Here is a 57671-nt window from a genome sequence, read left to right as displayed (position 1 = left end):
GCCGCGGGCGGTGTCGCGGCGTTCATCGACGCCGAGCACGCGCTGGATCCGGAGTACGCCCGCAAGCTGGGCGTCGACACCGACGCGCTGCTGGTCTCCCAGCCCGACACCGGTGAGCAGGCGCTCGAAATCGCCGACATGCTGGTGCGTTCCGGTGCCATCGACATCATCGTCATCGACTCCGTCGCCGCCCTGGTGCCGCGCGCCGAGATCGAGGGCGAGATGGGTGACAGCCACGTCGGTCTGCAGGCCCGCCTCATGAGCCAGGCGCTGCGCAAGATGACCTCGGCCCTGAACAATTCGGGCACCACCGCCATCTTCATCAACCAGCTGCGCGAGAAGATCGGCGTCATGTTCGGCTCGCCGGAGACCACCACCGGTGGTAAGGCGCTGAAGTTCTACGCCTCGGTCCGCCTGGACGTCCGCCGCATCGAGACGTTGAAGGACGGTTCCGACGCGGTTGGCAACCGCACCCGCGTGAAGGTCGTCAAGAACAAGGTCTCGCCGCCGTTCAAGCAGGCCGAGTTCGACATCCTCTACGGCGTCGGCATCTCCAAGGAGGGCTCGATCATCGACATGGGTGTCGAGCAGGGCTTCATTCGCAAGTCCGGCTCCTGGTACACCTACGAGGGCGATCAGCTCGGCCAGGGCAAGGAGAACGCCCGCAAGTTCCTCCTCGAGAACACCGATGTCCGCGACGAGATCGAGAAGAAGATCAAGGAAAAGCTCGGCATCGGCGCGGACGTCACCGCCGAAGAGGCCCCCGCCGACTTCTGACCGCTTCCTGATCGATGACCCCTCGGGATCCCGAAGGGCCCCGGCCTGATTCGCCGGGGCCCACCCCCCGCCTGGACGCGGTAGAACGCCTCCGCCGCCAACTGGAGTCCCGCTCCACCAAGCGCACCCCCACCTCCCACCCCCGCACCTCCACCCCAGGCCACGACCTCTACGGCCCCACCTCGGACCCGAGCCACGACCTTTTCGGCCGCAGTTCCGCCGACCCCTACACATCCGGCACCGGCACCTGGAACTACGGCCCCTCGAGCTATTCCACCGCCGACGAGCCGTCAGAACCCCACACCGGCGAAAGCCCCCAGTCCCCCAACCCCCGCCGTCCGCCCACCGGGCAACGCCGCGCGCCGGGGCAGTGGCGAGAGGAAGCGCCCACTACCCCCGGCCCCGGCAAAACCCCAACCCCGCACAGCTCGAACAGCCCTGCTCCAGAACAAATCTCCCCGAACGCTCCGCGAGAGGAGAAGCTGCGGGCCGCCCGCGCGGCGCTGGCCGCGGCGACCACGGCTGCTGGTGACTCCGGGGACACCGGGCGAAATAGGCGCGGGCAGCGAAGGAACCGCACCGAGGATGGGGGAGATCCGATCGCAGGGGGAGCCGCAGCGAACGCCGATGCGGGATGGGGAGATTCCGGGGCCGACGCGGGTAGCGGGGCGGATTGGCCTGGCGGAGGGGCGGATTGGCGTGGTGCCGGGGAGGCGATCTCGCCGAATGCTACGAGGGAGGAGAAGCTGCGGGCGGCTCGTGCGGCGCTGGCCGCAGCGACCGCGGCTGCTGCCGACGCCGGGGAAGCTGGGCGGGATGAGCGCGAGGAGCGGAAGAGTCGTGCGGCGCGTGAGGGAGCCCGGCGCCGCGATCGGGGCGATGGGGGAGCGGCAGGGGTTGTCGGTGGCGGGTTGGCGGGCGCTGACGGGGTCGTCAACGAACTGGTTGGCGGGGCCGATTGGTCTGGCAATGGGACGGGTTGGCGTGGTGTTGAGGGGGAAGCGGATCGGTTCGCGCCGGAAGTAGATCGGGAAGGGGCGAGCGGTTCGGGGGAGGCCGATGAGTTTGGTCGGGGTGGGCGGCGGGGGCGTCGGCGTGGGAGGAACTCGGATTCTGGTGGGGGAGTGGCGGAATCGGGGGCGCTGGTGGGCGGCGGCACCGAGGCGCAGGCGAAGGAAGTGTGTTTGCGGCTGTTGGCGGATCGGGCCAGGAGTCGGTTCGAGTTGGCGGATCGGTTGGCGGACAAGGGGTTCAGTGCGGGGGTGGCGAAGCGGGCGTTGGATCGGTTGGCCGAGGTTGGGCTGATCGATGATGCGGCGTTCGCGCAGCAGTGGGTGCACTCGCGGCACACGTATGCGGGCAAGGGGAAGAAGGTGCTCGCGGAGGAGTTGCGGCGCAAGGGGATTGCGCCGGAACATGCCGAACCCGCACTGGAATCGGTGACGGCGGCCGACGAACGCGAGCGAGCGGCCGAGTTGGTTCGCCGCAAACTGCCCTCGCTTTCCCCGGACCTCGACCGTGACAAGGCCATCCGCCGCCTCGTCACCATGCTCGCCCGCCGCGGCTACAACCCCGCCACCGCCTACGAGGTCGTCACCTCCATCCTCCCCGCAACTCACCGCCGCGAACCCGCCGACCTGCAGTCGGGCGACCGCTCCGGCACCGGTGTCGAAGGCGGAGCGACCGCCGGTCGCCTGCCCATGGATTCCGGTCCGGCTCGGGGCCGCCGCCCTTCGGCCGCGGCGCGGCGCGAATTGCCTTCCGGCGATGCCGAATCCGCGGCCGAGCTGGTTCGCGCCAAACTCCGCACCTTCTCCCCGAATCTCGACCGCGCCACCGCCACTCGCCGCCTGGTCGGTATGTTGGCCCGCCGCGGTTATCCCTCCGGCATCGCCTATGCGGCCGTGTCTGCGGAATTGGCCGCGTGGGTCGAGTCGGGGATGGAGGAGCAACCGGCGGTGGGTATGGGTCGCCGCGCTCGGGCAGTGTCTCGTCGTGAGGCTGAGCCGCGCTCCGGCTCGACCGTCGTGGACGCGGGCGATCCGAGCTCGGTCGACGACAATTCCGCGGACGCGAGCGAGCCATCCTCACTCGATGATGAGCGTGAGCGTGCCGCCGAGCTCGTTCGTGCGAAGCTCCGGGGATTGCCACCGGATCTGGACCGGGAGAAGACCATTCGCCGGTTGGTGGGTCTACTCGCCAGGCGCGGTTTCGGCCAGTCCATCGCCTACTCCGTGGTGAAGGACGAAATGGACGCCGCCGCGCGTGGCGGTGGGTGACAGGCTATTTCGGGTGTTCGAGCGAGCTGAACAATGCCGACCGGGCGGAGGTTTCTTCTGCTCGCGCGTATGACCTTGTTGTCGGTGGGGGGTCGTACGGTGGGGGTATGGCATTGACATTGAAGGAACGTCAGGAGTTTTTGGCTCAGCCTCATATTGGTGCGCTTGCGGTGGCTGTGGGGAATGGGCGGGCGCCGCTCAATGTGCCTATTTGGTATCAGTATTCGCCGGGGGGTGAGTTGTGGGTGGTGACCGGGGCGGGGTCGAGGAAGGCCCGGGCGTTGGAGGAGGCGGGGCGGTTCAGCCTCATGGCGCAGGTGTTGACGCCGTCAGTGCGGTATGTGACGGCGGAGGGGCCCGTTGTGCGGATCGAACCCATGACCGATGAGGGGCCCGTGCGGGAGATGGCCGAGCGGTACCTTCCGGCGGACAAGGTGGACGGCTATTTGAAGTACGCCGAGTCGCTGGGGGAGCAGGTCGTGGTGTTCATGCGGCCGGAGCAGTGGCTTTCGGCCGATATGGGCACGGTGTGAGCGCGGCTAGTGCCACTTGAACTCCAGCGTGATCAGCGCGGCCGCCAGTCCGAGCGCGAGGGCGGCCGCGCCCCAGGCCGGGCCGCGGCGTTGGCCCCAGGGGAGCAGGTGGTCGAGGGAGTAGCGGCCTGGGCCGGTGAAGGCCAGCGCCGCGGCGACGACGGCGAACAGCAGGGCGCTTTCGTAGCCCATGAGACCGTGATGCCAGGTCACGTTCATGGCATTGGTCATGCTGCCGACAACAATCGCCGCGCCCAGCGGTGTGAGCAATCCGAGCAATAGCAGTGTGCCGCCGGTGAATTCGCACAGTCCGGCCAGCGTGCCGAACAGTTTCCCCGGGTGATAACCCAGCTTGTCGAACCCCGTGATGGTCTTGTGCCAGCCCGGCCCATTGAACCAGCCGAACAGTTTCTGACTGCCGTGCACGAACAGCAGCCCGCCGAAAAACACCCGCAAGACCAGCAGCCCCATGTCGGCGGCACTGGAGTCGGTGTTCTCGGTCCCCTTGATAGAACGCTCATCGGTGAATTTGGTGGTCATCGCATTCCCGCTTCGGTTGATGAAGCAACCTGTCGCTCCCACCCCGTAAGCAGATACCTCCCACCCTGTAAGCAGATACGAGGCGGACCCCCACCGAGTTCAATCCACCGTCAGCGCGTGCAGGTAGCGGCCCACACGTCCGAGCTTGACCTTGCCCCATACGTCAATGTTTAGCGTCGGCGGCATGAGTGAGAACGAGGTCCGGGTCGGGCGGGTTGTGCAGTTGGTGCGGCGGCCGGTGGGTATGCCCGTGGTGAGTGATTTCCGGGTGGTGGAGGAACGCGTTCGGCAGGCGGGGCCGGGGGAGGTGGTTGTGCGGAATCTGTTCATGTCGCTGGATCCCGGGATGTTGATGCAGATCGGTGATTATCCGGGAATTCCCTTGCCGCCGTTCGTGGTCGGGGAGGCGATGCACGGCCGTGCGGTGGGTGAGGTCGTCGAGTCGGCGGACCCCGAACTGCCGGTGGGGACGGTGGTGGCGCATTGGCTGGGCTGGCGGGAGTTCGCGGTGGTCGCGGGCGAGGCGGTGCAGGTTCTGGATGCCACGGTGCCGCCCGCGTCGTATCTGGGATTCGGGCATGTCGCCTATGTGGGCCTCACGAAGGCGGCCGAATTGCGGGAGGGCGACACCGTTTTCGTGTCCAGTGCGGCGGGAGCCACGGGGAGTATGGCCGGGCAGATCGCCCGGTTGCTCGGGGCGAAGCGGGTGGTGGGCAGTGTCGGTTCGCCGGAGAAGGCGGAGTACGCGCGCGAAACGCTGGGGTATGACGCGGTTTTCGACTATCACGACGGTCCGATCGCCGACCGGCTGCGCGAGGTCGCGCCCGAGGGAATCGATGTGTATTTCGACAATGTCGGCGGCGATCACCTGCGAGCCGCGATCGAGGTGATGAATGTGGGCGGCCGGATCGCCCTGTGCGGTGCGCTGTCCCGGCAGCGCGCGGGCGGAGTGCCCGACGCCGGTCCCGGCGATCTGCTCCCGGTGATCGGCAAGCGTCTCACGCTCCGCGGCTTCACCGTGCTCGATCACCTGGATTCGGCCCCGGAATTCGGCCGCCTGCAGCGGAAATGGCTGGCCGACAAGGCGATCGTCCAGTCCGAAACGATTGTCGACGGCCTCGACAAGGCCCCGCGCACCCTGTTGGACCTGGTCTCCGGCACCTACCGGGGGAAGGTTGTGGTGCGCGTGTAGCGTTGCACCTCGCGAAATTTCGGCGAGGAGGGGCGAATGTGCCCGGCCAAGGAGGCGCAATGCTCATCGGAGAACTGGCGGCACGCACCGGCACCACCACCCGTGCCCTGCGCTTCTACGAGGAGCAGGGTCTGATGACGTCCGATCGCACCGCCTCGGGTTACCGCGTCTACGAGGAAACGGCCGTCCGCCGGGTCACCAATATTCGCGACCTGCTCGACACCGGTTTCACCGTCGAGGACGTGCGCGCGTTCCTACCGCATCTGGATCGCGATCTCCCCGAGGTCTTCCACCTCGAGCCCCGCTGCACCACCGGCTACGCCCAGGTGGGCGCGCCCCGCGTCGCCCACCTCAATGAGCGCATCGCGCAGCTGACCGAACTCCGGGATCGCCTCGTGGCCCGAATGCCTTGGCTGGCGGACTGACTCGCCCGCGAGCGCTCAGTGCAGGACGCCGCCCGGACGGCGGGTGGAGAGGGCTCGGCGGGCGTGGCGGGTATCCGTCCGGCGGTGCCCTCGATGCGCGGACAGCCGGGGCACGGCGTGTCGATCCGCACCCGCCGCGAGTTTGGCTCGGCGACGAGCCAGAATCCGATCGAGCCCGCGCGAGGCGAAAAAGGTGCCCAATACCGCCGCGAAGGCGGTGAGCCCCGCGACCAATGGCGTAATGACGGTGATCAAGAAAAGCCCGAAGACGAATTCTCTTCGAGCGCTGTCGTCTTCGTTCATGAAATCCAGTATGCGAGCTGGGCGGAGCACTTGTCCGCAGGTCCGCGCAGCATTCCCGGAATGCCCGGTCCCGGCTCGGAAACGCGGTTCGAGCCGGGACCGGATTTCGCCTACTTCGGGGCGGCGGTCTGGCCGCCCAGCACCACATCCATGCCGGGCGGAGCGGTCGCGACGCCCGCCGAGAGCACGGCCCGCGAGCCGCGCTTGCGCGTGCGCAGCCACTTCTCGACCCGCGTCGCGATCACCGTCAACGTGTAGTTGATGACGATCATGATGATGGCCACCACGATCAGCGCCGGAATCGGATTCTGTTCCGCCGCACCGAGTTGCGTACCGCGGCGCACGATCTCCAGATAGGTGATCTGATAGCCCAGCGCCGAGTCCTTGAGCGCCACCACCATCTGCGACACCAGCGCGGGCAGCATGGCGGTAATGGCCTGCGGCAGCAGAATGGTCACCATCACCTGGGTCTTGCGCATGCCCAGCGCGATGGCCGCCTCGGTCTGTCCCTTGGGGATGGCCCGGATGCCCGAGCGCACGATCTCGGCGATGACCGACCCGTTGTAGATGGTCAGCGCCACCACCACGGCCCCCAGTGCCAACTGGTCGGACGGGAAGACGTTCTGGGTGCCGAACAGGTTGAACAGGAAGATCATCAGGATCAGCACGGGAATCGCCCGCGAGATCTCCACGATCGCGCCCGCGACCCAGCGGATCACCCGATGGTCCGACAGTCGCAGAATCCCGAAGATCATGCCCAACACGAGCGCCAGCACGATCGACAGCGCCGCCGCCTCCAGCGTCCCGCGCAGGCCGGGCAGCAGGTAGGTGGTCCAGATCTGGCTCTCGGTGAACGGCTTCCACTTCGCCGCCGTGAACTGCCCCTTGTTGGCGAGGCCGTGGTAGACCACCCACACCGCGGCCGCCGCCGCCGCGATCACGATGACGGAATAGATCCGGTAGCGCAGGCGCGCGCGGGGACCGGGCGCGTCGTAGAGCACCGACGCCTCGGGGGCGCGGCGGCCCAGGGTGATGGTCATCGCTTCACCTCGAATCGCTTGGCCAGCCAACCGAAGAACAGGCCGGTCGGCAGGGTCAGAATGATGAAGCCGAGCGCGAAGATGGCACCGATGCTCAATGCCGCCGCCTCGGTCTCGTTCATCTCCGACATGAGCAGCGCGGCCTCACCGACACCGATGGCCGACGCGATGGTCGAATTCTTGGTCAAGGCGATGAACACACTGCCCAGCGGCGCGATGACCGACCGAAACGCCTGCGGCAGCACCACATAACGCAGGTTCTGCCCGAAGGTGAACCCCAGCGACCGCCCCGCCTCCGACTGCCCGAACGGCACCGTATTGATGCCCGACCGCAGCGACTCGCACACGAAAGCCGCCGTGTAGACACTCAATCCGACGATCGCGAAGCGAAAGCTGTTCTGCGCGATACTATTCGGCCCCTCCGGCGCCAACCGCCACCCGAGGGTCTGGTACAGGCCCAGCGAGCAGAACACGATGATCAGCGTGAGCGGCGTATTGCGAATGATATTGACGTACAGGGTGCCGATCCATCGTGCGATCGGAACCGGCGACACCCGCATGGCCGCGACGACGGTGCCGAGGATCAACGCCCAGAACGCCGAATACAGCGTCAGTTTGATGGTCACCCAGAACGCGTCGAGCAGCTTGGTGTGATAGTTGGAGATCAAGTCGAACACGACTGCCCCATTCCTCCGATCGGAAAACGAAGCGCGCCGGGTGATTTCATGAGTGGGAAATCACCCGGCACGTGTCCGTGACTCAGTACCGGTCGACCGCGGGCGGCTGCGGGATCTGGAATCCGGTGGAACCGAATTCCTTCTCCAGCGCGGCCTTCCACGCCCCGGAGGAGATCATGGCCTCGATGGCGTCATTGATCTTGCCGCGGGTTTCGGTGTCGCCCTTCTTCAGGCCGATGCCGTACTTCTCGGTGGAGAAGGTGTCGCCGACGACCTTCAGCGCGCCCGGCGACTGCGCCGCGTAACCGCGCAGGATGATGTCATCGGTGGTGACCGCGTCCACCGCGCCCGACTTCAGCGCCTCGACACACAGCGAGTAGGTGTCGTACTCCTGCAGCTGAACGTCCTTGGCGTACTTGTTCTTCACGTTCTGCGCCGGGGTGGAGCCCTTGACCGAGCACAGCTTCTTGTTGCCGTTCAGCGATTCCTTGCCGGTGATGTCGGTGTTGTCCGACCGCACCAGCAGCGACTGACCGGTCTGGAAGTAGGGCCCCGCGAAGTCGACCTTCTCCTTGCGCGCGTCGGTGATCGAGTAGGTGGCGACGATGAAGTCGACCTGCCCGTTCTGAATCAGCGTCTCGCGCTGCGAGGACGGCGACTCCTTGAAGGTGATGTTCTCCGGCTTCACGCCCAGCTTGTCGGCCACGTACTTGGCGACATCGACATCGAAGCCGCTGTAGCTGCCGTCCTTGTTGAGCAGGCCCAGGCCCGGCTGGTCGAACTTGATGCCGATGGTGAGCTTGCCGTCGGCGGCGTGCTGGCTGGCCGACTTGCTGCTGCTGCCGCCGCAGGCGGTGACGGCGAGCGCCAGGGCAGCCACTCCGGCGGCGATCCGGATTGCGTGGTTGATCCTCATCGAAGGTCCTGTTCTCTCGTGGAGTGCGGGAGTCGTTTCCCGGGTGGGGTGGGTCAGTGGGACAGGATTTTGCCCAGGAAGTCCCTGGCGCGATCCGATTTCGGTGCGGTGAAGAAGGCCTCGGGCTCGGCGTCCTCGACGATCTGCCCGTCCGCCATGAACAGCACACGATTGCCCGCGCGGCGCGCGAAGCCCATCTCGTGGGTGACGACCAGCATGGTCATGCCGTCCTTGGCGAGCTGCACCATCACCTCGAGCACCTCGGACACCATTTCCGGGTCGAGCGCGGAGGTGGGCTCGTCGAACAGCATCACCTTGGGATCCATGGCCAGCGCGCGGGCGATGGCCACGCGCTGCTGCTGGCCGCCGGACAGCTGTGCCGGATACTTGTCGGCCTGATTGGCGATGCCGACCCGCTCGAGCAGTTCGAGCGCGCGCTTGCGGGCCACGTCCTTCTTCTGCCCGCGCACCTTCACCGGCGCGAGCATCACGTTCTCGAGAATGGTCTTGTGGGCGAACAGGTTGAACTGCTGGAACACCATGCCCACGTCGGCACGCAGCTTGGCCAGCGCCTTGCCCTCGTCGGGGAGCTTCACCCCATCGACGGCGATTTCGCCGGAGTCGATGGTCTCCAGTCGATTGATGGTTCGGCACAGTGTCGACTTGCCGGAGCCCGAGGGTCCCACCACGATCACGACCTGCCCTCGGGGCACTTCGAGATTGATGTCACGCAATACGTGCAGCGAGCCGAAGTGCTTGTCCACGGTCCGCATCGAGATCATCGGCGCGGGGTTGCTGATGGGATCGGCAGCATCGGTCATGACCAGTGACCCTATATATGTCGTGCCCGAAATGCTCGTCTTTGAGTTGCCGGGGCCGCACTGTGCTGCAACCGAGACGCCGGTCACGCCCGTCAGGACGGGTTTATGGCCTCCGCGTGCCAGCTATTACCCTGGTTGGGTGAATTCCCCGGCCCGGACCTACGAGGTCCGCACCTACGGCTGCCAGATGAACGTGCACGACTCCGAGCGCCTCTCGGGTCTGCTCGAGGATGCCGGTTACGTCAAGGCAGTGGCTGGCGACACCGCCGACCTGGTCGTCTTCAATACCTGCGCGGTGCGCGAGAACGCCGACAACAAGCTGTACGGCACCCTCGGCCACCTCGCGCCCATCAAGGCCGAGCGGCCCGGCATGCAGATCGCGGTCGGCGGCTGCCTGGCGCAGAAGGACCGCGACACCGTGGTGAAGAAGGCGCCCTGGGTGGATGTGGTGTTCGGCACCCACAACATCGGTTCGCTGCCGGTGCTGTTGGAGCGGGCCCGCCACAATGAGGAGGCGCAGGTCGAGATCATCGAAGCGCTGGAAGCGTTTCCGTCGACGCTGCCCGCCAAGCGCGAGTCCGCCTACGCGGGCTGGGTGTCGATCTCGGTGGGCTGCAACAACACCTGCACGTTCTGCATCGTGCCGTCGCTGCGCGGCAAGGAGGTCGACCGGCGGCCCGGCGATGTGCTCGCCGAGGTGCAGGCGCTCGTCGATCAGGGCGTCATGGAGGTGACGCTGCTCGGGCAGAACGTGAACTCCTACGGCGTCTCCTTCGCCGACCCGAACGAGCAGCGCGACCGCGGCGCGTTCGCGAAACTGCTGCGCGCCACCGGAAACATCGAGGGCCTCGAGCGCGTGCGCTTCACCTCCCCGCACCCGGCCGAATTCACCGATGACGTCATCGAGGCCATGGCCGAGACCCCGAATGTCTGCCCGCAGCTGCACATGCCGCTGCAGTCGGGCTCGGACCGCGTGCTCAAGGCCATGCGCCGCTCCTACCGCAGCGCCAAGTTCCTCGGCATCATCGAGAAGGTGCGCGCGGCCATGCCGCACGCGGCCATCACCACCGACATCATCGTCGGCTTCCCCGGCGAGACCGAGGAGGACTTCCAGGCCACCCTGGACGTGGTGCGACAGGCGCGCTTCACCAGCGCCTTCACCTTCCAGTACTCGATCCGCCCCGGCACTCCGGCCGCGACCATGCCCGATCAGCTGCCGAAGGAAGTCGTGCAGGAGCGCTACGACCGGTTGATCGCACTGCAGGAACAGATTTCGCTGGAAGGCAATCAGGCGCTGATCGGCTCGACCGTCGAACTCCTCGTCGCCGAGGGCGCGGGCAAGAAGAACGACCGGACCGCCCGCATGTCCGGCCGCGCCCGCGACGGCCGCCTCGTGCACTTCCGCCCGCCCGCCGACCCGGCCCCCGGCACCGAGATTCGCCCCGGCGACGTCATCACCATCGACGTCACGGGCGCGGCCCCGCACTACCTGATCGCCGACGGCGAGGTCCTGACTCACCGCCGTACCCGCGCGGGCGACGCCCACGAACGCGGCATCACCCCGAAGACCGCCCCCATCGGCGTCGGCCTGGGCTTGCCCAGCATCGGCGCGCCCGTGGTGGTCGAACCCGCCGCCGCGGGTTGCGGCTCCGCCTGCGGCGACTGACCCCACTGTCAACTACGCAGCGTCATAGGGCAGGATGCTGGGGTACGTGCGGGTGGACCTGTTGCGGGAACTCCGGGCCGCACGCCGCCGACCAATCAGTACGCGTGAGCGAGGATCGCGAGCGGAATGAGCGAGCAGCAGTCCAATGGCCCCGACGAGCCTGCCGAGCGGTCGGAGCATGCGGAGGAACCGGAGCGTTCTAGCGAGCGAGCGCAGCCGGAAGAGCAAGCAGGACAGGCAGAACCGAGCCCCGAGGCGAGCGAGGAGAGTATGAAGGCCGCCGAGAACAATCAGGACTTCGAGCAGTTCCGGGCAGATCTCGAAGCGGTCGAACGCAAGATCGCGGGGGAGATCGATCCGGGTGTGCGGGCCATGGTGGTCGCGGGGTCGGTGTTCGTGCTGCTGGCCTCGCTGGTGCTGCCGCACGCGGGCAAGACCCGCGGCTTCGATGTGCTGCTCTACGACACGGTCGCCCAGGGTGATCACATTGGACTGCCGTCGCGAGTCTTCGTCTGGTTCGTCACGATCTTCGGGATCGGGTTCTCGATGCTGGCGCTGATCACCCGCCGCTGGCTGCTCGCCTGGATCGCGGTGGCGGGCTCGGCGATCGCCAGCGTGTTCGGCGTGCTGTCGATCTGGCATCGGCAGACCCCCGGGCTGGGCAACTACCACGGTGCCGGGCCGGGTGTCGGGCTGATCGTGGCCACCATCGCGATCATGGTGTTGACCTTCCACTGGATTCGCGTGGTCTGGGCTCGCACCTCCGTGCAGCTGGCCGCCGAGGAACAGCGTCGCCTGGCCGAGGCCAAGGCCGAGGAGCAGCAGCGCCGCCGGTTGTTCGGCGAGGACTGAGTCTTCGAAGGGGCCCGGCGGCAACCGCATTCGGTTGCCGCCGGGCCCTTTTCATGCGTTGGTCAGGCGCGCTCCGGGCGGTAGGCGAGTCCGGCGATCGTGGCGGCCAGGCCCGCGACCACCATGTAGATCCAGCCCGCCCGGAATTCCGTCATGGTTCGCGTGGCGGCATCGCCGAGAATCGCGGTGAGAATGGCGACCCCCAGGGCCGAGCTGGTCTGGCGAGCCATCATCAAGGTGCCGGAGCCGAGCGAGATCTGGTCGGCGGGCAGCAGCGTCGAGGATCCGAACAGCGGCGGCTGCAGCAGCGCCGTGCTCGCACCGGCCAGCAGCGCGCCCGGAACCATCACCACCGCATAGGAATCCGAGAATTCGGTGGCCACCGTCCACCAGGCGCAGCCGAGGGCGATGGCCGCGCCGCCCAGTGCCGCCGAGGCGCGGGCACCGAAGCGGGCGACGAATTTGCCGGAGAACGGGGACATGATCAGGCAGCTGATCGGCATGGCGGCCACCCCGAAGCTCGCACGCAGCGTCGAGTACTGCCACTGCTCGGTCATGAACAGCGTCGCCTCCAGAATCATGGCGGCGAAGGCCAGGTAGTAGCAGAAGACGCCGAGGGTGGCGGTGCGGAACGGGCGGTGCCGCAGGATGATCGGGCTCACCACCGGATCGGGGTGGCGGCGCACGTGCAGCACGAACAGGGCGGTCAGGACCAGCGCGGCGACCAGGCAGCCCAGCGTGCCCGGCGCGGTGTAGCCCCAGTCGGTGGCCTGCACGAACACGGTGGTGAACGCGGCTGTCGCGCCGAGGATCAGGGCCGCGCCGAGCAGATCCAGGCGGCGGTTGGCGCGGGACTGGATATCGGGCAGGACCTTCAGGCCGAAGGCGAAGGCCACCACCGTGAACGGCACGTTGAGCAGGAAGATCCAGCGCCATCCGGCCTGCAGCAGCAGGCCGCCGATCACCGGGCCGCTCGCGCCGCCCGCTGCGGCGATGGCGGTCCAGATGCCCATGACGGTGGTGTGCTCGCGCTTCGGGAAGACCGGCAGCACCAGGCCGAGACCGGTCGGGATGAGGATGGCGGCCGCGGCGGCCTGCAGCACCCGGGCGATGATGAGGACCGCCAGGTTCGGGGCGAGGCCGCAGGCGATCGAGGCCAGGCCGAATAGCGCTATGCCGAGCAGGAATCCGCGTTTGCGACCGGTATCGTCGGCGAACCGACCGGCCGGAACTAGGAGGGCGGCCATCACGATCGTGTAGGCGTTCAACGTCCACGACACCGTGCCGGTGGACGCGTTCCCGAAGGACTCCTGCAATGCCGGGAAGGCGACGATGACCGCGAACAGATCCAGGATGGCCAGATACTGCGCGATCGCCGCAATGGCCAGTACTCGCCACCGGCGCGGGTCCGGCGGCGAATCCGGCTGGGGGACTGGGGTCGTGCGTTCGGTCGTCGTGGTCATGTCTCCGACTATCCGAGACGGCGACACGATCCACGAGTGGCAGGAATGCCACACTGCGCTAGATTTCTGACAACCTTCGGCGCTAGATTCGAGTCATGGATACGAACGGTCCCGGCACGCTGGCCGTGGCAGTCGCGCCCGGCATGCCGATCTTCGAGGTCGCGATTCCGTACCAGGTGTTCTATGAGCCGCCGATCGGCGTCGACCCTGCGACCTGGTACGACTTCCAACTCTGCGGTCCGTGCGAGACCCACCACGCCACGCTGCGAGATCCCTTCGTGGCGTTGACCGCCCACGACTACGACGATCTCGTGCGCGCCGACACGGTGATCGTCCCGTCCACGCCGAGTGTCCGCGAGGACCCGCCCGCCGACCTGGTCGAGGCCGTCCGCGCCGCCTATGAGCGCGGAGCCCGCATCGCGTCGCTGTGCACCGGCGCTTTCGTGTTGGCGGCCGCGGGCCTGCTCGACGGTCGCCGCATGACCACCCACTGGCGGCACATCGCGGCCCTGCGCGCCCGGCATCCGCACCTCGACATCGACCCCGGCGTCCTCTACATCGACGATGGCCGCATTCTCACCAGTGCGGGCACCATGGCCGGGATGGACCTGTGCATCCACCTGATTCGCAAGGATCTCGGGTCGCAGGCCGCCAATGCCGCCGCCCGCTACCTGGTGGTCTCACCCCACCGCGCGGGCGGGCAGGCCCAATATGTGCAGTCCCCGGTCCCCGCCCGGCCCACCGATTCGGGTCTCGCCGCCACCCTCGAATGGGCGCTGGCGAATCTCGAACGCCCCCTCACGGTTTCGGACCTCGCCGCCTACGCCAACCTCGGTGAGCGCACCCTGGCCCGCCGCTTCCACGCCGAACTCGGGGCGACACCCTTGCAGTGGCTGCTCACCCAACGCCTGATCCGGGCCCGAGAACTCCTGGAGCTCACCGACCTTCCGGTCGATGTGGTCGCCGACCGCTGCGGCCTCGGCACCGCCGCCAACCTCCGCGCCCACTTCAACCGCGAAGTCGGCCTCTCCCCGAGCGAATACCGCCGCTCCCACCGCCCCACCCGCCACGAGGTCATTACCGAATCCACCGTGGTCGCAGCGGAACTCAACTGAGTGATTCAATCCCGCCCGAGGATGTATTCGCCCAGCAGGTCGTACTTTTCGGCATCGATGCCGTCGTCGAGCGGTACGGCCACCGCGACGGTTCCGAGCTCCTCGCCGACGAACAGCGCCGGGTCATTGCAATCCGCGAATCCGATCGCGTCGATTCCGGCCTGCGCCGCCCCGCCGCACCAACCGTGGTCGGCCACAACCAGATCCGGCCATGGCTCCCCGGCCGCACGCAGCGCCTCCAAGGACAGACGGATCGGTACCGCCGAATGGGTGTGGATCGCCCCGCGGGTGGCCATCAGATTGGCGACGCCGCCGAAATAGTCGATGTGCAGGCGTTGAACGCCGTAGTGCGTCTGGTCCTCCCAGACGGCTCCCGCCCCCGCCTCGACCGCCGAGCCACCGGCCTCGACCAACGCCGCGGCCAGCCGCTGATACAGCCGGGTGAGCGTCTTGGGATGCCCCGTGGCGAACAGCACCCGCTGCCGCTCCCGAATAGCCTTGTCGAACCGCGCCGCGTACCGATCCAGCGCCGCCACCGTGCGTTCCGGATCGATGGTGTCCAACCCGCGCCGGAAATCCCGCCGCGAATCCACCCCAACCTTCCGAACCATCAAATCGAAAATCGCATCGACATCCCACTCCGGCCCGATATCGAGCCCGAACAAAAACCCCGGATCCCGTTGCGCCAGCCGCCAATAATGCGCGAGATTGTTCTCCCGAGGCGTGGCCACCGGCCCCGCCATCCCGGTCGCGATCAAGTGGGCGATCAATGCTTCCCGACTCGGTGCCATGGACCCGAGCGTAACCAGGAACCGCGCCTGCCGCCGATCATCCTGGGCGACAGAGGATTTCGCTCGTGCGCGGGCGAATGATGATGATGCGGCATCACCTCCCGGCCCCGAGCCTTCGAGGTCGCCGCCGACCTCCTCGAGCGCCTGCGCCACGGCGAGGCCGTCCTCGACCTCTGCGAACCGGGCTTCCAATCTCCTAGCGCACCATGCATCGGACCGGGTAGCTCGGCCCTCGACTCCGAGCACGGTCGGCACCGGATCAGGCAGGCGCTGCTCTACCTTGCTGCGGCGTGAGTTCGGGTGGGGGGCTGTGGCGGTTACAGCAATCCGGCCCGGCGGGTAGGGGCCGGGCCGGATCGGTGTTTCACTGTTGTGTCAGCGCTGGCTGACCGCGCCTTCGGCGGCTTCGGCCCATTCGCGCCATTGTTTGGCCTGTTCGAGGGCCTTTTCGGCGTCGCGGGTCTTGCCTGCGGCTTGGGCCTTGGCGGCCTGTTCCTCGAATTGGGCTACGCGTTCGCGGAATTGGGCGGCGCGGGCCATGGCCTCGGGGTCGGTGCGGCGCCATTGGGCGTCGACGGCCTCGCGGACTCGCTTCTCGATGGTGCGGAGGCGGGATTCGAGGTCGTGCATGCGCTCGCGCGGGACCTTGCCGATGGCGTCCCACTTCTCCTGGAGTTCGCGCAGGGCACTGCGGGCACCGTCGAGATCGGTCTCGGGATTGATGTGCTCGTAATGGCGCAGCAGCTCTTCCTTGGCGGTCGCGTTCTGCTCGAACTCGTGATCGCGTTCGCTGGCCGCGGAATTCCGGGCGGCGAAGAAGACGTCCTGGGCGGCCTTGAAGCGACGCCACAGCTGCTCGTCGGCCTCGCGCGGGGCGCGGCCCGCGGCCTTCCATTCGGTCAGCAGGTCGCGGAAGATGGCCGCGGTGCCGGACCAGTCGGTCGACCCGGAGAGTTCCTCGGCGCGCACGCAGAGTTCTTCCTTGCGGGTCTTCGCGGCCGCGCGTTCGCGATCGAGTTCGGCGAAATGCGCCCCGCGGCGACGGTTGAACGCCTCGCGCGCCTTGGAGAAGCGCCGCCACAGCGCGTCGTCGACCTTGCGGTCCACGCCGCGAATGGTCTTCCACTCGTCGAGGATCTCCCGCAGCCGGTCCCCGGCCACCTTCCACTGGGTGGATTCCGCGGCGATCTGCTCGGCCTCGGCGGCCAGGGCTTCTTTGCGCTCGGTTTGCTCGTGCCGGGTGCGTTCCTTCTCCTCCTTGGCGTGCGCGGCCGCCTCGTCGGAGTGTTCGATGATGGCCCGCAGCCGGTTCGCCAAACCGTCGATATCACCGATGACCGAGGCCGTCGGCAACGTCTCGGCAAGCGCGGTGGCGGCGGCCTTGGTCTTGCGGGCGTCGGTCCCCGCGGCCAGGCGTGCCTCGAGCAGCGCCACCTCGGTGGCCAGATCGTCGAAGCGGCGGCCGAAGTGGGCCAGCCCCTCGGCGGCGTCCCCGGCCTGCCAGGAACCGATGACGCGTTCGCCGTCGGCGGTCTTGACCCAGGCGGTGCCGTCATCGTCGACCCGGCCCCACTGGCTGGGGTCGCTCACGGTCGGCACGACCACCGGATGCGGGTGCGGGGCGGCCGGGCCCGGCGTGGGCTTGACGGCATGGGGTTTGGGCGACTCGGGTTTGCGGCGCGGGCCGCCCGGGCGGGGTGCGGCGGCCGGAGACGGTTTGGGTGTCCCGGCGGTCTTGCCTGTGGCCGCTCCGGCGGACTCGCTCGGCGTGGGCCGGGCCGTCTCGTTGGACGGTGGCTCGGCGGTCGCACCCGCAGGGGCTGATTCGGTCGCGGGGGTCACGGCTGTTTCGGTCGCGGGGGTCACGGTCTCGCTCGGGGAGGGCAGCGGCGCGCCGGGCTTGGGCGTCGGGGTCGACTCCGAGTGGGTGGCCTTCTCGGTTCCGTTGTTGTCGGTCATTGCTCCTCGTCCCTGCCGCGCGTCACGGCTGCCTGGTTACGCCCTAGCTCATCTGTCTAGCTCCATCCCATTCAACCAGGCTGAGATGGGAAATGCTGTCTTTGAGCCCGCTTCGGCGGCGCGGCGACCGTGCCGGGGTGGGGCTGGTGAGGTGCGTTAGCGCTACGGTTGACGGCGTGTTCTGTGTTGCGTCGTTGGTTCCCTCCCCGCCCGTGCTGATACCCGAACTCGAGGGTGCGGCCGGTGCGACGGGCGATGGCGACGTCGCGACCCTGCGAGCTGCGGTCTTGCGTGCGGCGGGTGAGTTGTCGGCCCGCGCGTCGCGGTGGATCGTGGTCGGCGTGGCGGACTCGGAGGAGGTTTCCGGGGGCGCGGAAGCGGACCGGGTGATCGGTTCGGAATCGGTGGGCACATTCCGGGGATACGGAGTGGACGTGCGTGTCGGTTTTGCCGGATCCAACGATGCCGCCGGATTCGGTTCCGGCGCGGACCCGCTGCTGCCGCTCCCGGCGCTCATCGCGGGCTGGCTGCGCGGGCAGGCCGCCCCCGAGGCCGTCGCGGAATGCCGCCTGATCTCGGCCGATGCCTCCGCCGACGAGGCGCTGACCTTCGGCCGATATCTGCGTGCCGAACTCGACGCGGAATCCGAGCCGACGGCCGTCCTGGTCGTCGGCGACGGTGCGGCAACCTTGTCGCTCAAGGCGCCGCGCTATCTCGACGAGCGCGCCGAGGGCGTGCAGGCCGAGATCGATCGGGCGTTGAGCGCGGGGGATCGCGGGGCCTTGGCAGCCCTGGACACGCACCTGCTGGCCGAGCTTGAGGTCGCGGGCCGACCCGCCTACCAGGTGCTGGCCGGACTCTTCGCCGTCGACCCGGCCGATCCCAAGGTCGAAACGCTGTACGCCGCGGCCCCGTTCGGGGTGGCCTACCACGTCAGCGTGTGGGAGCCGGTCGGCGATGTAAGTGGAGTAGGCGCGTGAGGCCCATCGCCGTGGTCGGGCCGACCGCCACCGGCAAGTCCGATCTGGCCCTGGATCTGGCGGAACGGCTGGACGGGGAAATCGTCAATATCGACGCCATGCAGCTGTATTGCGGGATGGACATCGGCACCGCGAAACTGCCCGTCTCCGAGCGCCGCGGCATTCCGCACCATCAACTCGACGTGCTCGACATCACCGAGACCGCGACGGTCGCCTCCTACCAGGCCGCCGCGCGCGCCGACGTGGAGGCGATCATGGCGCGCGGGCACACCCCGGTGATCGTCGGCGGCTCCATGATGTACGTCCAAGCGCTGCTGGACGATTGGGACTTCCCGGCCACGGACCCGGAGATCCGCGCGAAATGGGAAGCGGTGCTGGCCGATCGCGGCACGGTCGCCGTGCACGAGGCGCTGAAAAAGGCCGATCCCGTGGCCGCCCAGACGATCCTGCCCACCGACGGCCGCCGCATGGTCCGCGCCCTCGAAGTGGTCGAGCTGACCGGCAAACCCTTCGCGGCCTCCGCGCCCCAGATCGGTGAACCCCGGTGGGGCACGGTCATTCTCGGTGTCGATCGCGACACCGCCGAATTGGATGCCCGCATCGAACTGCGCACGGCGAAGATGTTCGACTCGGGTCTGCTCGAGGAGACCGAACAGCTCATCACTCAGGGCCTGCGGCACGGCCAAACCGCCCGCCGCGCCATTGGATACGCCCAGGTCCTCGACTACCTCGACGGCGAATATGACCTCGCCGAGGCCCAGGAGCGCACCTTCATCGGCACCCGCCGCTACGTTCGCCGCCAACGCTCCTGGTTCCGCCGCGACCAACGCGTGCACTGGGTCGACGGCGCGGATCCGGCCTTGGCCGCAACGGCTTCGGCCATTGTCGAGCAGGCGTCGGTCGGCGGCCGGTAGGCCCTTCGGCACGGTGCGCAGCACATCGGTGAGGGGGTGGATTCGAACCCGCCATCATCCGCAGCGCCGCAAGGTATTTCGTTCGGTCCTCGGAGGTGAGTTCCGGCAATGGCCGCCTGATGCCCGGACACTCCACGGCGCGGGGACACGCCAGAACCCGGCCGTGGATGTCGGGTGTCCGCGCTACGTTGCAAGGGTGACGGGCCGTGGGAGTACGCGGAATGCCTCGGTGGAGCTGTGGCGGGAGTACCTGAGCAACAGGGCCAAACGGGTGCGGGACGGTCGATTCCTGGTGCACGGCAGGCGCGCCATTACGCGTGGGCTCGAATGTGGTTGGCCGCTGGAGACGCTCGTCTATCGGCTGGGCGCGCCCGAGCCGCCGGAGTGGGTGCGGCAGCTGCTCGAGACCAGCGGGGTGACCGGGGTGGGCCTGGTGCCGGAGGTGATGGCCGAGCTGGCCGAGCCCTCGGAGCCGGTGCCGGAACTGGTGGCGGTCGCGCTGACGCGGCGGCCGGAACTCGACGAGTTCGCGCCGGGCACGCCGGAGGATCCGGCGACCGTGGTGGTCATCGACCGGCCCGCGTCGGCGGTCCGGTTGGGCGCGCTGATCCGGTCCGCGGTGGCGTTCGGGGCGGGCGGGGTGATCGTGACAGGTTCCGGCGTCGACCATTACGACCCGCAGAGCGTGCGCGCCTCCGACGGGGCGCTGTTCGCCATCCCGGTGCTGCGCGCCTCGGGACCGGCGCAGGTGGCCGCGTTCCGGGACCGGCAGCGCGCCCGCGGCATCGCGACCCGCGTGGTCGGCAGTGACGATCACGGCGGTCTCGCCCTCGATGACGCCCGCTTCGACGGCGGCACCGTCCTGGTCCTCGGCGACGAGAGCCAATCCCTGGGCCCCACCTGGGAGCGGGTGTGCGATGAGCTGGTCCGCATCCCCACCGACGGCACGCTCGGCGCGCCCTCCGCGGCGGCGGTGGCACTCTACGAAATAGCCCGGCAGCGCCGGGCGCTAACGTAAAGACCATGACGAGCGAGAACAGCGCCGCTGATATCGAATTCAGCAAGGGCCACGGCACCCAGAACGATTTCGTGGTGCTGCCCGACCCGGACGCGTGGCTGGAGCTCACGCAGTCCCGGGTCGCGGCGCTGTGTGATCGTCGGCGCGGGCTCGGCGCGGACGGCGTGCTGCGCGTGGCCCGCGCGGGCGCGTTGGTCGAGACCGGGGTGCTGGCGGCGCTGCCGCAGGACGTGAGCGCCGGGGACTGGTTCATGGACTACCGCAATGCGGACGGGTCCATTGCCGAGATGTGCGGCAACGGTGTGCGGGTATTCGCCCACTACCTCGTCGCCACCGGCTTGGAGAATCGCGAGGAATTCGTGGTCGGCTCGCGCGCGGGCGCGCGGCCGGTGGTCGTCCACCACGCCGACCCGGTCCACGGCGAGGTGACCGTGGCGATGGGCACCGTGAAATCCCTCGGCCCCTCCACCACCACCCTCGACGGCCGTGAATTCTCCGGCCTCGGAATCGATGTGGGCAACCCGCACCTGGCCTGCGTGGACCCGACCCTGACCCCGCAAATCCTTGCCGATCTGAACCTCGAACACGCCCCCGCGTTCGACCACACCCTGTTCCCGCACGGCGTGAACGTCGAAATCCTGACCGCCCTCGGCGTCGGCTCCGACGGCGAGAAGGGCGTCGACATGCGCGTCTACGAGCGCGGGGTCGGTGAAACCCGCTCCTGCGGAACGGGAACCGTCGCCGCCGCGGCCGCCGCCCTCGTCGCCGACGGCTTCGACCTCGCCTCGGACGTCGGCCACATCAAGGTCCGCATCCCGGGTGGGGTGGTCACCGTCGGCATCGAGAACGGCGCGGCCTGGCTGCGCGGCCCGTCGGAACTGGTCGCCACCGGCCGCATCGCCGCCAAATGGTGGCAGGACGCCTGATCAGGCGGCGACCGTCTGGAGGGTCGGGTAGTCGATGTAGCCTTCGGGGCCGCCGACGTACATCAGGGGTGCGTCGCTGAGCGGGTTGAGGGGTGCGCCGAGGCGGAGTCGTTTCACCAGATCGGGGTTGGCCAGGAAGGCGCGGCCCAGGGAGACCAGGTCCGCGCCCGCGGTGAGGAGGGCTTCGGCTGCGGCCTTGCCGCCGTCGGCGGGTAGCTCACCTCGGCCGAGGTTCGGGTTGGCGATCAGGGTGTGCGGCCACAGTTGCCGAATCCGCTGGAAGAGTGCGGTTTCCGGGTCGGCGAAGACAATGTGCAGATACGCCGGATGCCTTTCGGCGAATGCGGTGACCAGGGCCGGGTAGAGCTCGTCGGTGTCGTCCTCGGCGATGCCGTTGGTAGTGACGCCGGGCGCGATGCGGATGCCGACCCGCTGCGCGCCGATGGCGGCGATAACCGCGTCCACCACCTCCAGGGTGAACCGAATGCGGTGGGCGATCGGGCCGCCGTACACGTCGGTGCGTCGATTGGTGTTGCCCGCCAGGAACTGGTGCAGCAGATGGCCATTGGCGCTGTGGATTTCGACACCCTCGAATCCGGCGGCCACCGCATTGCGGGCGGCGGTGGCGAAATCGGCGATGGTTTCCTGGATTTCGGCCGGGCTCAGCTCGCGCGGTATCGCCGATTCCTGATGTCCGGACGGAGTGTGAATGCCTTCAGGCAGCGGAATCGGCGACGGTGCCACGGGAACCAGCCCGCTGTTGTCGGGATGCCCGACGCGCCCGCCGTGCTGTAGCTGCAGGAACATCCGTCCTCCCGCGGCCCGCACCGAGTCGGTGACGCGCCGCCAGCCCGCGATATGCGAATCGGTGTGGATGCCGGGGATATTCGGGTAGGTCTGCCCGACCGGGTTCGGTGTCGTCCCCTCGGCGATGATCAGCCCGGCCGTCGCGCGCTGGGTGTACATGATCCGCATGAGCTCGGACGGGGTCCCGTCGGCCTCGGCGCGATTTCGGGTCAGCGGGGCCATGACCAGCCGGTTCGGGAGTTCCAGTGCGCCAAGGCGGGCGGAGGTGAAGAGGTCCGTGTTCGTCATGCCGGTAAGGTAAAACCTGACATCAATGTGAGGTGCAAGCCTCGGAATCCGGAGTGCCGCATGCGAATCGGTGAGCTGGCCAAACGCACCGGGGTGAGCGAACGCTCGCTGCGCTACTACGAGGAACAGGGCCTGCTGGTCCCCACCCGCACCCCGGGTGGCCAACGCGACTATCCCGAGATGGCCGTCGACCGCGTCATCCACATTCAAGAACTGTTCGCCGCGGGCCTCAACAGCAAGAAGATCTACGCGCTCCTCCCGTGCATGCGCGACACCGACGGCGGCGCGAACGAACGCGCCACGCCCGAGTTGGTCCACGAGTTGCAGGCCGAACGCGACCGCATCGACCGCACGATCGCCGACCTGGTGCGCTCCCGCGAGGTCCTCGACGATGTCATCGCCCGAGCTGGCGAACGCTTCGCCGCGAAATAACCGAATGCGGGTCGCGGTTGGGACGTGGGACCATGGAGGTATATGAGTAAGCCAGAAACGTATGAGTTCACCCCCGCCGAGGACCTCGACGAGGAGACCGCCGCCCCCGAAACCGGTCGCAACGGCTGGTCGGCCGCGCCGACGGTCGGTGAATTGCAGCTCGACGAGCGCAGCGCCCTGCGCCGCGTCGCGGGTCTGTCCACCGAACTCGAAGACGTCACCGAGGTCGAGTACCGGCAGCTGCGCCTCGAGCGCGTGGTGTTGGTCGGTGTCTGGACCGAGGGCACGGCCACCCAGGCCGAGGCGAGCATGGCCGAGCTGGCCGCCCTCGCCGAGACCGCCGGATCCGAGGTGCTGGACGCGCTGATCCAGCGTCGCGACCGCCCCGACAAGTCGACCTATATCGGTTCCGGCAAGGCCGAGGAGTTGCGCTCCATCGTCCTCGAGTCCGGCGCCGACACCGTCGTCTGTGACGGTGAGCTGACTCCCGCGCAGCTGACCGCGCTGGAGAAGGTCGTCAAAGTGAAGGTCATCGACCGCACCGCCCTGATCCTGGACATCTTCGCCCAGCACGCCACCTCGCGTGAGGGCAAGGCGCAGGTCTCGCTCGCGCAGATGGAGTACATGCTCCCGCGGCTGCGCGGTTGGGGTGAGTCCATGTCCCGGCAGGCCGGTGGTCGCGCGGGCAGCAATGGCGGTGTGGGTCTGCGTGGTCCCGGTGAGACCAAGATCGAGACCGATCGCCGTCGCATTCGTGAGCGAATGGCCAAGCTGCGCCGCGAGATTCGCGAGATGAAGACGGCCCGCGACACCAAGCGCGCCAAGCGCACGGCCAGCGGCATCCCGCAGGTCGCGATTGTCGGCTACACCAACGCGGGCAAGTCCTCGCTGATGAACGCGCTCACCGATGCCGGAATCCTGGTGCAGGACGCCCTGTTCGCCACCCTGGATCCGACCACTCGCCGGGCCGCGCTCGAGGACGGGCGCGAGGTGGTGTTCACCGACACCGTCGGTTTCGTGCGCCACCTGCCCACCCAGTTGGTCGAGGCGTTCCGCTCGACGCTGGAGGAGGTGACGGGCGCCGACCTGCTGCTGCACGTGGTGGACGGCTCGGATCCGTTGCCGGATCAGCAGATCAAGGCGGTCCGCGAGGTCATCACCGATGTCCTGCGCGACACCAAGACGCCCGCCCCGCAGGAGTTGCTGGTGGTCAACAAGATCGACGCCCTCGATCCCCTGGACCTGACCCAGCTGCGCGGCTGGCTCCCCGACGCGGTCTTCGTCTCGGCCCGCACCGGCTCGGGCCTCGACCAACTCCGCGACCGCCTGGGCCAGATCCTCGGCGGCCTGGACGTCGAGATCAGCGTCCTGCTGCCCTACACCCGCGGCGACCTCCTGGCCCGAATCCACGCCGACGGCAAGATCATCACCTCCGACCACGAGCCCGACGGCACCCGAGTCCACGCCCGAGTCCCCACCGCCCTCGCAGGCCAACTCGCCGACTACGCCCACGCCGGAACCGACCCCGCGCAGCGCTAGCCCCAAGATCAGGGAGCTCTCCCCGCGGAATCCCACCCGATTCCCCGCGCCGAGAGCTCCCTGATCTTGTTCAGTCCGATTGGTGTTCGGGGAGGTGTAGCTGCACCAGGGTGGCTCCGATCAGGATGATCACTGCGCCGACGATTTGGAGCGGGGCGAGGGCTTGGCCTAGGAATGCCCAGGCCAGGAGTGCGGCGACCAGGGGTTCTACCAGGGCGAGTGTGGCGGACGCGGAGGCGGGGAGTTGGCGTAGGGCGTAGAGGCCGGTTAGGTAGGGCACCACGGTGGCGGCGATGGCCAGGACCAAGAGTGCCGACCATATCGGCGGTCGCAGGTTGCCCAGTGTGACCGGGGTGGTGAGTAGGTTCATGGGTAGTGACCATGGGGGCGTGAGGACCGCTAAAAGTGTTGCTCCGATGGTCAATCCGGCCGCTGTCATTCCGAACGGGTCGTGTCTGGTCGCCCCGTATTCGCCTATCAGGAAGTATCCGGCCGAACATATGGCGGCTCCGAGAGCGGCCGCGACGCCTACCACGTCCAACCGTGCCCCTTGCCAAACCTGGGCTACCAGCGCCAATCCGGCCATCGCGAACCCGATGCCCCACCATGCCTGGCCGGGGAGCCGAGTTCGCCGCACGAATTGCGCCCACAGCGCGACCAGCACCGGTGCGAGGTTGACGAGCACCATCACCAATCCGATCGGAACACGCTGTACCGCAACGAAAAACAGCAATTGCACTCCGGCGACGCCGAGCGCCGCATACCCGCCCAGCGTCCACAGATCGCCGCGCCGAAACTTCAAGGCCTGTGGTCGGACCACCGCGACCACAGGCAGCAATACTCCAGCTGCCATCCCTATCCGCGCCACCGTCACCTCCGCCGGTGACCAACCGGCCGCCATCACGGCCTTGGCCAACGGCCCGGACGTTGCGAACAGTGTCCAGGAGATCAGGCTCCATCCGGTCGCCCTGGCTCGGACAGGTGATCGCGCAACGATTTTCGTCATCACCACGTGGGCAGTGTGGTCACGTGACTGCCAATCTGGCCACGCAATTTCCGGCGGGAGAAACCTCCGGCATCGTTTGGGCTCCCGCAAGGGGCCGATCCCAGTGGTACATCAGCGAGGGAATTTCGAACAAATCGCCTCGGGGGTGTGGCATTCGGCGACACTCGGGGGATGGATGGGAAGACCGACGCGGTGGGGCGGCGCGGGGATATTGCGAGCATGCTGATGGATCGGGTGGGGGATCGGCGGATTGGGTTGCGGACTCGGGAGGGGGAGTGGACGTGGGACGCCGTGGTTCGGGAGTCGGCTGCTCGTGGGGAAGTGGCGCGAGAGTTGCGGTGGGAGGGGCCGTTTCATGTGGGGGTGTTGCTCGACAATGTGCCGGATTTCGTGTTTTGGCTCGGGGCGGCGGCGTTGGTGGGGGCGACCGTGGTGGGGATCAATCCGACGCGGGGGGATGCGCAGTTGGAGGCCGATATTCGGTATGTGGATTGTCAGTTGATCGTTACCGATGCGGCGGGGATGGGGCGGTTGCGGGGGTTGGATCTTGGGTTGGGGGTGGATCGGTTTCTGCTGGTGGATGATCCGGCCTATGTGGGACGGGTGGCGGCGCATTGGGTGGAGCCCGTCGCGTATGCGGGGGCGGAAGACTTGCTGCTGTTGCTGTTCACGTCGGGGACGACCGGGACGTCGAAGGCGGTCAAGTGCAGTCAGCGGCGGTTGGCGGCGATCGCCTATGGGGCGAGCGACAAGTTCGGGCATGTGCGCGAGGATGTCGACTACTGCTGTATGCCGCTGTTTCATGGCAATGCGATCATGGCGCTGTGGGCTCCGGCGCTGGCCAATGGCGCGACCGTGTGCTTGACGCCGAAGTTCTCGGCGTCCGGATTCCTTTCGGATGTGCGGTATTTCGGGGCGACGTTCTTCACCTACGTGGGCAAGGCGCTCGGCTATCTGCTGGCGACCCCGGAGGCTCCCGATGACGCCGACAACACGCTGGTGCGCGGGTTCGGCACCGAGGCGTCGGTGGCCGATCGGGCCGAGTTCCGTCGCCGTTTCGGTGCCCCACTGTTCGAGGGCTACGGCTCCAGCGAGGGTCCGGCCTTGGCCGCCCTCGACCCGCAGGCGCCACCGTCGGCGCTCGGTCGTCCCGCGCATCCGGGTGTCGCGGTGGTGAATCCGGAGACCCTCGAGGATTGCGCCCGAGCCGTTCTGGATGAATACGGCCGGGTGCTGAATCCGGAGGAAGCCGTCGGCGAGATGGTCGACAAGGCGGGCGCGCTCGTGTTCGAGGGCTATTACAAGAACGAAGTCGCGGATGCCGAGCGATTGCGGAATGGCTGGTATTGGACCGGCGACCTCGGCTATATCGATCAGGAAGGTTTTCTCTATTTCGCGGGCCGCAAAGGTGATTGGCTGCGGGTGGACGGCGAGAACATCTCGACACTGGTGATCGAACAGGTCATTCGCCGCCATCCCGCCGTGATCGCCGCCGCCGTCTACGGCGTTCCCGACCCCCGCTCGGGAGACCGGGTGATGGCCGCCATCGAGGTCGCCGACCCGACTGCCTTCGATGTGGCCGAGTTCGCCGAATTCCTCAGTGCCCAAAATGATCTCGGCAGCAAGGGTGCGCCGAGGCTGCTGCGAGTCTCGGCCGATCTCCCCGTCACCGGCTCGAACAAGGTGCTCAAACGCGAACTGCAACAGCAGCGTTGGCACACCACCGACCCGGTCTACCGCTGGTTCGGCCGCGGCAAACCCGAGTACGAGCGCTTCACCGAGGCGGACAAATTGGAACTGAAGGCAGAGTTTTCCAGTTTCGGGCGCGACAACCTGTTCTAACCCTCGGTCTGTGACCTGCAAGAGCTTTCGTTACGATGCTGTTATCGAAGGCTCTGCAGGGAGGGTTGTCTTGTCTCGTAATGACCACCATTCGACCGAAAACGAAAAGCTCGGGGGGCTCAGCGACGGCGCACCGCTGCACGTCGATCTCACCGACACCGATCGCCGCATTATCGATCTGCTCATGGCCCCGTCGCGCGCCTGGTTCAGCCCGCGCTTCTACGGCATGGAGAACTTCCCGGACCAGGGCCCGGTGCTGCTGGTCGGCAACCACTCGCTGGCGGGCGGCACCGACGCGCCGCTGCTCGCCCACGAGATCCTGGTGAAGCGCGACCGGCTGGTGCGGGGGCTGGCCGAGAACGTGCTCATCGACGTCCCGGGCCTGCGAGATGTGTTGCAGCGCTGGGGAATCGTGCGCGGCAACCGCCACAACTGCACCACGCTGCTCGAGCAGGGCGAGGCCGTGGCGGTGTTCCCGGGCGGCGGCCGCGAGGCCATGCGCGGCAAGGGCCAGAAGTACAAGCTGCTGTGGGAGGGCCGCACCGGTTTCGCCAAGATGGCCATTCAGACCGGCGCTCCCATCGTCCCGACCGCCATGGTCGGCGGCGACGACATCTACGACATCGTCTTCGACGGCGACCACCCGGTCATGCTGCCGCTGCGCAAGGCCGTCGAGGGCCTGGGCCTGCGCTCGAATCTGACCCCGCCGCTCATTCGCGGCCTCGGCCCGACCCTGGTGCCCAAGCCGGAGCGCTTCTACTACGCGCTCGGCACGCCGATCGACACCAGCCCCTGGCGCGATGCCGAGGATCTCGAGGCCGCCGCGACCGATCTGCAGGTCGTGGTGAAGAAGGCCCTGGAAGAAGAACTCGACTTCCTGTTGGCCGAGCGCGACCGTGACCGGGGTCGCAGCCTGCTGGGTCGCACCCTGGATCGCCTCGGTCTCTAGAGCGTCACCCTAACTTCTCGGTAGGTTTACCGAGGTTCGGCCCCTCCGTTCCGCGACGTCAATGGCGACCGTCGCAGTTCGGACCACTTTTCGGCCCCGTGAAGTTAACCTCCGTTCGACTTTCGAGTACCGTATGTGACACAGGCGATGGTGCCGATGTGGTCACTGTAGGAGGTTGGCGTGGAGCGCACCCTTTTCGAACCCGAACACGAGCTGTTCCGGGAGTCGTTCCGTAAGTTTCTCGAGCAGCATGTGGCCCCCCACCATGAGCAGTGGGAGCACGACGGCATTGTCGATCGCTCGGTCTGGCTCGAGGCGGGCAAGCAGGGCTTCCTCGGCATGGCGGTGCCGGAGCAGTACGGCGGCGGGGGCGTCAAGGATTTCCGCTACAACGCCATCGTGACCGAGGAGGTCACCAAGGGCATGTACTCCGGCCTGGGTTTCGGTCTGCACAATGACGTGATCGCGCCCTACCTGCTGGAGCTGGCCAATGAGGAGCAGAAGCAGCGCTGGCTGCCCGGCTTCTGTTCCGGCGAGATCATCACCGCCATCGCCATGACCGAGCCCGGCACCGGCTCGGATCTGCAGGGCATCAAGACCCGCGCCGTGAAGGACGGGGACGACTGGATCCTCAACGGCAGCAAGACCTTCATCACCAACGGCATCAATGCCGACATCGTGATCGTGGTCGCCCAGACCGATCCGGCCAAGGGCGCCATGGGCTTTTCGCTGCTGGTGGTCGAGCGCGGCATGCCCGGCTTCGAGCGCGGCCGCAATCTCGACAAGATCGGCCTCAAGGCGCAGGACACCGCGGAGCTGTCGTTCACCGATGTCCGCGTCCCCGGCAAGAACCTGCTCGGCACCGAGGGCCAGGGCTTCATTCACCTGATGCAGAACCTGCCGCAGGAGCGCCTGTCCATCGCCGTCATGGCCGCCGCCGCCATGGAGGCCTGCCTCGAGCTGACCTGCCAGTACGTGCGCGACCGCAAGGCCTTCGGCAAACCCATTGGCGCACAGCAGAACACGCGCTTCGTGCTGGCGGAACTGGCCACCAAGACCACCGCTGTCCGCGTGTTCGTCGACCGCTGCATCGAGCTGCTCAATCAGGAGAAGCTGACCGTCGAAGAGGCCGCCATGGCCAAGATGTGGTCCACCGAGGAGCAGCTCGACCTCATCACCAAGTGCCTGCAGCTGCACGGCGGCTACGGCTACATGCGCGAATACCCGATTGCCAAGGCCTACATGGACGCTCGCGTCCAGACCATCTACGGCGGCACCACCGAGATCATGAAGGAGATCATCGGGCGCAGCCTGAAACTCTCCTGACCGGACGGGTTTTCGTCTCGGGGCCGACGAATCTCGTCGGCCCCGAACGCTTGTCAGCCGCGGGCGTCGGCGGCGTCGTCGCCGCGCATGGCGGTAATGAGGTCCTCGCGGGCGCGGGCCACGCGCGAGCGGATGGTGCCCGTGGGGCAGCCGCAGACCTCGGCCGCTTCCTGATACGACAGGCCGAGGACCTGGGTGAGGATGAGGGCCTCGCGGCGTTCGTCGGACAGCGCGGCGAGCATGATCTTCACTTCGGCGAATTCGAGGACGGCCGCGTCCGCGCCGGTGCGGCGGCGGTCGGCCGCCTCCTCCCAGTCCGCGCTCCACGAGACCCGGGGTCGGGCCATAGCGGTGCGGATCTCGTCGACGCACACGCGCCGGGCGATGGACAGCAGCCAGGCGCGTGCCGTCGACCGTCCTTCGAAGCGAGGCAGGCTGCCGAGGGCCCGCAGGTAGGTTTCCTGCGTCAGGTCGTCGGCGCGTCCTGGGTCGGTTCGATGGGCGATGAATCGCCACACATCTGATTGGGTTGCGCGGATGAACTGCTCGGTGGCGCGCCTGTCTCCTTGCGCGGCGGCCATCGCGAGCACATCGATCCGGGCATCGCTCGACGCCGAGTGCACCGGCACACCATAGCCAGAACCTGGGGTCGACCGGCAATTCCGCGGCGTGCCGACAATGTCACACCCGGGCCCGGGAACTTTGTGCCCGCGATCCACGACAACTCCCGACGTGAAGTGCGAAGTGTGCCAGGAAGCTCTGTCCGCGCGCATCGACGGAGAGCCGGAGCCGGTGCCGACCGAGCAGGTCGACGGGCATCTCGACGAGTGCCCGACCTGCGCGGAGTGGTATGCGGCGGCGGTCGCGGCGACGCGCGGACTGCGCATGCGACCCGTCACGCCCACACCCGATTTGGTGGACCTGATCGTCGAGCGCGCGGTGGCCGAGGGTGTGGTGCCCGGGTTCCGCGACGGCCGCCTGGAGTGGTTGCGCCTGCTGCTGGGCGTGATCGGCGCGATCCAATGCGCGATGGGTATCGCGCAGCTCGCCGGGATCAGCGTCGGCATGCATGCCGATCATCTCGAGCACGCGGGTGCCGGGCACCTGTTCAACGAGTCCACCGCGTGGAACCTGGCCCTGGGCATCGGCATGGTCTACTGCGCCCTGCGCACCGACGCCGCCTCGGGCCTGGTCCCGATTCTGGGCGGATTCACCGGCGTGGTGGCGCTGTTCGTCGCGGTCGATCTGGCCCGCCACGACATGACCGTGGCGCGGGCGACCTCGCACCTGGTGGTGGTGGCCGGTCTGCTGGTGGCGATTCTGCTGCGCCGCCGCCTGCGCGGTGGCCCGGAGGAGCGCGGCACCGAGCACGAGCCGGTACCCGTCCCGGAGGGCGCTCGCGCGGGCCGTCGCACCGATCACCTGTCGCGCCACGACCCGGCGGCCTAGGCCCCGGTCGCATCCGCGCGGACCCACGGAATTCCCGAGACGACGAAAGAGCCGACGACAGTGGAGACTTCGACCTCGACCGCACCCGTGCTGGAACGGACGCGGACGCGGCTGGCGGTGACCGGCATGAGCTGCGCGAGCTGCTCGGCCCGGGTGGAGCGGGCGCTCAACCGCATGGAAGGCGTGACCGCCGCGGTCAATGTGGCGACCGGGGTGGCCACGGTCGACGCGCCGGAGGAGATCGGCGCGCAGCAGCTGTGCGACACCGTGGTAGCGGCCGGTTTCGGCGCGACCGAGATCACCGGTGCCACACCGAGAATGGACACCGGACCCGAGGATCGCGCGGCGCGTGACCTGTTCCGGCGGCTGGTGGTGGCGCTGCTGCTGTTCTTCCCGCTGGCGGACCTGTCGATCATGTTCGCGGTGGAACCGAGCACCAGAATCACCGGCTGGCAGTGGATCCTGCTGGGCCTGGCGCTGCCCATTGTCGGATGGTCGGCGGCCCCGCTGCATCGCCGGGCCATCGCGGGCCTGCGCACCGGCGCGACGAGCATGGACACACTGGTGTCCATCGGCATCACCTCGGCCACCGCGTGGTCGATCGTCACCCTGTTCTTCCGCGACCGCGACCCCGAACCGGTGCACGGGGTGTGGAACGCCATCCTGCACGCGGACTCCATCTACCTGGAGGTCGCGGGCGGCGTCACCGTTTTCGTCTTGGCCGGACGGTATTTCGAGGCGAAGGCCAAGCGGCGCGCGGGCGGGGCACTGCGGGCGCTGGCCGCGCTCGGCGCGAAGGATGTGACGGTCCTGACCCGCGACGGCGGCGAAATCACCATCCCCATCGAGGAACTCACCGAGGGCAGCCGCTTCCTGGTGCGCCCGGGGGAGACCATCGCCACCGACGGCCTTGTGGTGCAGGGGCATTCGAGCGTGGATGCCTCGGCCATGACCGGTGAGTCCACGCCCGTCGAGGCCGTCCCCGGCACCGCGGTGACCGGCGGCACCGTCGCTCTGACCGGTCGCCTGGTGGTGGAGGCCGCGGCGGTCGGCGCGGACACCCGATTGGCGGGCATGATTCGACTCGTCGAGGAGGCGCAGGCCGGAAAGGCCGCGCTGCAGCGCCTGGCCGACCGCATCTCCGGTGTCTTCGTTCCGGTCGTTCTCGCCTTGGCCGCACTGACTTTCACCGGCTGGCTGCTCGCTGGCGCGGGCCTGGATGCCGCCATCGGCGCGGGTCTGGCGGTGCTGGTGATCGCGTGCCCGTGCGCCCTGGGACTCGCGACCCCGACCGCGCTCATGGTGGCGTCCGGCCGCGGTGCACAGCTCGGCATCTTCATCAAGGGCCATGACGCTCTCGAGGCCAGCCGCACAGTGGACACCGTCGTGTTCGACAAGACCGGAACCCTCACCGAAGGGGAGATGACCGTGGTCGCCGTCCACACGGTGGAGGGCACCGACCGTGCCGAAACCCTGAGGCTCGCAGCGGGTTTGGAGTCGGCCTCCGAACACGCGATCGCCGCCGCGATCACCGCCCACGGTCGTCGCGACAATGCGGAGTTGCCCGCAGTGGAGGAGTTCGTCGCACTGCCCGGCCTCGGTGCGCGCGGTGTGGTGGCCGGACACGCGACCCTGATCGGCCGTCCCGCCCTGCTGGCCGAGGCGGGCGTGGACATTCCGTCGGGACTGCGGCGAGTGCTGGAGCGGGAGCAGAAGTTCGGGCGGACGGCGGTGTACATCGCGGTGGACGGTCGTGCGGTGGCCGTGATCGCGGTCGCCGATTCGGCTCGACCCAGCGCGGCCGCCGCCGTTGCCCGGCTGCACCGGCTCGGCATGCGCACGCTGCTGGTCACCGGCGACAATGCCTTTGCCGCACAGGCCATCGCGGACGAGATCGGCATCTCCGAGGTGATCGCCGAGGTCCTGCCCGAGGGCAAGGTGGAGGTGCTGCGCAGCCTGCGCGAGCAGGGCCATCGGGTCGCCATGGTCGGCGACGGCATCAATGACGGTCCGGCCCTGGCCACCGCGGATCTGGGTCTGGCCATCGGCCGCGGCACGGATGTGGCCATCGGCGCGGCCGACATGATCCTGGTGCGCGAGGACCTGGCGGCGGTGCCGGACGCGATCGAGCTGGCCCACGCCACGCTGCGAACGATTCGCGGAAACATGGTGTGGGCCTTCGGCTACAACGTGGCCGCGATCCCGGTGGCCATGGCGGGCCTGCTGAACCCGCTGCTGGCGGGCGCGGCCATGGCCTTCTCCTCGCTGTTCGTGGTGTGGAACAGCCTGCGGCTGCGGGGTTTCAGCGGCGGCGCGCGCCGAGCTGGGTGAGCATGGCGTTGTAGGCGGCGAGCTCGTCGTCCTCGGGATATTCCTCCTGATGCCGGTCGATGCGCGCCGCCTGCTTGCGCTCGGACTTCGCCCACTGCGACAGCAGCGCGCCCACCACCAGCAGCACCGGCACCTCCCCGGAGATCCACGCCAGGGTGCCGCCGAGGTGCTGATCGCCCAAAAGGTCACGCATCCAATCGAGTTGCAGCTGCGGGTAGAAATCCGCGCCGATGAGCGTGTCCATGGACATGACGGCGACGCCGAAGAACGCGTGGAACGGCATGATGGCGAACAGCATGCCCAGCCGCCCCAGATGCGGCAGCCGCTTGGGTCCGGGATCGATGCCGATGATCGCCCAGTAGTACAGGTAGCCGGTGATGAGGAAGTGGATGTTCATCAGCAGATGCCCCCAGTGGAAGCGGATCAGCTGATCGAACAGCGGCGAGAAGTACAGCCCGTACAGCGACACCACGAAGATGACGAGCGCGATCACCGGATTGCTCAGCAGCCGCGTGAACCGCGAATGCATCAGCGACAGCACCCATTCGCGCGGTCCGGGCGCGGCCCCGCGTCCGGCGGGTGCGATGGCGCGCAGCAGCAGTGTCACCGGCGCGCCGAGCACCAGCAGGACGGGAATGAACATATTGAGCGCCATGTGGGTCATCATGTGGACGCTGAACATGCCGTAGCCGTACGCGCCGATGCCCGAGGACGTCACCAGCAGCAGCCCGACGCAGCCGAGGGTCCACGACAGCGTCCGCCAGCGCGGCCACGCGTCACCGCGCTGTCGCAGCCGCCGCGCACCCATCAGGTAGGCGAGGGCGAGAAGTAGTGCCGCGGAACCGAGTACGACGTCGAATCGCCACACGGTGATCAGTCGCCACAGGTCGGGCGGATGCGGCAGATCGAAGCCGAGGAACACCTGGAGCGCGGTGAACGAGCGATTGGCGAAGGCCGGAGCGGGCTGAATGGCCGTGCTCACCGAAATCCCCAGCCAGACAATCCCTGCGGCGGTCGTGGCCGCGAGAACGCCTGACAACGTTCGCGATTCGGCGCGGGTGGGCCGGTCGATCCGGTCACCGCTGGTTTCGATCCGGCCTACCGGGTGCCGCAACCACCATGCCAGCCCGGCGTGGGCCGCGAGCAACACCGCCGCCGCCACGCCCAGCCACCCGTAGACTCCGACGAAGGTGCTGGGCGGGGCGAGAATCGCGGCCAGCAGGGCAGCCGTCGGCACCATCACGGCCACACATGAAGCGACGATGATCCGGTACCGCCGCAGCGCGAGTGCGAACCGTTGTACCGATTCCGCGTTCCCGAGACGGCTCTGCTGCCCGACCAGGCACCAGGTGAGTCCGGCGAGCATCGACAGCGCGATGGTGAACGGGATGACCGCCCCGGTCGCGTAGTCGTGATTGGGCCCCTCCCCGGCATTGCCCACCACCGCGGGCGCGATCACCGCGACCGCGCTCATTCCCGCCAGCCCGAACAGGCTGTTCCACGACAACACCAGCCGCAGCAGCACGGCGACAGCGATGGCGAGCACCGCCACGACAATCCACGCCTTGGGTTTCTCGGCCGCTTCGATCAGGGGTGGCAAGGCGCGCAACCGAATCGCCGTACCCAGGGACATGCCCGCCGCGTCGGCCGCTGTCACCGGCACCAAGGCCACCGCGGACACCGCCCAGACGGCGGCGGCGCGCTCGGCGATCCGCACGGCGGCATACCCGTCCACGTCCATGCGTCCCTGCTTGCCGGGAACGGCACAGAACAGGGCGTAGACCAGTGGCCCGAGCGTGAATCCGCCTGCCAGACAAGCGATCAGACGCAGCAGCGCGTAGGTCACCGCGGCCCCGTCGCCGGGATAGGGAATCCCTTGATCGAGGTAGGCGCGATCGCCCACGGCCATGGTGACGGCCACGACCAACCCGGCCGCCGCAACGGCTGCCGACCAGGGCGCCCAGCGTGGGACCGGACTGCGACGCACACGCGAATCGTGGGCCGCGTTGGTCCTTTCGGTGTTCTCGGCGATGGTGGTGCCTGTCATCCGAGTGGATCCCTTTCTGCCGGTGCGCGTTCGGGCTCTGTCGGTGTTGGTTCGGGCTCTGTCGGTTCTCGTTCGGGTGGTGCGGTGACCAGGTGCGGCCTGCCGGTGAGCGGATGGGAGACGATGGCGCTGCGCACGCCGAAGATCGCCCGCACCCGCTCCGGGGTGAGTGTCTCGGCGGGCGTCCCGGAGGCCACCACGGTGCCCTTGGCGAGCAGCACCAGGTGGTCGCAGTAGGCGAGGGCGTGGTCCAGATCGTGCAGGGCGGCCACCGTGGTGAGGCCGAGTTCCCGGACCAGTTCCAGAAGTTCGAGCTGCGCACCGAGATCCAGATGATTGGTGAGCTCGTCGAGCAGCAGTACGGGGGTCTGCTGGGCGAGCGCGCGAGCCAATAGTGCCCGCTGGCGTTCCCCGCCCGACAGCGAGGCGAAAACCCGCCCCGCTGCCCAGCTCAACCCGACGCGTTCCAGGGCGGCATGCACGATTTCGCTGTCGGTGGCGCTGTCGCGCGCGAGCGCACCCTGATGCGGAATGCGCCCCATGGCAACCATTTCCAGCACCGAGTAACCGTGGTCGAGGCCGTGATCCTGCCCCACCACCGCGGTGCGGCGACCCGCCTGCCGCGCGCCGGTCCGCCAGACGTCATCCGAACCCATCCGCACCACACCGGAACTCGGCCGCAGCGCCCGGTACAGGCAGCGCAGCAGCGTGGATTTCCCCGACCCATTGGGCCCGGCCAGTCCGGTGAACGATCCGGGCGTGATGTCCAGGTCGACGCCGTCGAGAATCGGCACCGTGTCGATGGTGACCTGGAGTGAGCTCACGGTGATCCTCATGCCACACCGGCCTTCCTGCGCCGCAACAGAATCAGGAACGCGGGCGCGCCCAAGGCCGCGGTGATGATGCCGATCGGAATCTCATTGGGGCGGTCCACAACCCGTGCCGCCAGATCCACCAGCACCAGAAAGATCGCCCCGACCAGCAACGAAACCGGCAGCGCGCGACGGTGATCCGGACCGACCAGCAGCCGCGCCGCGTTCGGCACGATGAGCCCCACGAACCCGATCCCGCCCGCCGCGGCCACCACGGTCGCGGTGAGCAGCGACGAGATCAGTAACAGCCACAGCCGCAAGAGATTCGGATTCACGCCCAGCCCGGCGGCGGTATCGTCCCCCAGCGCCAGCGCGTTCATGGACCGTGCCAACCCCGGCAGCACCACCATCCCGGCCGCGACCGCCACCGCCGGTGCGATCAGGCTCGACCAGCTCGCCCCGGTCAGCGACCCCAACAGCCAGAACATCACCCCGCGCAGCTCGGCCGGTTTGGCGCGCAATTGCAGATAGCTGGTGGCCGCGGTCCCCAGGTACGACACCGCGACGGCCGCCAGCAGCAGATCCGAGCCGATCAGCCGTCCGCTGCGCTGGGCCAGCCCGAACACCAGCGCGAGACTCAGCAGCGCACCGGCGAAGGCACTGCCGGTGACCCCGAATCCGGTGGCCGCCAAGGCTCCCGTGGTCATGGCGACCACCGCGCCCAGTGACGCCCCGGAGGTCACCCCGAACAGGTACGGGTCGGCCAGCGGATTGCGCACCAGGTTCTGCAGGCACATTCCGGCCAGCCCGAGCCCCGCCCCGGCCAGCGCCGCCAGCAGGACGCGCGGCGTCCGGAACTGCCACACGATCTGATCGATCAGCGGATCGGGCGTGCCAGCGCCGCCGAGATGCGCGGACAGCACCCGCACGACCTCGGCGGGCGCGACGCTCACCGTACCCACACCGATGGCCACCACGATGGCGACCGCCAGCCCGGCGACCAATGCGCCGAGCAGCGGCCCGAACGCCTTGCCGGACACCGGATGCGGTCCGGCGCGGCGCTCAGTTGCCGGGATGGAGGGCATCGGCGATCTTCTCGATGGCGATCGCATTGAGCGGTCCCACGTACGGGCTGTCGGAGAGCGTGATGAACTTCTTGTTCTTCGACGCCGCCCACTGCGGGAACTTGGCGAACAGCGCGTCGGCCTCCTTGGCCGCGTCCTCGTCGGCCCGGTATCGCCCGATCACCACCAGATCCACCGGCGTCGAGGCCAGCGCCTCGGCATTGACATCGGCGAGTTGCTCGAAACTCTTGCCGCCGAATGAGTTCCGGCCTCCGGCCCGGTTGATGACATCGTCGTAGATGCCGCCGCCGAACACGGCGGGCAACCCGTTCGAGTTCATGCCCGTCATACCCGGATACACCAGCAGCACATTCGGCCGCGGCTTCCCGTCGACCCGCCGCTGGATCGCCGCGATCCGATCCCGTTGCTGTTTCACGTAATCCACGGCCCGCTGCTGCACATCGAAGATGCGCCCGAGGGTGAGCAGCAGATCGAAGGAGGCGTCCACGGTCTGCCGCTGTGCGCGCGCCTTCTCGTCGGCGGTGGCGGCGGGATTGCCCAGCGTGCAGTTGGCCGGATCGACGAAGCCCGGAATTCCGCTGGCCGCCAGGGCATCCCGGCCGATCGACCCGATCTTGTCGTCGAATTCTCCGTACCAGGTGGAGACCACCAGATCAGGCTTCTGCACCAGGATCTGTTCGCGCGGCACCGCCATGTTCTCGTTGAGGGTGAGCCCGCCGGTCGGCACCGCCGCCACCTTCTCGGCCATCCCCGCTTCGTCGGACAGCCCGTAGGACTGGCTGTTGGCGACGATCCGATCCTGCAGGCCCAGGGCGATGAAGCTCTCCACTTCCGCGACCGAGGCACCGTTGGTGATCAGCACCCGGCTGGGCGGCTTGTCGAAGGTCAGTTGCTTACCGCAGTTGTCGATGGTCAGCGGGTAGCTGGTCGGTGCGGCTGTCAGCGGTTCCTGCGAGAGCGCGGCGGGAGCCGGATCGGTCGTGGTCGTCCCGCACGCGGTCGCGAACAGGGCCGCGATCAGCAGGACGGCCGGGGCCGCGTGACGTCGGCGGGGTCGGAAACGGAAGCGCGTTGCGCGCACTGCGGAGGACACATGACAAGCCGTCGGACGCGGAGGCGGTCCGGTTCCCGGATGTCGAACAAGTCACAGACCGGCAGTCCTGGGGAACCGTCGCGCCCGACGCCCCGACCTGTTCCTGTGGCCGCACCCGAGATCGGAGGAACCCCGTGAGAATGGCAGCGCAGCCCGGAATGGGCGTCGTGGTCGAGAATTTCGACGCGGACAGCGCCGAGGACGTGGCACTGCTGAAGAAGACCGTGTACCGCGACAAGATCGCCGTGCTGCGCGGCCTGGACCTGGACGTTCCCGGATTCCTCGCGCTCGGTCGGCGCTTCGGCACGCCCGAGGCGTACTACGAGCCCGCCTACCACCACCCCGAACATCGCGAGGTGTTCGTCTCGGCCAATGTGGAGGAGAACGGTCGACGCATCGGCGTCCCCAAGACCGGGCGGTTCTGGCATTCGGACTACCAGTTCATGCCGCGCCCCTTCGACCTCACCCTCACCAGCCCGCGCGTGGTGCCCGCCCGCAATCGCGGCACGCTGTTCATCGATCTGGCCCGTGCCTACGAGGCGCTGTCGCCCGAGTTGAAGCGGCAGGTCGAGGGCAGCACCGCCACCCACACCGTGCGCCGCTACTTCAAGATCCGGCCCGGCGATGTGTTCCGTCCGCTGGGCGAACTGGTCGCCGAGGTCGATGCCAAGACGCCGCCGGTCACCGCGCCCACGGTGTACGAGCACCCGCACACGGGCGAGCGCGTGCTGTACATCAGCGAGGGCTTCACCGAGTCGATGCACGACGCCGACGGCCGGTCGCGGCCGGACCTGCTGCGCGAACTGCTCGCCGCCACCGGACAACTCGACGACGAGCCGAGCGAGGTGCCGGTCCACCTGCAAACCTTCGAGGCGGGCGATGTACTGGTGTGGGACAACCGCGCCCTGGTGCATCGCGCCGTGCACACCGACACCCCCGAGCCCGCGGTCTCCTGGCGGGTCACCGTGCACGATCGGGCGGCGGCCTGACATGACCACCGCGCCAACACTGTTCGAGAACTCACCGGCCGAGCTGGACGAGGTGCTGCGCTGCTACAAGCCGCACTGCCGGTACCTGAAGTCGCTGGCGGTCACCGTGGACGGCGACCGGGTGATCGGCACCGGGACCTTCTCGATTCCCGAGCCCTGCTACATCGACGACACCGGGCATCTCAACGCTGTCGAGGTCGGCATCTGCTACAACCAGCTGCTCTACCAGACCATGGCGACCATGGTCCGACACGCGACCGGGCCGGTGCTGGCGGACTGGACCATGGACGAATTCCTGCGCCGCTATCTGCCCGACGTGCTGATCGCCAACTCCCACAATGTCTTCCGCCGCGCCATAGGTTCGGCGAGCTTCTCCGGGGAATTCGTCATCGACCGCGCCGCCCGCTACCGGCCCGGCCCGGATCGGCCCGAGCGGATCGCGCTCGAGACCTCCTACCGGTTCTGGGACGAACGCGGCGGTGCCTGCGACGGCGAGATTCGGGTCGTAGTGCTGGACACCGGGGTGGCCGCGTGACTCTCGCCGATCTGGCTCGGACGCACGCGGATTCGGGCGTCATCGCGGTGCGCTGCGGCGACCGCGCGCTGACCTACGCGGAACTGGACGAGGCGAGCAATCGCATTGCCGCCGCCCTGCGTGCCGCCGGGCTGGAACCCGGTGCGCGTGTGAGCTATTTGGGTCTGGAGTCGGTCGACTACTACGCGACGCTGCTCGGGTGCGCCAAGAGCGGAACCGTGCTGGTGCCCATCAACTTCCGGCTCACCGCCACCGAGATCGGCTACATCCTGGCGGATTCCGGAACCGCGCTGCTGGTGGTGGACGAGTCGCTGCGAGCCGCGCTGGGTCCGCTCGAGATCCCCGTGGTGCTCGCCGAGGAGTTCCCGCGCTGGTACGGCGACCACCCGGACGACGCACCGGAATTCGAGCCGACTGCCGATGACGCCGTGGTACAGCTGTACACCTCCGGCACCACCGGACTGCCCAAGGGCGTGGTACTGGCCCATCGCAGCTTCTTCGCCGTCCGCGCGGCCCTCGCCGAGGCGGGCGAGGACTGGATCGACTGGCGCGCGGGCGATCTCGGCCTGATCGGCATCCCCGGCTTCCACGTCGGCGGACTCTGGTGGGCCACCCAGGGTCTCGCCTCCGGAGCCACCATGATCGCCATGCCCCGTTTCGACGCCGCAACCGCGGTCGCGCTCATCGCCGAACTCGGCATCACCACCGTGTGCGTGGTGCCGTCCATGCTGCGGCTCATGCTCGACGACCCCGCCGCAACACCGTCGGCACTGGCCAGCGTCCGCAAGATCGTCTACGGCGGCTCACCCATCTCGGAATCGTTGCTGCGGACCGCGATCGAGCGCCTGGGCTGCGAATTCGCCCAGATCTACGGGCTCACCGAGACCGGCAATACCGCCATCTGCCTGCCGCCCGCCGCGCACGTGCCCGGCAGCCCGCTGCTGCGCGCGGCCGGACGCCCCTACCCGGGCTTCGGCGCGAAGATCATCGGCTCCGACGGCGCGGCCCTGGCTCCCGGCGAGGTGGGGGAGATCTGCCTGCGCACGCCCGGCCACATGCTCGAATACTGGAATCGACCCGAGGCGACCGCGGAAACCCTGGTGGACGGCTGGATTCACACCGGCGACGCGGGCTACCTCGATGCCGACGGCCATCTCTACCTGTGCGACCGCATCAAGGACATGATCATTGTCGCGGGCGAGAACATCTATCCCGCCGAGATCGAGAACACCATTGCCAAGCATCCGGCCGTCGCGGACGTGGCCGTCATCGGCACCCCGGACGAGCGGTTCGGCGAACGCGTGCACGCCTGCGTCGCACTACGCCCGCAGGCCACCGCAACGGCCCGCGACCTGTTCCTGTTCTGCCGGGACGAGCTGGCCGCCTTCAAGATTCCGTCCCGCTTCGAATTCGTCGACCGCGTCCCGCGCAATCCCAGCGGCAAGATCCTGCGCCGCGAACTGCGCGACCGATTCTGGCCCGCCGCCGGTCGGCGCATCAACTGAGAGAGCAAAACCACTGTGTCCCAACCCTTCACCCTCGACGCCGTGCGCGCGGACATCGCGGCCGAACTCTTCCTCGACCCGGCGGAGCTGGATCCGGCGGCCGATCTGTTCGCCGCGGGCCTGGACTCGGTGCGCGTGCTGTCCCTGGTGGAACGCTGGCGCGCCGCCGGTCGCGAAATCGGCTTCGTCGATCTGCTCGACGAGCCCACCGCGACGGCCTGGTGGCGGCTGCTGAACACGCGGGAGAGCTGAATTGCGGCTCACCGCTGCGCAATACGAGATCTGGCAGCAGCAACGGCAGCTCGCGTCCACCGCGATGCTGAATATCGCCGAGTACGTCGAGATCAGCGGGACGATCCGGGTGGAGCTGCTGACGGCGGCCATTCGCGCCACCGTCGCCGAGACCGAGGCGCTGAACCTGCGCTTCCACGACACCGAGGACGGGCCACGGCAAGAACCCGAGGCCGTGGATTGCGAGGTCCAGGTGGTGGACCTGCGCGACCATCCGAATTCCCTTGCGGCCGCGCGGGAATGGATGGCGGCCGATGTCGCCACCGATCTGTGCGTGTACAACGATCGACTGTTCGCGCACGCGGTGTTCCTGATCGATGACGACACCACGCTCTGGTATCACCGGGTGCATCACATCCTGCTCGACGGATACGGCCTGGTGCTGTTCGCGCGCCGGGTGGCGCAGGTGTACTCGGCCCTGGCCGTCGGCGCGGCGCCCCCGCCGGTGAACTTCGGCTCCCTCGCGGCCGTCGTCGAGCACGATCGCGCGGATCTCGAATCCGAAAACTACGCGCGCGCCGCGGAATTCTGGCTGGATTACGAACGCGATCGGCCCGCACCGGTCGGTCCCGCCGGACGCACCGCACCCCTGTCTCCGCGAATGACGCGGGTGCAGCACGAGCTTCCGTCGGAACTTGTCGCCGCCCTGCGTGCCCAGCGGGCCGCGACCTCCGCCGAGGCGATCATCGCGGGGGTTGCCGCCTATCTGCATCGCGTCACGGGCGCGTCCCAGGTGAGTCTGGCCCTACCGGTCATGATGCGCATCGGCACCCCGGCCCTGCGGGTACCGACCATGACGGTCAATGCCATTCACTGCTGGACCACGTTCACCCCGGACAGCACCTTCGCTGACATCACCGCCCAGGTCTCGACGCACCTGCGCACCAGCCGCCCCCACCACCGCTACCGGTACGGTGACCTGCTGCGCAGGCTCGTGAACACCGGTGGCGACCGTCGAATCTCGGGACCGTCGGTGAATGTCATGCCCTTCGACTTCGGTCTCCGCTTCGCCGAATCACCTGGGATAGTCCGCAATGTCGCCGCCGGGGTCGAGGAGGACATCGCCTTCCGCCTCTACGACTACGGTGACACCGGTATCCGACTCGTCATCGACGGCAACCCGAATCTCTACAGTTTCGGCGAACTCGAAGCCCACGCCCGCCGTCTCGGTGTGTTTCTCGCCCGTCTGCTGGCCGACCCCGATCGCCCACTGGGCCACCTCCCACTCGTGGACGCCGAGGACGCTGCGCTGCTGCGCACTTGGCGCGAGCACGAAATCGCTACGCGGACACCATCACTCGATCCGAATTCGGCGGATGACGATACCGTCGTGGCGATGTTCCGGGCACGAGTGCGCCGGACACCCGAGCGGATAGCCGTGGTGGACCGCGCGGACGCGATCACTTTCGCCCAATTGGGTGAGCGGGTGGAGGCTCTCACGACGCGGTTGCGCGCACGCGGCGTCGGCCCGGGATCGGTTGTGCTGCTGGTACTTCCACGCGCCATCGACGCGGCGATCGCGCTGTTCGCCACCGCGGCGGCCGGTGCGGCGTATGTCGCGGCGGACCCGAATCACCCCGCCGGACACGTGGAATTCCTCCGCACCGACAGCGGCGCGGAGGTGCTGCTGTCGGCCGTGGACAGTGCGGCAATCGGCCCGTGCCCAGCCTCGCCGACCCCGAGGATCCATCCCGATTACCCTGTGTGCCTGACCTACACGTCCGGCTCGACCGGCACGCCCAAGGGCGCGTCGATCACTCATCGCAGCCTGGTGAACCTCGCCCGCCATCACCGGCGGCTGTTCATTCCGGACGAGCGGCACCCGAAGCGGGCCGCGCTCACCGCCTCGTTCTGCTTCGACACCTCGTGGGAGGGCCTGTTCTGGCTGCTGAACGGCCATGAGCTGCATATCGTCTCGGAGGAGGTGCGATCCGCGCCGGAGGAACTGCTGGCGTACGTCGATCGGCATCGGATCGACTTCCTCGACACCACGCCCACCCAGGCGGAGCAGCTCGTCGCGGCCGGACTGCTCGCCCCGGGGGCGTACCGGCCCGGAGTGCTCGCCCTCGGCGGAGAGGCGGTGGGACAGGCACTCTGGAGCGCGCTGCGGGAAGCGCCCGATATCGACGTCTACAACCTGTACGGCCCCAGCGAGGCGACGGTCGATGCGACCTGGGCGCGCCTGGCGGACACCGAGATTCCGGTCATCGGCTCGGCCGTCTCGGGCGTCCGCTCCGAGGTGCTCGACGAGCGGTTGCGTCCGGTGCCGCCCGGGGTACCCGGCGAGCTGTACCTGGCCGGGGATTCGCTCGCCCTCGGATACCACCGCAGGCCGGGCCTGACGGCCACCCGCTTCCTCGCCGACCCCGACGGTGTGCCCGGTGGGCGGCTGTATCGCACCGGTGACCGGGTGCGCCGCCTGCTCGACGGCACGCTCGAATACCTCGGGCGCACCGACGATCAGGTGAATCTCGCGGGCGTGCGCATCGAGCCCGCCGGAATCGAGGCCGCCCTCGCCACGCACCCGAGGGTCACGTCCGCGGCGTGCGCGGTCATCGATGACCGGTTGGTCGGATACGTGGTCACCACCGACCCGCCGCCGCGCCCGGCCGATCTGCGCCGCCACCTCCTGGACCGCATTCCCAGGTACCTGGTGCCCTCCCTGTTCGTCACCGTGCCCCGCATGCCGACGACCGTGACCGGCAAGCTGGATCGCGCCGCCCTGCCCCGCCCGGCCGCGACCGGCGCGGTGGTCCGCCCGCCCCGCGACGATGTCGAACGCGGGTTGTGCGCCCTGTTCGCCGAGGTGCTGGGCATCCTGGAGATCGGAATCGACGACGACTTCTTCGCTCTCGGCGGCGATTCCGCCATGGCGGTCCGCGTCGCCGCGCGAATCCGGGAGACGCTCGACCTCGCCGCCGATGTCCGCACGATCTTCGAAACCGCCACGGTGGCCGAGCTGGCCACGGAGCTGGATGCGAATCGGACTCGGGTACAGCGGATTCCGGACCTCGAAGCGGATGCGCGCTTGGCGGCCGACTTCCGAATCGAGTCGCCCACGCCCGAAGCATCCGGTGTGCCACAGCATGTCCTGCTCACCGGTGCCACCGGATTCCTCGGCGGCTTTCTCCTGGCCGAACTGCTGGCGCGGCCGGACACCCGGGTGACCTGCCTGATTCGCGGGACCGCAGGATCGGCGCGGCTGCGAGAGACGCTGTGGAAGAACGGAATCCGGATCGATTGGGATCGAGTGACGGTCATTGCCGGTGACCTCGCACAGCCCGGCCTCGGCCTGACAGCCAATGACTTCCGCGCTCTCGCCGAATCGGTCGATGTGATCGTCCACAATGGCGCGCCGGTCAACCACCTGACGCCGTACGCGCGTCTGCGGCCGGGCATTGTCGAGGGGACCCGTGAGCTCCTGCGCCTGGCCTCGCTCGGCGTCACCCCGGTGCACTACATCTCCACCTGCGATACGGCCGTCGCCTCGGACCACAATCCGGCGCTCGTCCTCGAGCGTCGCCGCGCCCCGGCCGCGAAAGTCCTTGCCAATGGCTACATCCAGGGCAAGTGGGTGGCCGAGGGGCTGGTGCTGGCCGCGGGGGAGCGTGGTCTGCCCGTCACCGTGCACCGTCCAGGATTGGTCTGCGGTCATTCCGTCACGGGCGTCGGCAATAGCCGCGACGCGTTCTGGACATTGGTGCGCGCCATGGTGCTGCTGGGCGTCACCCCGGATCGCCCAGACCTGGTGAACCTGGTTCCGGTGGATCACGTGGTCGGTGCCATCGCGCACCTGGTGCACCACGGATATACCGGGGTGTATCACCACACGGCCGGTGAAATGACGTCTCTTGCAACAATTCTCGCCAGGCTACGCGCTCAGGGGTATCGGCTCGCTCCAATACCTGAGCACGTCTGGGTCGAGCGGCTCTCGCGGCTGGGCGCGGAGGGCGAACAAGCCCGTGCCCTGCTGGACGCCAGGCCACCCGCTCCCCGGCGGTCGATCCGCTTCGACCGCGCGAACGCCGATAATGCCCTGCGCGGCATCGATATCCCCGCACCACTCGTCGACGACCGCGTCGTCGACGCCTGTCTCCGGTTCTTCCAACGCACCGGATTCCTACCGGCACCGGACTCCGTGTCCGTCGCCTGATCACCGAACGTCGCGCGCGCGACGTCCACCGCACCATCCCGATGAGAGGTCTGTCCTTTGCGCACCCTGCACACCGTCACCCTCGCCGCCTTCTCCGCGGCCGCCCTGTCCCTCACCGCTGCCACCGCGAATGCCACTCCCGCGCAGTCGGATTCGGTGCCGCGACCGTCCGGCCTGCACTTCACCGCGAAGATCGTCGGCCACTCGGTGGAAGTGACCACCGACGGCGGGACCCTCACCGCCACCGACGGACGCTTCGCGGTCCGTGACGCGAATGGTGAAGTGCTGGACGGCATTCCGCTCACCTATCAGCGTGACGGCAAGTCGTGGCCGATCGCCGCCGAGATCCACGGCGACACCGCCACCCTGACCCCCGGCACCGATCCGGCACAGGCCGTCCCGGTCTCGGCGCCCGCGCCCGCCGTCCCGGCCACCCTGACCGATGCGGCCCTGCACGACACCGCCATCGACTGGCAGTCCCCGGACTTCAATACCGCGGTCATGAACTTCTCGACCATGGCCGGACTCGGCGTCACCCTGGGTACTTTGATCGGCACCGTCGTCGGCGCGACGATCGGCTGTGTCGCGGGCGGAGTCGCCCTGGCCGCCGCCCTCGGCACGGTGACCATCGGAACCCTGACCATCCCCGGCTTCCTCGGCGGCTGCCTGGTGACCGGCGCGGCGCTCGGCGCGATCGGCGCGGTCATCGGCAATATCTTCATCGCGGGCCCGCTCGGCGGCATCGGCGCGCTCCAGTTTCTGGACGCCATGAACAAGCAGGCCACCAAGTAGGCGAGACCGTTCCCCGCCGATCGGGCGACAATTCGTCGCCGATCGGCACTTCCCAGGATGAGACATCGGCCGCCGCCTGAACGCGGCCGACATCCGTCGCCGACCGTCGGATCGGGGGCCGTCCTACCGGTCGTGTGCGCGGCGTCGTTCCTCACGTTTCTCGATGTGTCGGTGGTGAACATCGCCTTCCCGAGCATTGCCGGATCCTTCGCTGGCACTCGGGAATCGGTGCTCACCTGGGTGGTGAGCGGGTACGGCGTCACCTTCGCCGCCTGCCTGGCCCCGGCCGGGCGGCTGGCGGACGTGATCGGCCGGGGACGGCTGTTCCTCGTCGGCCTGGGCGCGTTCGTCCTCACCTCGCTGGCCTGCGCGGCCGCGCCGACCGCCGCACTGCTCATCGCGGCCCGGCTGCTGCAAGGGGTTTCGGCGGCGGTGGTCGTGCCCGCGTCCATCGGGCTGTTGCTCGGCGCGGTCGAACCGGACAAGCGCGCCGGGGCCATCGGCACCTGGACGGCCACCAACGGGCTCGGGGCGGTCCTGGGTCCGGTACTCGGCGGTCTTCTGGTCGATCAGTTCGGCTGGCGGGCCATCTTCGCCATCAATATTCCGATCGGACTGATCCTGCTGGCGGCGGTCGTCCGGCTCATCCCGATGGATCGGCCCGAGACCAGGGCACCGCTGCCGGATGTCTTGGGCACCATCGTGTTCGCGACCGCCATCGGATCGCTGGTGGCCGCCATCACCCGCGGCCAGGATTGGGGTTGGACCTCGCCGCTGACCCTCGCGCTCCTGATCGGCGGTGCGGTGCTGCTGGGGCTGGGCATGGTGCGGGCGCGCGAACACCGCAGCCCCGCCGTGGATCTCGGGCTGTGGCGCGTCGGCCTGTTCGCCCGCACCAGCGCCGCGTCGGCGGTCATCGGGTTGGCGTTGTTCGCGCACATGCTCATGGGCCCGATCTTCCTGTCCACGGTGTGGCACTACTCGGTGATCAAGGCATCCCTGGTGCTCACCATCGCCGCCGTGGCCGCCATGGTCAGCTCGGTGCTGGTCGGCAAGGTCGGCACCGTCGAGAACGCGGGCCGCCTCTCGGCCCTGGGCGCGACCCTCTTCGGGGCCGGTGCGGCCGTGCTGGGCACCAACGCCCTCACCGCGACCGATCGCCTGTGGACGGTCTGGGCACCGGCGGCCGCCGTCATCGGGCTCGGTATCGGATTCGCCTTCGCCGCCTTGGGAATCGCGGCCTCCGCGGCCATTCCGGAGGACCGCTACGCCGCCGGACTGGGCATGAACTTCACCGTCCGCCAGCTCGGCGGGGCGCTGGGCATCGCCATCCTCGCCGCCGTCGTCTCCGCGCACGGCCGCCACCTGCTCGATGCCGTGCACGTGCTATACCGCATCGAGGCCATCGTCCTGGTCGCGGCGATACCGCTGTGCCTCACGCTGCGACCGGTGACGAAAATTCTCACGGATGACGTTCGGCCAGGCGAGGAATCAGACCACCGGCCAGAACGTCTTGGACCTGGCGTGGTGAAAGGCGGTGGCGGACAGTGAAAGTGGAGTCCTTCGTCAGATTGCGCACCGGCAAGGCTGTCTTGCGCGGGAGTGTCTCGCGCAGGTCCTCGACCGAGAGCACATCCTCCTGGTCGATGGCGTCGTAGTCGGCCGGATCCTCGAATTCGAGGGCCAGCACACCGAAATTGGCCAGGTTCTGCCAGTGGATGCGGGCGAAGGATTTGGCCACCACGATGCGCAGACCGAGGTAGGCCGGTGCGATGGCGGCGTGCTCGCGGGAGGAGCCCTGGCCGTAGTTCTCGCCGCCGACGATCACATGCCCGGAGTCCGTGACCCGCTGTGCCCGTTGCCAATACGACTCGTCGATCCGCGCGAAGCTGAACTTCGCCAGCTCCGGAATATTGGAGCGGAAGGGCAGGGCGCGGGCTCCGGCGGGGGAGATGTCGTCGGTGGAGACATTGTCACCGACCTTCAGCAGGACCGGGGCCTGGATTCGATCGGGCAGCGGTGTGGAGGTCGGCAGGCTGGAGATGTTCGGTCCCTTCACCGGCCGCACCCGCATCGCTTCCTCGGGCGGCAGGGGAGCGGCGAACATCGCGGTATTGACCGAATGCTGCTGCGGTAGCGCCAGTTTCGGATAGTCCAGGTGTACGTCGCGTGCCCACTCGCGCGGGTCGGTGATCACCCCGGTCAGCGCGGAGGCGGCCGCGGTCTCCGGTGAACACAGCCAGACCGCGTCCTCCTTGGTCCCCGAGCGCCCGGGGAAGTTGCGCGGCATGGTGCGCAGCGAGTTGCGTCTGGTCGCCGGTGCCTGACCCATGCCGATGCACCCCATACATCCGGCCTGATGGATGCGCGCCCCGGCGGCCACCAGCTCGGCGGTGGCACCCATGAGCGTCAGATCGGTCAGAATCTCCCGCGAGGTCGGATTGATATCGAAGCTGACCTGCGGCACCGTCTGCCGCCCCGACACCATGGCCGCCGCCATGGCGAAGTCGCGCAGTCCCGGATTGGCGCTGGACCCGATCACCACCTGGGCGATATCGGTGCCCGCGACCTCCCGGACCGGCACCACGTCGCCGGGCGAGGACGGCTTGGCGATGAGCGGCTCGAGGGTCGACAGATCGATGGTGTCCTCGATGTCGTAGCTGGCATCCGGGTCGGCGGTCAGTTCCACCCAATCGGATTCGCGTCCTTCCGCCCGCAGAAACTCGCGCACGGCCGCGTCGCTGGGGAACACCGTGGTGGTCGCCCCCAATTCGGCTCCCATATTGGCGATCACATGCCGATCCATGGCCGACAGGCCCGCCAATCCGGGCCCGTGATACTCGATGATCCGGTGCACGCCGCCGCTCACGTCGTAGCGCCGCAGCATTTCGAGGATCACGTCTTTGGCCGAACACCACTGCGGCAGTTCACCTTCCAGGCGGATACCCCAGATCTCGGGCATGACCAAACGCAGCGGCTGCCCCGCGATCGCCAGGGCCACTTCCAACCCGCCCACCCCGATGGCCAGCATGCCCAGCGATCCGGCCGCGGGCGTATGCGAATCCGACCCGGCCAGCGTCTTGCCCGGCACCCCGAAGCGCTGCATGTGCGTCGGATGCGAGACGCCATTGCCGGGTTTGGAGAACCACAGCCCGAATCGCTGGGCCGCGGTCCGCAGATACTCGTGGTCCTCGGCGTTCTTCTCGTCGGTCTGCAGCAGATTGTGATCGACGTACTGGACGCTCACCTCGGTCCGCGCGTGATCCAGCCCGAGCGCCTCGAGCTCTTGCATCACCAGCGTCCCGGTCGCGTCCTGGGTCAGGGTCTGGTCGATTCGAAGGGCGATCTCGTGCCCGGGTGTCATCTCACCGGCGACGAGATGGGCTCCGATCAACTTCCGCGCCACATTCTCAGCCAAGGTCACATTCGGCCATACCACCGTGCGCGAGGCATAAACACCACCCTGCGCGAGGCGTGAACCCGTCCCGGCCACCGGTGTGCTTAGACTACGAACGGCGTAGTACTGGACGGCTGGAACCACATCGGAAACGGGAGTGGGGCGGCATGCGGAACGCGCTCGATGCGGATCTCGATCTCTCGGCCCTGTTCACGCCGTCGGCCATCGGCACGGTGGCGGTACGCAATCGCTTCGCCATGGCCCCGCTGTCGCGGTACGCCGCGCGACGCGGGATCCCCGCCCCGGAACTGGGTGCCTTCTATCGGCGGCGGGCCGCGGGCGGGGCCGGACTCATCATCAGCGAGGGCATTTCCATCGGCGACGGCCCGGCGGGGTCGGGGGTCGCGGGCATTCGGGACCCGGGGGCCGTGGCGGCCTGGAAACGGATCGTCGACGCCGTGCACGCCGAGCGGGTGCCGATCTTCGCGCAGTTGATGCGGGAGGAGACGGGCGGGTCGCGTCCGGTGGAGAGCGAGCGCACGGTCGCCGGGTACGTGGAGGCCGCGCGGCAGGCGCGCGTCGCGGGCTTCGACGGGGTGGAAATCCATGCGGCGCACGGGCTGTTGCCCGCCACGTCGGGCTTCGGCGCGGAACTGGTGGCGGCGGTCCGGGCCGAACTCGGGCCCACCGTGCCGATCACCTACCGATTCTCCCAGTGGCGACTCGATCGCTACGATGATCGCCTCGCCGAGACGCCCGCCGAACTCGAGGCGCTGCTGCGCCCGCTGGCGGAGGCGGGGGTGGCCGCGTTCCACCCGTCCACCCGCCGCTTCGACGAACCCGGATTCCCCGAGACCGGCGGGCCCCGTGGGCAATTGAGCCTGGCGGGCTGGACCAAGACGGTGACCGGTCGGCCCGCGATCATTGTCGGCTCGATCGGGCTGGCCAAGCGCGGCGACGAGGCCGAGGCGGCCGACACGCTGGGGCCGCTGCTGCGCCGATTCGAGCGCGGCGAGTTCGATATCGCCGCGGTCGGGCGCGCGGTCCTGGCGAACCCCGACTTCGTCGACCTGCTCCGCAACGGCCGGGTGGATGACCTCGTGCCCTATGACGAGCACCGGCACAAGGCCACCCTGCGCTGAGCTCGACCCGCCTCAGCGAATCAGCTTGCCGGTATTCGGATACTCCTGGACCCAATGGAAGGCCCGCCCGCGCAGCGGGAACGAGTCGGGATTCACCTGGCGCAGCGCCACTTCCACCGGGCGGCCGTCCAGGTCGCCGTGCAGGGTCAGTCGGTCCGTCGCGGCCCGCTGGTAGGCGAGGGTGTAGCTGAACGACGGCAGCCCACTCGGCGGGGCGGTCTCGGTCTGCGGCGGACTGGACAGGGTGACGGTGCCCGCTTCGATGTCCACCGACGCGACGGCGGGCACCATCGAGTCGTCCATCTTCTGCACCGCTGCCTTGCGGGTATCGAAAACCAGGCGTCGCCAACGGTTCTCATCGGTGGTGAGCGGCGGCAGCGCCTTCCCGTCCAGGGTGAAGTCGGTGACCTCCCAGATCCCGTACAGCGGCGGCTCCGCGACGCCGTCGCCCTGGACCCGATAACCCTCCAGCGCCATCTGCACGGCCCCCACCAACACCCAGATGCCCAGCGCCGCGCAGGCGAGGCCGATGAGCCCGTTGGCGCGGCCACCCCGGAACAGCGGCGGCTGTGTCACCGGTGCGGAAGGCCGCTCCAGCACAAGCAGATTCGCGAGCCGCCGGGCCTGCGGCGCCAGCACGAACAGGCACATGAGCACGAGATGGAACGACAGCAGCTTGACCGGCACGTCGAAGGTCATGTTCAGCACGAACACCTGCAGCAGGCTGATCAGGCTCAGCATCGCGCCCACCGTCGCGGTGCGCGGAACGAACAGCAGCAGTCCGCCGAGCACTTCCGCTGTGCCCAACAGCATTTCGTACACCGGCGCGGACCCGACCTGATTCCACAGCACCGCCGTCGGGCTGAAATCGCCGTAGGGCTGGAGCAGGGTGATCAGCGTGGGCCGCGGCATCTGCAGCGGAATCAGCTTGGCGGTGCCGTAGAGCAGCATCTGCCCGCCCAGGCAGAGCCGAATGAAGGTCAGGAACCAGGCGTGCAGCCGGACGTAGGAGCCACGTCGGCGATCCAGGATCGACCACACCACCGTAATGACCACCGCCGCGGTGAACACACAGAAGATCAGCACCCACAGCGGCGCCTGATCGCCGCTGTAAGACTTGCGCAGCGGCGCGACCTCGGTCCCGAAGACGTGGGTGCTGACCGTCCGCACGAAATCGTCGAGCCCGTCCATCTGCCCGCCGACCGCGTGGGCCGCCAGCCGGGGGAACAGCGGCCCGGCGAAGACCAACACGATCTGGGCGAACAGCATGCACAGCAGGCCGAGGTAGGCCACACTGAAGCGGAATGCGATCCGCGTCAAGGGTTTCCACCGTGGTCTGCTCGTAGTTTCGGGGACGCTGCGGTCTTCGCGTTCGAGAACATCGGTGGCAGTGCTCGACATCCGGACTCCCATCGCGGGCGGCGGGGTGTGCAGATCGACCGGCACCGATGATGCCCTGGGCCACGGTGGCCCGCACCGCCGACACGCGATGAGATGCGGGAATGTTGCCGAGTCCGCATTCAGCCGCCAAGATGGGGCCTGGACTGTTCTTTCCGCTGCTCTTTCGTCTTGATCCGATTGGAGCCGGGCGTATATGCAGAGATTGCGAAGGAACTCGCAGGGCCGACGGGACCCCAACGCCCGCACCCTGGTCGACATTCTGTCGGCGCGAGTGCTCGAAACCCCGCACCGACCGGCCTACACCTTCGCGAACCAGAAAGAGAACAAGGACGTTTTCGATTATCAGCGCGTGTGGGACCGGGTGGCCGGGCTGGCCGAACGAATCATCGAGGAGACCACCGTCGGCGACCGGGTCGCGCTATTGTGCCCGCCCGGTGCGGATTTCGTGTGCGCCTTCTTCGCCTGTCTGACCACGCGCAGAATCGCAGTGCCGGTTCATCTTCCGATGTCGGAGCGGCAGATCGCCACGCTGCGGGCCATTCTGCACGACAGCGGCGCGGCGGCGGTCATCGCGCCCCTGGCCACGGTGCCGATCGAGAGCGAGCAGCTCGGCGGCGACATTCGGATCATCGACTGCGACAACGCCGGGCAAGGCCTGGGATTCGAGCCCTTCCCGGGCTCGGCCCCCGAACCGGAGGATCTGGCCTTCCTGCAATACACCTCGGGATCGACCGGGTTGCCCAAGGGCGTCATGGTCCGGCATCGGAACCTGATCGAGAACCTCGGTGTGCTGCAGGCGAAATATGAACTCACCCCGAGGAATTCGATCGTCTCGTGGCTGCCGCCCTACCATGACATGGGTTTGATCCAGGGTGCGCTACTGCCGATGTTCGTCGGATTCCCCAGTACCCTGCTCTCGCCCATGACCTTTCTGCGTCATCCGCTGAGCTGGCTGCGCGCCATTTCCGAATGCGACCACGTGGTGGCGGGCGGCCCCAATCTCGCCTACGGACTCTGCGCCAAGCGCGTGTCACCGGTCGAGGCCGCGGCCTTGGATCTGAGCGGCTGGGACATCGCCTTCGTCGGAGCCGAACCGGTCGATCCGCGGACGCTGCGGAGTTTCGCGGATGCGTTCGCGGTGAGCGGTTTCCGCGCACGCAGTTTCACGCCCATGTACGGGCTGGCCGAGTCCACCCTCTATGTCAATGGCGCGGATCTCGGTGCCGGTGCGCGGTCGCGGTACTTCTCCGCGGAGGATCTGGAGAGCGGCGTCGCCATCCCGAAACCGGTTGGGCGGGAACTGATCAGCGTCGGATCCGTGGGACCGGGTGTGGCCGTGGTGGATCGCGAGCGGCGGACCCGCTGCGCCGACAATTTCATCGGTGAGATCTGGCTGACCGGGCCGAGCATCACCGCCGGGTACTGGCAGAAACCGGCCGAGACCGCCCGCGGTTTCGGGGCCACGATCGAGGGCGAGGACGAGACGCCCTACCTGCGGACCGGTGACCTCGGCTTCGTCTGCGACGGTGAGCTCTACATCTCCGGCCGCATCAAGGAACTGATGATCGTGCACGGCCGCAATATCTTTCCGCAGGACATCGAGCGCACCATCGTCTCGAACCACCCCACGGTGCGTCCCGGCGGCTGCGCGGTGTTCGCGGCGGAGATCGACGGTCAGGAGCGCGTGCTGGTCGTCCAGGAGCTCGATCCGGAGCGACCGGAAGACACCGCGGCGCTGGAGGATTCGATTCGCGCCGTGGTCAGTCGCGAGCACGGGCTGAGCGTGTACCGCGTGATCTTCGTCGGCAAGGGTGAGGTGCCCAAGACCACCAGCGGCAAGATCCAGCGGCGACGCCTTCGGGAAACCTATTCATCGGCAACGGCATTCGAGGAGAGCGTGCTATGAGTACCCCGCCCGAGACCGCCACGGTGCTGGACTTCTTCGTGGAGTGGGCCGCCGACCGGCTGGAGCGGGATACCGTCGATCCACGGCTGCCGCTGACTTCGCTGGGGCTGGATTCGGTCAAGGCCGCGGAACTGATGACCATTCTCGAGGAGCGGTTCGACACCGAGATCACCGCCGAGGACATCTTCGACGGCCTGAGCCTGGCCGATGTGGCCGAGATGGCCGCCGCGCGCGGCGGAAACGGTCATGTGCCCGAGTCGACCGGGCCGGGCTCCCGGGGCGAGGACCGTCCGGAGCGCGGCGAGATCGACTTCAGCCTGCTGTTCTTCTCCAGCGACGCGCAGCAGGCGTCCGAGGGCCGCTATCGCCTGCTGCTGGACAGCGCGCGCTTCGCCGACACGCACGGCTTTCGCGCAATGTGGTTGCCGGAGCGGCATTTCCACAAGTTCGGCGGCCTGTATCCGAACCCGTCGGTGCTCGGCGCGGCACTGGCCGCCATTACCGAGCGGGTGCGGATTCGGGCGGGCAGTGTGGTGCTGCCGCTGCACAATCCGATTCGCGTGGCCGAGGATTGGTCGGTCGTCGACAATCTCTCGCACGGCCGCGTCGATCTCGCCTTCGCCACCGGTTGGAACGCCGACGATTTCGTGCTCGCGCCCGACAATTACGCCGACCGGGTCGAGATCACCCGTGCCGGAATCGACACCGTGCAACAGCTGTGGCGCGGGGAGTCGGTCTCGTTGCGCACAGGCGCGGGGGAGGAGCGCGCGGTCCGGATATTCCCGGCCCCGGTCCAGCCGAGCCTGCCGACCTGGCTGACCTGTAGCGGTGGCATCGAGCGGTTCGAGATGGCCGGTGCGCTGGGCGTGAACATCTTGACCGCCTTGCTGTTTCAAGAGGTGAGCGAGCTGGCCGACAAGCTGGCCGCCTACCGCGCCGCGCGCGCGAAGCACGGCCACGACGCCGACGCGGGCACCGTCACCGTCATGCTGCACACCTTTGTCGGCAGTGACGACGCGCGGGTGCGCAAGACCGTCGAAGGCCCGTTCAAGAGCTACCTCGAGGACTCCGTCGACCTGTGGCGGCGCGGTTCGGAGGCGTTGGAAAGCCTGGACGCCAAGACCCGAGCCAAGGTCCTGGATTTCGCCTTCGAACGCTACTACCGCAACAACGGCTTGTTCGGCACCCCGGATTCCGCGGCCGCCATGGTCGCCCGGCTTCGGGAGATCGGTGTCGACGAGATCGCCTGCCTGATCGACTTCGGCATTCCCGATACCGAGGTGCTGGCCGGACTCGAGACCCTCGCACAACTGAAGACGGTGGCGCTGTCGAAGTAGGAATCGTCCATTCGAGACGCAGGAGCAGAATTTGACCGGGCCCAGTTCGGTTCCTTTTCCATTATCGGCCGCGCAACAGGGGATTTGGTACGCGCAACAGCTGACCGGCTCGAACCCGATCACCAATGCCCTCTACATCGATCTGCGCGGCGAGCTGGATGTCGAGCTGCTCATGGCCTCGTTCTGGCGGGTCGCGGGCGAGTTCGGGGCCGCCCGGCTGCGGGTGATCGAGACCGAGCACGGGCCCATGCAGGTGGTGGACCGGCCCCTGGACGAGCCGACCCGGTACCTGGATCTGCGTTCGGCGGCGGATCCCCTGGCGGCGGCGCACGAATGGATGAGCGCGGAGTACAACCGCCCCGTCGATCTGCAGCGCGACCGCCTCATCACCACGGCCGTCCTCCGGATCGAGGACCGACGCTGGTGCTGGTACCTGCGCGCGCATCACATCGCCATGGACGGCCTGGCCGCCATGACCCTGCTGTCCCGCGTCGGCGACCTCTACACCGCCGCCGTCGAGGGCAGGCCCGCGCCGGAGGCGAAGATCCAGGGCCTGGCCGATCTCGTCGCCGCCGACGAGAAGTACCGCGCCTCGGCGCGTTTCGCGACCGACCGCGAATTCTGGCAGCGGGAGCTGGACCACCTGCCCGCCCCCGTGAGCCTGGCGGGGCGCAGCGCGCAGGCCGACGGCCACCCCATCTCGGTGAGCGGTGTGCTGCCGCAGGAGACCGCGGCCCGGCTCGCCGCGGTGGTCAAGGAGACCTCGGCCAATCCCGCCGTCCCGTATCTGGCGGCCTTCGGCCTGTTCCTGGCCCGCATGACCGGCAGTGACGACATCGTGCTCAGTCTGCCGGTCTCCGCCCGCGTCACCCCCGCGGCCCTGCGCTCGGGCGGAATGTTGGCCAATACCTTGCCCTTCCGGCTCGCCATGGGTCCGCGCGCCACCGTCGGCGAGCTCATGGCGGCCGCGCAGCACCGGCTCATCGAGGTATTGCGCAGGCAGCGGTACCGGCAGGAGGACATGTTCCGCGATATCGGTCGCCTCACGCCGCAGACGCAGGTGTTCGGGCCGTACGTGGACATCATGATGTTCGAGACGACGGTGCGGCTGGGCTCGATCACCGGTCAGTTGCAGGTGTTGACGCCGGGACTGGTGTCGGATGTGTCGGTCAGCGTCTACACGGGCGCGGGCGAGACCGAGGGCACCACCGCCACGCGCATCGACTTCGTCGCCAATCACGACCTGTACACGCCGGAAGAGCTTGCGCGACACCATGATCGGTTCCTGCGGTTCTTCGACGAGTTCGTGCGGGCGTTGTGCGCCGATCCCGACACACCGTTGCGTGCGCTGGATCTGCTGGAGACCGATGAACGCGAGTGCGTGCTGCGCGAGTGGAACGACCATCCGGTGCCGATCGACTCGGGCACCACCTTGATCGAGATGTTCCGGCGGCAGGTCGCCGCGACACCCGAGGCGATCGCCGTCGTGGACGGGGCCGCGCAGATCAGCTACCGGCAACTCGCGGCCGACGCGCAACGCCTCGCGGCGGTCCTCGCCGGACGCGGTGCCGGGCCGGAAAGCCTGGTGGCCCTGGCGCTTCCGAAGGGCATCCCGCTGATCACCGGGTTGCTGGCCACGCTCGAAACCGGTGCGGCCTACGTCCCGTTGGATCCCACGTCACCGCCCGAGCGGATCGGCTACATCCTCGCCGACGCCGCCCCCATCCTCGTGCTCGTGGACGAGACCACCGCCGATCTCGTCTCCGCCAGCGACGTGCCGCGTATCCGCGTCGATTTCTCGGACTCGAACGGCCACGGCAAACCGCCCAGCGATCCGCATCGGTGGCCGCGCCCGGACAATGTCGCCTACGTCATCTACACCTCGGGCACCACCGGAAAACCCAAGGGCGTGGCGGTAACCCACGCGAACGCGGTCTCGCTGTTCCAAAGCACCCTGCCGTGGTGTCACTTCGGGCCGGACGACGTCTGGACCTGGTGCCATTCACAGGCTTTCGACTTCTCGGTGTGGG

48 protein-coding genes and 1 pseudogene (2 of these 49 only partly in view) are annotated in these 57671 nt (G+C 68.3%); 31 read left to right on the top strand and 18 right to left on the bottom strand.

What is annotated here, in order from left to right; translation table 11 throughout:
• From recA to VMT40_RS08920, 4 genes and pseudogenes are all read left to right on the top strand, one after another.
• Nucleotides 1-777, top strand: the 3' portion of a protein-coding gene (gene recA, locus VMT40_RS08930) for a recombinase RecA (RefSeq protein WP_326308609.1). Its footprint begins 258 nt before the window's first position; only the last 777 of its 1035 coding nucleotides appear in the window; its start codon lies off the left edge, out of view; its stop codon occupies nucleotides 775-777.
• Between the two features lie 1124 nt (nucleotides 778-1901).
• Nucleotides 1902-2414, top strand: a pseudogene (recX, locus tag VMT40_RS39340) (recombination regulator RecX); the annotation flags it as partial.
• Between the two features lie 63 nt (nucleotides 2415-2477).
• Nucleotides 2478-3056, top strand: a complete 579-nt coding sequence (locus VMT40_RS39335; protein WP_442789967.1) for a hypothetical protein — start codon at nucleotides 2478-2480, stop codon at nucleotides 3054-3056.
• Between the two features lie 107 nt (nucleotides 3057-3163).
• On the top strand, nucleotides 3164-3589 hold the full coding sequence (locus tag VMT40_RS08920; protein ID WP_326357514.1) for a pyridoxamine 5'-phosphate oxidase family protein: 426 nt from the start codon (nucleotides 3164-3166) through the stop codon (nucleotides 3587-3589).
• Between the two features lie 6 nt (nucleotides 3590-3595).
• Here the strand turns inward: VMT40_RS08920 and VMT40_RS08915 are convergent, their stop codons facing one another.
• Nucleotides 3596-4129, bottom strand: a complete 534-nt coding sequence (locus VMT40_RS08915) for a DoxX family protein (protein WP_326357513.1) — start codon at nucleotides 4127-4129, stop codon at nucleotides 3596-3598.
• 184 nt (nucleotides 4130-4313) lie between these two features.
• Here VMT40_RS08915 and VMT40_RS08910 point away from each other — a divergent pair, with 184 nt between their 5' ends.
• Nucleotides 4314-5321 (top strand): NADP-dependent oxidoreductase, encoded by a 1008-nt coding sequence (locus VMT40_RS08910; RefSeq protein ID WP_326357512.1) that lies wholly within the window; start codon nucleotides 4314-4316, stop codon nucleotides 5319-5321.
• Nucleotides 5322-5380: 59 nt separating this feature from the next.
• Entirely contained in the window at nucleotides 5381-5746 is a 366-nt protein-coding gene (locus tag VMT40_RS08905) for a MerR family transcriptional regulator (protein WP_326357511.1), read from the top strand.
• 15 nt (nucleotides 5747-5761) lie between these two features.
• Here VMT40_RS08905 and VMT40_RS08900 read toward each other — a convergent pair whose 3' ends face one another.
• The 5 genes from VMT40_RS08900 to VMT40_RS08880 form a co-directional block, all read right to left on the bottom strand.
• Nucleotides 5762-6049: a hypothetical protein gene (locus VMT40_RS08900; RefSeq protein ID WP_326357510.1), complete on the bottom strand. Its 288-nt coding sequence runs from the start codon at nucleotides 6047-6049 to the stop codon at nucleotides 5762-5764.
• Nucleotides 6050-6159: 110 nt separating this feature from the next.
• On the bottom strand, nucleotides 6160-7089 hold the full coding sequence (locus tag VMT40_RS08895) for an amino acid ABC transporter permease (RefSeq protein WP_326357509.1): 930 nt from the start codon (nucleotides 7087-7089) through the stop codon (nucleotides 6160-6162).
• Nucleotides 7086-7766, bottom strand: coding sequence for an amino acid ABC transporter permease (locus VMT40_RS08890; RefSeq protein ID WP_326357508.1), 681 nt, complete (start codon nucleotides 7764-7766; stop codon nucleotides 7086-7088). The genes VMT40_RS08895 and VMT40_RS08890 overlap by 4 nt, the downstream gene beginning before the upstream one ends.
• Nucleotides 7767-7848: 82 nt before the next feature.
• Nucleotides 7849-8682 carry a glutamate ABC transporter substrate-binding protein gene (locus VMT40_RS08885; protein ID WP_326357507.1) on the bottom strand — a complete coding sequence of 278 codons (834 nt, stop codon included), beginning with the start codon at nucleotides 8680-8682 and terminating at the stop codon, nucleotides 7849-7851.
• A 53-nt stretch (nucleotides 8683-8735) separates the two neighbouring features.
• Nucleotides 8736-9464 (bottom strand): amino acid ABC transporter ATP-binding protein, encoded by a 729-nt coding sequence (locus tag VMT40_RS08880; protein WP_326358542.1) that lies wholly within the window; start codon nucleotides 9462-9464, stop codon nucleotides 8736-8738.
• Nucleotides 9465-9642: 178 nt separating this feature from the next.
• Here VMT40_RS08880 and miaB point away from each other — a divergent pair, with 178 nt between their 5' ends.
• Entirely contained in the window at nucleotides 9643-11169 is a 1527-nt protein-coding gene (gene miaB, locus VMT40_RS08875) for a tRNA (N6-isopentenyl adenosine(37)-C2)-methylthiotransferase MiaB (RefSeq protein WP_326357506.1), read from the top strand.
• Between the two features lie 270 nt (nucleotides 11170-11439).
• Entirely contained in the window at nucleotides 11440-12021 is a 582-nt protein-coding gene (locus VMT40_RS08870) for an Rv2732c family membrane protein (RefSeq protein ID WP_326358541.1), read from the top strand.
• A gap of 62 nt (nucleotides 12022-12083) precedes the next feature.
• Here the strand turns inward: VMT40_RS08870 and VMT40_RS08865 are convergent, their stop codons facing one another.
• On the bottom strand, nucleotides 12084-13484 hold the full coding sequence (locus VMT40_RS08865; RefSeq protein WP_326357505.1) for an MFS transporter: 1401 nt from the start codon (nucleotides 13482-13484) through the stop codon (nucleotides 12084-12086).
• A gap of 95 nt (nucleotides 13485-13579) precedes the next feature.
• On the opposite strand from VMT40_RS08865, the gene VMT40_RS08860 reads away from it, so the two are divergent.
• Nucleotides 13580-14599, top strand: coding sequence for a GlxA family transcriptional regulator (locus VMT40_RS08860; RefSeq protein WP_326357504.1), 1020 nt, complete (start codon nucleotides 13580-13582; stop codon nucleotides 14597-14599).
• A 5-nt stretch (nucleotides 14600-14604) separates the two neighbouring features.
• Here the strand turns inward: VMT40_RS08860 and VMT40_RS08855 are convergent, their stop codons facing one another.
• A complete protein-coding gene (locus VMT40_RS08855) occupies nucleotides 14605-15390 on the bottom strand; it encodes a phosphatase (RefSeq protein WP_326357503.1) in 786 nt (261 codons plus the stop codon).
• A gap of 375 nt (nucleotides 15391-15765) precedes the next feature.
• A complete protein-coding gene (locus VMT40_RS08850; protein ID WP_326357502.1) occupies nucleotides 15766-17349 on the bottom strand; it encodes a DUF349 domain-containing protein in 1584 nt (527 codons plus the stop codon).
• 212 nt (nucleotides 17350-17561) lie between these two features.
• Between VMT40_RS08850 and VMT40_RS08845 the strand changes: the two genes are divergently transcribed.
• From VMT40_RS08845 to dapF, 4 genes are all read left to right on the top strand, one after another.
• Complete coding sequence (locus VMT40_RS08845; RefSeq protein WP_326357501.1) at nucleotides 17562-18329, top strand: hypothetical protein; 768 nt, start codon at nucleotides 17562-17564, stop codon at nucleotides 18327-18329.
• Entirely contained in the window at nucleotides 18326-19243 is a 918-nt protein-coding gene (gene miaA, locus VMT40_RS08840) for a tRNA (adenosine(37)-N6)-dimethylallyltransferase MiaA (RefSeq protein WP_326357500.1), read from the top strand. Before VMT40_RS08845 ends, miaA begins: the two co-directional genes overlap by 4 nt.
• A gap of 196 nt (nucleotides 19244-19439) precedes the next feature.
• Nucleotides 19440-20261: a TrmH family RNA methyltransferase gene (locus VMT40_RS08835; protein WP_326357499.1), complete on the top strand. Its 822-nt coding sequence runs from the start codon at nucleotides 19440-19442 to the stop codon at nucleotides 20259-20261.
• Between the two features lie 5 nt (nucleotides 20262-20266).
• Nucleotides 20267-21187, top strand: coding sequence for a diaminopimelate epimerase (gene dapF, locus VMT40_RS08830; protein ID WP_442789937.1), 921 nt, complete (start codon nucleotides 20267-20269; stop codon nucleotides 21185-21187).
• On the opposite strand, the gene VMT40_RS08825 is transcribed toward dapF, so the two are convergent.
• Nucleotides 21188-22282: an alkene reductase gene (locus VMT40_RS08825; protein ID WP_326357498.1), complete on the bottom strand. Its 1095-nt coding sequence runs from the start codon at nucleotides 22280-22282 to the stop codon at nucleotides 21188-21190.
• Nucleotides 22283-22342: 60 nt separating this feature from the next.
• On the opposite strand from VMT40_RS08825, the gene VMT40_RS08820 reads away from it, so the two are divergent.
• Nucleotides 22343-22714, top strand: a complete 372-nt coding sequence (locus VMT40_RS08820; protein WP_326357497.1) for a MerR family transcriptional regulator — start codon at nucleotides 22343-22345, stop codon at nucleotides 22712-22714.
• A 42-nt stretch (nucleotides 22715-22756) separates the two neighbouring features.
• On the top strand, nucleotides 22757-24253 hold the full coding sequence (gene hflX, locus VMT40_RS08815) for a GTPase HflX (RefSeq protein WP_326357496.1): 1497 nt from the start codon (nucleotides 22757-22759) through the stop codon (nucleotides 24251-24253).
• Between the two features lie 70 nt (nucleotides 24254-24323).
• Here the strand turns inward: hflX and VMT40_RS08810 are convergent, their stop codons facing one another.
• Nucleotides 24324-25259, bottom strand: coding sequence for an EamA family transporter (locus tag VMT40_RS08810; RefSeq protein WP_326358538.1), 936 nt, complete (start codon nucleotides 25257-25259; stop codon nucleotides 24324-24326).
• Nucleotides 25260-25430: 171 nt separating this feature from the next.
• On the opposite strand from VMT40_RS08810, the gene VMT40_RS08805 reads away from it, so the two are divergent.
• From VMT40_RS08805 to VMT40_RS08795, 3 genes are all read left to right on the top strand, one after another.
• On the top strand, nucleotides 25431-27101 hold the full coding sequence (locus VMT40_RS08805) for an AMP-binding protein (protein WP_326357495.1): 1671 nt from the start codon (nucleotides 25431-25433) through the stop codon (nucleotides 27099-27101).
• 70 nt (nucleotides 27102-27171) lie between these two features.
• The gene (locus VMT40_RS08800) at nucleotides 27172-28050 is read left to right on the top strand and encodes a lysophospholipid acyltransferase family protein (RefSeq protein WP_326357494.1); all 879 of its coding nucleotides are present in this window, start codon (nucleotides 27172-27174) and stop codon (nucleotides 28048-28050) included.
• Between the two features lie 180 nt (nucleotides 28051-28230).
• The gene (locus VMT40_RS08795) at nucleotides 28231-29376 is read left to right on the top strand and encodes an acyl-CoA dehydrogenase family protein (protein WP_326357493.1); all 1146 of its coding nucleotides are present in this window, start codon (nucleotides 28231-28233) and stop codon (nucleotides 29374-29376) included.
• Between the two features lie 53 nt (nucleotides 29377-29429).
• On the opposite strand, the gene VMT40_RS08790 is transcribed toward VMT40_RS08795, so the two are convergent.
• Nucleotides 29430-29999, bottom strand: a complete 570-nt coding sequence (locus tag VMT40_RS08790; protein ID WP_326357492.1) for a sigma-70 family RNA polymerase sigma factor — start codon at nucleotides 29997-29999, stop codon at nucleotides 29430-29432.
• Nucleotides 30000-30108: 109 nt separating this feature from the next.
• Between VMT40_RS08790 and VMT40_RS08785 the strand changes: the two genes are divergently transcribed.
• Both VMT40_RS08785 and VMT40_RS08780 read left to right on the top strand, forming a co-directional pair.
• Entirely contained in the window at nucleotides 30109-30825 is a 717-nt protein-coding gene (locus VMT40_RS08785) for a zf-HC2 domain-containing protein (protein WP_326357491.1), read from the top strand.
• 60 nt (nucleotides 30826-30885) lie between these two features.
• Nucleotides 30886-33156, top strand: a complete 2271-nt coding sequence (locus VMT40_RS08780) for a heavy metal translocating P-type ATPase (protein ID WP_326357490.1) — start codon at nucleotides 30886-30888, stop codon at nucleotides 33154-33156.
• Here the strand turns inward: VMT40_RS08780 and VMT40_RS08775 are convergent.
• The 4 genes from VMT40_RS08775 to VMT40_RS08760 are packed head-to-tail and all read right to left on the bottom strand — an operon-like array spanning nucleotide 33128 to nucleotide 38193.
• Complete coding sequence (locus VMT40_RS08775; protein ID WP_326357489.1) at nucleotides 33128-35203, bottom strand: cytochrome c oxidase assembly protein; 2076 nt, start codon at nucleotides 35201-35203, stop codon at nucleotides 33128-33130. The two genes, VMT40_RS08780 and VMT40_RS08775, sit on opposite strands and share 29 nt — an antisense overlap.
• Nucleotides 35200-36027 carry an ABC transporter ATP-binding protein gene (locus tag VMT40_RS08770; protein ID WP_326357488.1) on the bottom strand — a complete coding sequence of 276 codons (828 nt, stop codon included), beginning with the start codon at nucleotides 36025-36027 and terminating at the stop codon, nucleotides 35200-35202. Before VMT40_RS08770 ends, VMT40_RS08775 begins: the two co-directional genes overlap by 4 nt.
• 8 nt (nucleotides 36028-36035) lie before the next feature.
• Entirely contained in the window at nucleotides 36036-37100 is a 1065-nt protein-coding gene (locus tag VMT40_RS08765) for a FecCD family ABC transporter permease (RefSeq protein ID WP_326357487.1), read from the bottom strand.
• Nucleotides 37078-38193 (bottom strand): ABC transporter substrate-binding protein, encoded by a 1116-nt coding sequence (locus VMT40_RS08760; protein ID WP_326357486.1) that lies wholly within the window; start codon nucleotides 38191-38193, stop codon nucleotides 37078-37080. Before VMT40_RS08760 ends, VMT40_RS08765 begins: the two co-directional genes overlap by 23 nt.
• Before the next feature lie 140 nt (nucleotides 38194-38333).
• Between VMT40_RS08760 and scoE the strand changes: the two genes are divergently transcribed.
• From scoE to VMT40_RS08725, 7 genes are read left to right on the top strand one after another with little or no spacing between them, the layout of a single operon-like run.
• A complete protein-coding gene (gene scoE, locus VMT40_RS08755) occupies nucleotides 38334-39182 on the top strand; it encodes a (3R)-3-[(carboxymethyl)amino]fatty acid oxygenase/decarboxylase (protein ID WP_326357485.1) in 849 nt (282 codons plus the stop codon).
• Between the two features lies 1 nt (nucleotide 39183).
• Nucleotides 39184-39717 (top strand): FcoT family thioesterase, encoded by a 534-nt coding sequence (locus tag VMT40_RS08750; protein WP_326357484.1) that lies wholly within the window; start codon nucleotides 39184-39186, stop codon nucleotides 39715-39717.
• Nucleotides 39714-41222 (top strand): long-chain-fatty-acid--CoA ligase, encoded by a 1509-nt coding sequence (locus VMT40_RS08745; RefSeq protein ID WP_326357483.1) that lies wholly within the window; start codon nucleotides 39714-39716, stop codon nucleotides 41220-41222. The genes VMT40_RS08750 and VMT40_RS08745 overlap by 4 nt, the downstream gene beginning before the upstream one ends.
• 15 nt (nucleotides 41223-41237) lie before the next feature.
• Nucleotides 41238-41474: a phosphopantetheine-binding protein gene (locus VMT40_RS08740; protein WP_326357482.1), complete on the top strand. Its 237-nt coding sequence runs from the start codon at nucleotides 41238-41240 to the stop codon at nucleotides 41472-41474.
• 1 nt (nucleotide 41475) lies between these two features.
• Nucleotides 41476-45666 (top strand): thioester reductase domain-containing protein, encoded by a 4191-nt coding sequence (locus VMT40_RS08735; RefSeq protein WP_326357481.1) that lies wholly within the window; start codon nucleotides 41476-41478, stop codon nucleotides 45664-45666.
• Nucleotides 45667-45723: 57 nt separating this feature from the next.
• Nucleotides 45724-46458: a hypothetical protein gene (locus VMT40_RS08730; protein WP_326357480.1), complete on the top strand. Its 735-nt coding sequence runs from the start codon at nucleotides 45724-45726 to the stop codon at nucleotides 46456-46458.
• Between the two features lie 57 nt (nucleotides 46459-46515).
• Complete coding sequence (locus tag VMT40_RS08725; RefSeq protein ID WP_326357479.1) at nucleotides 46516-48009, top strand: MFS transporter; 1494 nt, start codon at nucleotides 46516-46518, stop codon at nucleotides 48007-48009.
• Here the strand turns inward: VMT40_RS08725 and VMT40_RS08720 are convergent.
• A complete protein-coding gene (locus tag VMT40_RS08720) occupies nucleotides 47921-49876 on the bottom strand; it encodes an aconitate hydratase (protein WP_326358537.1) in 1956 nt (651 codons plus the stop codon). The two genes, VMT40_RS08725 and VMT40_RS08720, sit on opposite strands and share 89 nt — an antisense overlap.
• 146 nt (nucleotides 49877-50022) lie before the next feature.
• Between VMT40_RS08720 and VMT40_RS08715 the strand changes: the two genes are divergently transcribed.
• On the top strand, nucleotides 50023-50997 hold the full coding sequence (locus VMT40_RS08715; protein ID WP_326357478.1) for an oxidoreductase: 975 nt from the start codon (nucleotides 50023-50025) through the stop codon (nucleotides 50995-50997).
• A 12-nt stretch (nucleotides 50998-51009) separates the two neighbouring features.
• Here the strand turns inward: VMT40_RS08715 and VMT40_RS08710 are convergent, their stop codons facing one another.
• Nucleotides 51010-52317, bottom strand: coding sequence for a DoxX family protein (locus VMT40_RS08710; RefSeq protein WP_326357477.1), 1308 nt, complete (start codon nucleotides 52315-52317; stop codon nucleotides 51010-51012).
• A 274-nt stretch (nucleotides 52318-52591) separates the two neighbouring features.
• On the opposite strand from VMT40_RS08710, the gene VMT40_RS08705 reads away from it, so the two are divergent.
• The 3 genes in view from VMT40_RS08705 to VMT40_RS08695 are tightly spaced (at most 31 nt apart) and all read left to right on the top strand, a layout consistent with a single transcriptional unit that may run on beyond the window.
• Nucleotides 52592-54304, top strand: a complete 1713-nt coding sequence (locus VMT40_RS08705) for a fatty acyl-AMP ligase (RefSeq protein WP_326357476.1) — start codon at nucleotides 52592-52594, stop codon at nucleotides 54302-54304.
• Nucleotides 54301-55641, top strand: a complete 1341-nt coding sequence (locus VMT40_RS08700; protein ID WP_326357475.1) for a MupA/Atu3671 family FMN-dependent luciferase-like monooxygenase — start codon at nucleotides 54301-54303, stop codon at nucleotides 55639-55641. Before VMT40_RS08705 ends, VMT40_RS08700 begins: the two co-directional genes overlap by 4 nt.
• Before the next feature lie 31 nt (nucleotides 55642-55672).
• Nucleotides 55673-57671: the 5' end (the start) of a non-ribosomal peptide synthase/polyketide synthase gene (locus VMT40_RS08695; protein WP_326357474.1), read on the top strand. It continues 26348 nt past the right edge of the window; 1999 of the gene's 28347 nt are visible here — the first part of the coding sequence; the start codon lies at nucleotides 55673-55675; the stop codon falls past the right edge of the window.

The organism is Nocardia sp. CDC160, assembly GCF_035818795.1.
Classification (GTDB): Bacteria; Actinomycetota; Actinomycetes; order Mycobacteriales; family Mycobacteriaceae; genus Nocardia.
Note: the sequence above shows the minus strand (reverse complement) of the source record. Positions and strands in the feature narration are given on the sequence as shown.

Coding starts and splice junctions, on each gene's coding strand:
- VMT40_RS08905 (WP_326357511.1), top strand. CDS start 5,381: ATGCTCATCGGAGAACTGGCGGCACGCACCGGCACCACCACCCGTGCC.
- VMT40_RS08865 (WP_326357505.1), bottom strand. CDS start 13,484: ATGACCACGACGACCGAACGCACGACCCCAGTCCCCCAGCCGGATTCG.
- VMT40_RS08860 (WP_326357504.1), top strand. CDS start 13,580: ATGGATACGAACGGTCCCGGCACGCTGGCCGTGGCAGTCGCGCCCGGC.
- dapF (WP_442789937.1), top strand. CDS start 20,267: ATGACGAGCGAGAACAGCGCCGCTGATATCGAATTCAGCAAGGGCCAC.
- VMT40_RS08885 (WP_326357507.1), bottom strand. CDS start 8,682: ATGAGGATCAACCACGCAATCCGGATCGCCGCCGGAGTGGCTGCCCTG.
- VMT40_RS08705 (WP_326357476.1), top strand. CDS start 52,592: ATGCAGAGATTGCGAAGGAACTCGCAGGGCCGACGGGACCCCAACGCC.
- hflX (WP_326357496.1), top strand. CDS start 22,757: ATGAGTAAGCCAGAAACGTATGAGTTCACCCCCGCCGAGGACCTCGAC.
- scoE (WP_326357485.1), top strand. CDS start 38,334: ATGGCAGCGCAGCCCGGAATGGGCGTCGTGGTCGAGAATTTCGACGCG.
- VMT40_RS08880 (WP_326358542.1), bottom strand. CDS start 9,464: ATGATCTCGATGCGGACCGTGGACAAGCACTTCGGCTCGCTGCACGTA.
- VMT40_RS08700 (WP_326357475.1), top strand. CDS start 54,301: ATGAGTACCCCGCCCGAGACCGCCACGGTGCTGGACTTCTTCGTGGAG.
- VMT40_RS08715 (WP_326357478.1), top strand. CDS start 50,023: ATGCGGAACGCGCTCGATGCGGATCTCGATCTCTCGGCCCTGTTCACG.
- VMT40_RS08825 (WP_326357498.1), bottom strand. CDS start 22,282: ATGACGAACACGGACCTCTTCACCTCCGCCCGCCTTGGCGCACTGGAA.
- VMT40_RS08805 (WP_326357495.1), top strand. CDS start 25,431: ATGGATGGGAAGACCGACGCGGTGGGGCGGCGCGGGGATATTGCGAGC.
- VMT40_RS08725 (WP_326357479.1), top strand. CDS start 46,516: ATGAGACATCGGCCGCCGCCTGAACGCGGCCGACATCCGTCGCCGACC.
- VMT40_RS39335 (WP_442789967.1), top strand. CDS start 2,478: ATGGATTCCGGTCCGGCTCGGGGCCGCCGCCCTTCGGCCGCGGCGCGG.
- VMT40_RS08915 (WP_326357513.1), bottom strand. CDS start 4,129: ATGACCACCAAATTCACCGATGAGCGTTCTATCAAGGGGACCGAGAAC.
- VMT40_RS08850 (WP_326357502.1), bottom strand. CDS start 17,349: ATGACCGACAACAACGGAACCGAGAAGGCCACCCACTCGGAGTCGACC.
- VMT40_RS08750 (WP_326357484.1), top strand. CDS start 39,184: ATGACCACCGCGCCAACACTGTTCGAGAACTCACCGGCCGAGCTGGAC.
- VMT40_RS08855 (WP_326357503.1), bottom strand. CDS start 15,390: ATGGCACCGAGTCGGGAAGCATTGATCGCCCACTTGATCGCGACCGGG.
- VMT40_RS08895 (WP_326357509.1), bottom strand. CDS start 7,089: ATGACCATCACCCTGGGCCGCCGCGCCCCCGAGGCGTCGGTGCTCTAC.
- VMT40_RS08775 (WP_326357489.1), bottom strand. CDS start 35,203: ATGACAGGCACCACCATCGCCGAGAACACCGAAAGGACCAACGCGGCC.
- VMT40_RS08870 (WP_326358541.1), top strand. CDS start 11,440: ATGAAGGCCGCCGAGAACAATCAGGACTTCGAGCAGTTCCGGGCAGAT.
- VMT40_RS08900 (WP_326357510.1), bottom strand. CDS start 6,049: ATGAACGAAGACGACAGCGCTCGAAGAGAATTCGTCTTCGGGCTTTTC.
- VMT40_RS08810 (WP_326358538.1), bottom strand. CDS start 25,259: ATGACGAAAATCGTTGCGCGATCACCTGTCCGAGCCAGGGCGACCGGA.
- VMT40_RS08820 (WP_326357497.1), top strand. CDS start 22,343: ATGCGAATCGGTGAGCTGGCCAAACGCACCGGGGTGAGCGAACGCTCG.
- VMT40_RS08910 (WP_326357512.1), top strand. CDS start 4,314: ATGAGTGAGAACGAGGTCCGGGTCGGGCGGGTTGTGCAGTTGGTGCGG.
- VMT40_RS08765 (WP_326357487.1), bottom strand. CDS start 37,100: ATGCCCTCCATCCCGGCAACTGAGCGCCGCGCCGGACCGCATCCGGTG.
- VMT40_RS08920 (WP_326357514.1), top strand. CDS start 3,164: ATGGCATTGACATTGAAGGAACGTCAGGAGTTTTTGGCTCAGCCTCAT.